This window comes from Micromonospora orduensis (assembly GCF_006228125.1).
Lineage (GTDB): Bacteria > Actinomycetota > Actinomycetes > Mycobacteriales > Micromonosporaceae > Micromonospora > Micromonospora orduensis.
In genome coordinates, this window is the sequence record NZ_VDFY01000162.1 from 1 (window position 1) to 57,671 (window position 57,671).

General features: G+C 71.7%; 35 protein-coding genes (1 of these 35 running past the window's edge). 15 read left to right on the forward strand and 20 right to left on the reverse strand.

The features are described 5' to 3' along the window. From FHG89_RS16145 to FHG89_RS16155, 3 genes are all read right to left on the reverse strand, one after another. The coding region (locus tag FHG89_RS16145; protein WP_139585210.1) for a type I polyketide synthase at positions 1 to 5,072 on the reverse strand (5,072 nt) is incomplete at its 3' end. Next, on the reverse strand, positions 5,069 to 6,325 hold the full coding sequence (locus tag FHG89_RS16150) for an MFS transporter (protein WP_280116072.1): 1,257 nt from the start codon (positions 6,323 to 6,325) through the stop codon (positions 5,069 to 5,071). The genes FHG89_RS16150 and FHG89_RS16145, both read right to left, overlap by 4 nt. Before the next feature lie 261 nt (positions 6,326 to 6,586). Then, positions 6,587 to 7,618 carry a MupA/Atu3671 family FMN-dependent luciferase-like monooxygenase gene (locus tag FHG89_RS16155; RefSeq protein ID WP_139585212.1) on the reverse strand — a complete coding sequence of 344 codons (1,032 nt, stop codon included), beginning with the start codon at positions 7,616 to 7,618 and terminating at the stop codon, positions 6,587 to 6,589. Between the two features lie 373 nt (positions 7,619 to 7,991). Between FHG89_RS16155 and FHG89_RS16160 the strand changes: the two genes are divergently transcribed. The 11 genes from FHG89_RS16160 to FHG89_RS16210 all read left to right on the forward strand — a co-directional run bounded on the left by FHG89_RS16160 (position 7,992) and on the right by FHG89_RS16210 (position 30,967). Continuing rightward, the gene (locus FHG89_RS16160; RefSeq protein ID WP_167517440.1) at positions 7,992 to 11,453 is read left to right on the forward strand and encodes a condensation domain-containing protein; all 3,462 of its coding nucleotides are present in this window, start codon (positions 7,992 to 7,994) and stop codon (positions 11,451 to 11,453) included. Continuing rightward, positions 11,443 to 16,839: a type I polyketide synthase gene (locus FHG89_RS16165; RefSeq protein ID WP_139585214.1), complete on the forward strand. Its 5,397-nt coding sequence runs from the start codon at positions 11,443 to 11,445 to the stop codon at positions 16,837 to 16,839. Before FHG89_RS16160 ends, FHG89_RS16165 begins: the two co-directional genes overlap by 11 nt. Beyond that, a complete protein-coding gene (locus tag FHG89_RS16170; protein WP_139585215.1) occupies positions 16,836 to 19,196 on the forward strand; it encodes a lantibiotic dehydratase in 2,361 nt (786 codons plus the stop codon). Before FHG89_RS16165 ends, FHG89_RS16170 begins: the two co-directional genes overlap by 4 nt. Then, entirely contained in the window at positions 19,197 to 19,622 is a 426-nt protein-coding gene (locus tag FHG89_RS16175) for a phosphopantetheine-binding protein (protein ID WP_167517441.1), read from the forward strand. Next, positions 19,619 to 22,372 carry a non-ribosomal peptide synthetase gene (locus tag FHG89_RS16180; protein ID WP_139585216.1) on the forward strand — a complete coding sequence of 918 codons (2,754 nt, stop codon included), beginning with the start codon at positions 19,619 to 19,621 and terminating at the stop codon, positions 22,370 to 22,372. Before FHG89_RS16175 ends, FHG89_RS16180 begins: the two co-directional genes overlap by 4 nt. Then, a complete protein-coding gene (locus tag FHG89_RS16185; RefSeq protein ID WP_139585217.1) occupies positions 22,369 to 23,184 on the forward strand; it encodes a hypothetical protein in 816 nt (271 codons plus the stop codon). Before FHG89_RS16180 ends, FHG89_RS16185 begins: the two co-directional genes overlap by 4 nt. Positions 23,185 to 25,545: 2,361 nt before the next feature. Further along, entirely contained in the window at positions 25,546 to 26,652 is a 1,107-nt protein-coding gene (locus FHG89_RS16190) for a branched-chain amino acid aminotransferase (RefSeq protein WP_280116073.1), read from the forward strand. 341 nt (positions 26,653 to 26,993) lie between these two features. Continuing rightward, a complete protein-coding gene (locus FHG89_RS16195; protein ID WP_139585219.1) occupies positions 26,994 to 28,271 on the forward strand; it encodes a sensor histidine kinase in 1,278 nt (425 codons plus the stop codon). Then, positions 28,220 to 28,828: a response regulator transcription factor gene (locus tag FHG89_RS16200; RefSeq protein ID WP_139585220.1), complete on the forward strand. Its 609-nt coding sequence runs from the start codon at positions 28,220 to 28,222 to the stop codon at positions 28,826 to 28,828. Before FHG89_RS16195 ends, FHG89_RS16200 begins: the two co-directional genes overlap by 52 nt. A gap of 168 nt (positions 28,829 to 28,996) precedes the next feature. Next, complete coding sequence (locus FHG89_RS16205; RefSeq protein ID WP_139585221.1) at positions 28,997 to 29,470, forward strand: acyl-CoA thioesterase; 474 nt, start codon at positions 28,997 to 28,999, stop codon at positions 29,468 to 29,470. Positions 29,471 to 29,566: 96 nt separating this feature from the next. Beyond that, a complete protein-coding gene (locus FHG89_RS16210) occupies positions 29,567 to 30,967 on the forward strand; it encodes a cytochrome P450 (protein WP_139585222.1) in 1,401 nt (466 codons plus the stop codon). Positions 30,968 to 31,029: 62 nt separating this feature from the next. Here FHG89_RS16210 and FHG89_RS16215 read toward each other — a convergent pair whose 3' ends face one another. Next, positions 31,030 to 31,836 (reverse strand): AfsR/SARP family transcriptional regulator, encoded by an 807-nt coding sequence (locus FHG89_RS16215; RefSeq protein WP_244295506.1) that lies wholly within the window; start codon positions 31,834 to 31,836, stop codon positions 31,030 to 31,032. A 258-nt stretch (positions 31,837 to 32,094) separates the two neighbouring features. Between FHG89_RS16215 and FHG89_RS16220 the strand changes: the two genes are divergently transcribed. Next, positions 32,095 to 33,060: a DUF1702 family protein gene (locus FHG89_RS16220; RefSeq protein WP_139585223.1), complete on the forward strand. Its 966-nt coding sequence runs from the start codon at positions 32,095 to 32,097 to the stop codon at positions 33,058 to 33,060. A gap of 73 nt (positions 33,061 to 33,133) precedes the next feature. Here FHG89_RS16220 and FHG89_RS16225 read toward each other — a convergent pair whose 3' ends face one another. Continuing rightward, positions 33,134 to 33,994: a MaoC/PaaZ C-terminal domain-containing protein gene (locus FHG89_RS16225; protein WP_139585224.1), complete on the reverse strand. Its 861-nt coding sequence runs from the start codon at positions 33,992 to 33,994 to the stop codon at positions 33,134 to 33,136. A 33-nt stretch (positions 33,995 to 34,027) separates the two neighbouring features. Then, positions 34,028 to 35,395: an extracellular solute-binding protein gene (locus FHG89_RS16230; RefSeq protein ID WP_167517442.1), complete on the reverse strand. Its 1,368-nt coding sequence runs from the start codon at positions 35,393 to 35,395 to the stop codon at positions 34,028 to 34,030. 192 nt (positions 35,396 to 35,587) lie between these two features. Between FHG89_RS16230 and FHG89_RS16235 the strand changes: the two genes are divergently transcribed. After that, entirely contained in the window at positions 35,588 to 36,466 is an 879-nt protein-coding gene (locus FHG89_RS16235) for an alpha/beta fold hydrolase (RefSeq protein ID WP_139585226.1), read from the forward strand. Positions 36,467 to 36,545: 79 nt separating this feature from the next. Here FHG89_RS16235 and FHG89_RS16240 read toward each other — a convergent pair whose 3' ends face one another. The 14 genes from FHG89_RS16240 to FHG89_RS16305 all read right to left on the reverse strand — a co-directional run bounded on the left by FHG89_RS16240 (position 36,546) and on the right by FHG89_RS16305 (position 55,469). Then, positions 36,546 to 37,715: a threonine synthase gene (locus FHG89_RS16240; protein WP_139585227.1), complete on the reverse strand. Its 1,170-nt coding sequence runs from the start codon at positions 37,713 to 37,715 to the stop codon at positions 36,546 to 36,548. 17 nt (positions 37,716 to 37,732) lie between these two features. After that, positions 37,733 to 38,716 (reverse strand): 2,3-diaminopropionate biosynthesis protein SbnB, encoded by a 984-nt coding sequence (gene sbnB, locus FHG89_RS16245; RefSeq protein WP_139585228.1) that lies wholly within the window; start codon positions 38,714 to 38,716, stop codon positions 37,733 to 37,735. Between the two features lie 9 nt (positions 38,717 to 38,725). After that, positions 38,726 to 39,691: a 2,3-diaminopropionate biosynthesis protein SbnA gene (gene sbnA / locus FHG89_RS16250; protein ID WP_139585229.1), complete on the reverse strand. Its 966-nt coding sequence runs from the start codon at positions 39,689 to 39,691 to the stop codon at positions 38,726 to 38,728. 69 nt (positions 39,692 to 39,760) lie between these two features. Further along, the gene (locus FHG89_RS16255) at positions 39,761 to 39,970 is read right to left on the reverse strand and encodes an MbtH family protein (protein WP_139585230.1); all 210 of its coding nucleotides are present in this window, start codon (positions 39,968 to 39,970) and stop codon (positions 39,761 to 39,763) included. Between the two features lie 111 nt (positions 39,971 to 40,081). After that, positions 40,082 to 41,137, reverse strand: coding sequence for a phosphopantetheine-binding protein (locus FHG89_RS34460; RefSeq protein WP_139585231.1), 1,056 nt, complete (start codon positions 41,135 to 41,137; stop codon positions 40,082 to 40,084). A gap of 4 nt (positions 41,138 to 41,141) precedes the next feature. After that, entirely contained in the window at positions 41,142 to 42,725 is a 1,584-nt protein-coding gene (locus tag FHG89_RS16265) for an AMP-binding protein (protein WP_139585232.1), read from the reverse strand. Next, positions 42,722 to 44,584 carry an FAD/NAD(P)-binding protein gene (locus FHG89_RS16270; RefSeq protein WP_167517443.1) on the reverse strand — a complete coding sequence of 621 codons (1,863 nt, stop codon included), beginning with the start codon at positions 44,582 to 44,584 and terminating at the stop codon, positions 42,722 to 42,724. Before FHG89_RS16270 ends, FHG89_RS16265 begins: the two co-directional genes overlap by 4 nt. A gap of 194 nt (positions 44,585 to 44,778) precedes the next feature. Beyond that, positions 44,779 to 45,519: a thioesterase II family protein gene (locus FHG89_RS16275; RefSeq protein WP_167517444.1), complete on the reverse strand. Its 741-nt coding sequence runs from the start codon at positions 45,517 to 45,519 to the stop codon at positions 44,779 to 44,781. A 25-nt stretch (positions 45,520 to 45,544) separates the two neighbouring features. Next, entirely contained in the window at positions 45,545 to 46,960 is a 1,416-nt protein-coding gene (locus FHG89_RS16280; RefSeq protein WP_139585235.1) for a condensation domain-containing protein, read from the reverse strand. Continuing rightward, on the reverse strand, positions 46,950 to 48,533 hold the full coding sequence (locus FHG89_RS16285) for an amino acid adenylation domain-containing protein (protein ID WP_139585236.1): 1,584 nt from the start codon (positions 48,531 to 48,533) through the stop codon (positions 46,950 to 46,952). Before FHG89_RS16285 ends, FHG89_RS16280 begins: the two co-directional genes overlap by 11 nt. Beyond that, positions 48,530 to 48,820, reverse strand: a complete 291-nt coding sequence (locus FHG89_RS16290) for a phosphopantetheine-binding protein (RefSeq protein WP_139585237.1) — start codon at positions 48,818 to 48,820, stop codon at positions 48,530 to 48,532. The genes FHG89_RS16285 and FHG89_RS16290 overlap by 4 nt, the downstream gene beginning before the upstream one ends. Before the next feature lie 50 nt (positions 48,821 to 48,870). Then, complete coding sequence (locus FHG89_RS16295; protein ID WP_167517445.1) at positions 48,871 to 52,134, reverse strand: condensation domain-containing protein; 3,264 nt, start codon at positions 52,132 to 52,134, stop codon at positions 48,871 to 48,873. Positions 52,135 to 52,448: 314 nt separating this feature from the next. Further along, on the reverse strand, positions 52,449 to 53,825 hold the full coding sequence (locus FHG89_RS16300) for an aminotransferase family protein (RefSeq protein ID WP_139585239.1): 1,377 nt from the start codon (positions 53,823 to 53,825) through the stop codon (positions 52,449 to 52,451). Between the two features lie 63 nt (positions 53,826 to 53,888). Then, the gene (locus tag FHG89_RS16305; RefSeq protein WP_139585303.1) at positions 53,889 to 55,469 is read right to left on the reverse strand and encodes a GMC family oxidoreductase; all 1,581 of its coding nucleotides are present in this window, start codon (positions 55,467 to 55,469) and stop codon (positions 53,889 to 53,891) included. Positions 55,470 to 55,770: 301 nt separating this feature from the next. Between FHG89_RS16305 and FHG89_RS16310 the strand changes: the two genes are divergently transcribed. Further along, positions 55,771 to 57,051 (forward strand): enoyl-CoA hydratase/isomerase family protein, encoded by a 1,281-nt coding sequence (locus FHG89_RS16310; RefSeq protein WP_208760994.1) that lies wholly within the window; start codon positions 55,771 to 55,773, stop codon positions 57,049 to 57,051. Then, on the forward strand, positions 57,030 to 57,671 hold the 5' portion of the coding sequence (locus FHG89_RS16315; protein ID WP_244295514.1) for an aminotransferase-like domain-containing protein. It continues 672 nt past the right edge of the window; the window shows 642 of its 1,314 coding nt (coding positions 1-642); it begins with the start codon at positions 57,030 to 57,032; its stop codon lies off the right edge, out of view. The genes FHG89_RS16310 and FHG89_RS16315 overlap by 22 nt, the downstream gene beginning before the upstream one ends.

The window sequence follows — 57,671 nt, forward strand, 5'->3', positions numbered from 1 at the left end:
GCCGGGGCCGGGGGGGCCGTCACCGGCGAGGCACCGCCGACCACCGCCTCGGCGAGACGGCGGGGGGTGCCGACCGCGCCGAACAGGTCGCGTACCGGCATCCGCACGCCGAAGGTGTCGTTGATCTCCCGGGACATGGTCATCAGGAGCAGCGAATCCGCGCCGGCCTGGAGGAACGTCTGGTCCGGATCGATCTCGGTCGCGTCCACGCCGAGCCGCTCGGCGGTCAGGGCCAGCACCCGCGCGAGCGCCGCATCCACCGCCGGGGCGGGCTGCCTCTCCCGGTCCGGCGCGACCGGCGGCGCTGACCCGACGGCCTCCGCCGGCGCGGCGGCGACCACCGGCGGCGTCGGCTCCACATGTGCTCGCGGCTCGACCCAGAACCGCCGCCGCTGGAAGGGGTAGGCCGGCAACGAGGTCCGTCGACCGCCGCAGTCGGCGGTGAGCGCCGCCCAGTCCACCCCGACGCCCACGACGTGCAGCTCCGCGACGGCCTGCCAGACCCCGTCGACCGGCGCCAGCTCCCTGCGCTGCGATGGCACCCACCGCAGCTCCGACCCGGCGCCCCGGGCGATCCCGCTCAGCACACCGTCCGGTCCCGCCTCCACGACCGTCGTGACGCCCTGCTCGCGCAGGGTCCGCACCGCGGCGTCGTAGAGGACCGGCTGGCGGGCCTGGCGACACAGGTGGTCGGCGTCGGGCAGCCAGCCCGCCCGCCGCACCTGCCCGTCCACGGTGCTGACCACCGGCACCCGGGTCGGCCGTACCGTGACCCCCTCGACCACGCGCCGGAACCGGTCGAGCACCGGCTCCACGGCAGCCGAGTGGAACGCCCGGTCCACCGACAGCGGGCGGGTCACCGCAGCGAGCCGTTCGGCGCGGACGGCCAGCGCCCGCACCGCCTCGGGTGGCCCGGAGACCACGTACTGCTTCGGGCCGTTGCGGGCGGCGACCTCCACCTCGCTTCCGGCGACCAGCTCCTGTACGACGTCCGCGTCCGCAAGCACCGCGAGCATCGCGCCGGGCGGCATGTCGTGCTGCATGAGCCGACCACGATGGGCGGTGAGCGTGACCGCGTCGGCCAGCGACAGGGCGCCCGCGGCGACGAGTGCGGCGTACTCCCCCACGCTGTGCCCCACGAGGCAACCGGGGTCCAACCCCCAGGACCGCCACAGTTCGGTAAGCGCCACGCCGGTGACGACCAGGGCCGGCTGCGCCACGTCGGTCGGATGGGTGCGGACCCCCGGTCGCTCGCGCAGTCGGGCGACCAGGTCGCCGCCGACCGCCCGGCGGTACGCCTCGGCCCCCTCGTCGAGTACCTGTCGGACCACCGTGAAGCGCTCGGCGAGGTCGAGGACGACCCCACGGAGATCCCCCTGGCCCGGGAAGGCCAGCGCGACCGAGCCGGGCGTGTCCGCGTCGGCCTGCCCGAGCAGCACCCTGCTGTCGGTGCCGCCGCCCACGTACCCGTCCAGGGCGTCGGCCAGCGCGGCCGTGGAGTTGGCGCGGGCGACCAGACGGTGTCGCAGATGACGGCGGGCCCGGGCGGCGGTCGAAACCACGTCCGCCATCGGCAGCTCCGGCTGGGAACGCAGCCGGTCGCGGTATCGGGCGGCGAGGTCCCGCAGCGCCCCGGGGTCGGCGGCGGAGAGGGGCAGCAGTCCCGGCGCCGGGTGCGCCGGGGACTCCCCGACCGGGCGGGGCGCCGGCGGCTGCTCGATGAGCAGGTGGGCGTTCGTGCCGCCCACCCCGAGCGCGCTCACCGCCGCCCGGCGCGGGTGGGAGGCCTGCGGCCATTCGGTGCGGTCGGTGGTGATCGTGAACGGGCCGTCGGACAGCTCGATCGCCGGGTTCGGCCGGGTGAAGTTGATCTGCGGGGGGATCCGGCCGTCGCGGACGGTCATGACCGCCTTGATCAGACCGGCCATGCCGGCGCAGCTGTCCAGGTGACCGATGTTGGCCTTGACCGAGCCGAGGATCGGTCGGGCGCCGCCGTACACCTCGGCGAGGGCGTGGTGTTCCACCGGGTCGCCGAGGGCGGTGCCGGTGCCGTGCGCCTCGACATAGCCGATCGACTCGGCCGGCACCGCCGCGACGTCAAGCGCCCGTCGGGCGACGTCGACCTGGCCGGACACGCCGGGTGCGGTGAAGCCGACCTTGCCGGCGCCGTCGTTGTTGACCGCCGAGCCGAGGAGCACCGCGTGGATGCGGTCCCCGTCGGCGAGGGCGCGGTCGAGCGGTTTGAGGACCACCGCGGCGACACCGTTGCCCCCGACCGTTCCGTCGGCGTCGGCGTCGAACGGCCGGCAGCGCCCGCGGGCCGACAGGATGGACCCGGGAGTGGCCCGGTAGCCGGTCACCTGTGGCACGTGCAGCGCGACGGCCCCGGCGACGGCCAGATCCGCCTCACCGTCGAGCAGGGACCGCACCGCTAGGTGCACCGCCACCAGGGAGGTCGAGCAGGCGGTCTGCACGTTGATCGCCGGCCCGGTCAGGCCGAGGCGGTAGGCGACCCGGGTGGCCAGGAAGTCGGGCTGGTTGCCGAGCGCCGCGCCGATCGAGGCCACCGGATCGGCCGACCCGGTCAACTCCCCGAGCTGGTGCCGCAGGTAGTTGTGGTGCGGGTACAGGTTCATCCCGCTGCCCGCGTAGACCGCGGTGCGAAGACCGGGGCCGTCGCCCGGGTGCCCCGCGTCCTCCAACGCGTGGTGGCACGTCTCGAGGAACAGGCGGTGCTGCGGGTCCAGCATCTGGGCCTCCCGCGCGGAGATGCCGAAGAATCCCGCGTCGAAGCCGGTGATGTCGTCCAGGGTGCCGCTCGCGGCGACGAAGTCGGGAGCGGCAGCCGTCTCCGGCGGAACTCCGGCCGCCACCAGCTCGTCAGGGGTGAAGAAGCGGATGCTCTCCACCCCGGCGAGCAGGTTGGCCCAGTACCGTTCGACGGTGTCCGCACCGGGGAACCGCGCGGCCATGCCGATCACCGCGACGCGCCGGTCCCTCGTCTTCACCTCGATCGGCGCCTGTGACCGTGCCGCGGGAGCCGCCGCGAGATGGGCGCTGAGCGCGTGGACCGTGGGGTGGGCGAAGAGCGTGGGCGCGGAGATCCGGCGGCCCAGTGCCTGCTCCAGGCGGGACCGGAGCCGAACCATCTCGACCGATCCGACGCCGAGCTCGTAGAACGGCACTCCCGGGTCGACCGGAGCGCCGGTCAGGTCGGCGAGGATGCCGGCCACCAGGGCCCGTACCTCGGCGTGGCCGGGCGCGGCGGGCAGTTCACCGGCCGGGGTGGCGACGGTGGGAGCCGCGCCGTCGTCGTGGCCCGGCGTGGGGAACTCCCCGGCCAGGTAGCGGCGGCGCAGCGCCGCACGCTGGATCTTCCCGCCCGACGTACGCGGGAACTCGTCCGCCGGCACCGCGACGACCTCGGTCGGCGTGACCTGCCAGCGCCGGGCCACCACGGCGGTGACGGCCCGGGCCACCCGCCCGACCGACGCGTCCCCGTCGTCGGGGACGTAGAAGATCACCAGCGATTCGGTGCCGGTCCGCTCGTTCGACACGCCGACCGCGGCGGCCAGTCCGGCACGTACGCCGTGCACCTCGCCCACCACCCGTTCGACCTCGTGGCAGGGAAGGTTCTGTCCGTTGAGGATGATCAGGTCCTTGGCGCGTCCGGTGATCGCGATCTCCCCGTCGCGCATGAACGCGAGGTCCCCCGTGTCCAGCCAGTCGTCTCCGCCCGGGAACGCGAGCCGGGTCGCCTCCGGATCGTCCAGGTACCCGCGCGTGACCCGGGCCGAGGTGATCTGGAGGCGGCCGACGCGACGCTCGGGGAGCACCGTCCCGTCGTGGTCGACGATCCGCACGGTCGCCCCCGGGGCGGGGCGTCCGACGGACAGGTACTCGGTGACGGTCTCCGGGGCATCGTCCTCGGTGGCCCACTCCAGGTCACCGTCCAGACTGGCGGTACGGATGCGGTGCCGCACGCCGGGCACTCCGTAGCAGGCGTAGGTGATGCCCGTGGTGGTCTCCGACATGCCCCAGGCGGGACGCACCGCCGCCGCCGGAATCCCGCTGACGGCCAGGAACGCCTCGATCGTCTCCGGCAGGCACTGCTCCCCGCCGCTGACCAGGCATCGCACGTCGCGAAGGTCCCACCGCCGGTCCGGCGTACGCGCGACCGCGTCGGCCGCCAGCCGCAGCCCGAAGTTCGGCGCCCAGCTGTGCGTCACCCGGTGCCGCCGCATCAGCTCCAGCCAGCGAGGCGGGTCGGCGAGCACCACCTCGGCGGCGACGTGCACGGTGGTGGCCCCGACAAAGACCCCGGCGACGTGGTAGAGCAGCAGGCCCGCGGAGTGGTCCAACGGCAGCCAGTTGAGCAGGACGTCGCTCGGGCCGATGTCGAGCATCTCCCGGGCGCCGATGGCGTTCTCGGCGAGCGCCCGGTGGGTCAGGGGCATGATCTTGGGGGTGCCGGTGCTGCCGGAGGAGAGCTGCAGCAGCGCCACCGCCTCCGGGTCGTCGACCGGTTCGACCAGGCCCACCTCGTCGAGGGGCGGCCCCTGCCGGCGATCACCCCCGGCAATCAGCTCGGACGCCGCCACCACCCGGTCCCGCACCGCCAGGCGGGCGAGCACCTCGCGGTCGTCCGTGCCGGCCACGACGAGCGGCTCCCCGAGCCGACGCCAGGCGTGCAGGAGGGCGCCCACACCCGGGGCGTCCGGGTCGTAACCGCCCAGGGCACCGACGGTCAGCGGGATCATGCCCCCCAGCACGCAGCCGGCGAAGACGGGCCAGTACTCGGCGCCGGACGTGATCCGCAGGATGACGGACGAGCCAGCTTGCGCCCCGTGTGCCCGCAGACCGACCAACGACGCCTCTGCCCTGGCCAGCAGGCTCGGGTAGTCGAGGAACTCCTCGCGTCCGTCCGCGTCCACCACCCGGATACCGCTGCCGGGGAAGTCCCGGGCCGCCCGGATGAGCGCCTCCCCCAGGGTGCGGGGGTGGGCGGCATCGTCCGGCACGTCCGGGCCGTAGCTGATCGCGGGAGGTCGTACGGGCGATGCTGAGTTCACGGGGCAACCTCGACTTTCTGTACAGCGGGTCGGTGCGGCCGGGGGCGGGCGTGGGCGATGACGAACACGACGGCGGCGACGAGCGCCAGCCCGTGCGCGGCGGCGACCACCGGTAGCGGGGGAAGTTGGTCGAGGGCGAAGGCGCCGACGACCATTCCGAGGCCGAACCCGGCGTTCTGCGCGGCGCCGGCCAGGCCGAACAGCTGCGCTCGGCGGGACGGATCGACCCGCTGCAGGCGGGTGGTGTAGGTGATCTCGGCGTAGCCGTCCGCCATCCCGGCCATGAGCACCACGACGGCCAGCAGCCACAACGGGGGGCCGGTGAAGGCGAGGATGAACAGCATCGACATCGCGCAGGTGGCGACCCCGAACGCCGTCGGGGAGGCCCGACCGGCGTCGCGGTGCCCGGACGCGCGGGCGAACCAGCGGCCGACGACGAGGCTGCCGACCGCCCATGCCGTGGTGAACAGGGCGGCGAACGACGCGGGCGCGTCGGGGTGGGTCAGACTCGCGCACACCGGTAGCCCCACGTTGTGCGACGCGGAACCGAAGGCGTCGGCGGCCCGGACCGCGATCATCGCCAGTACCACCGGGGCGAGCCCGGACAGCGCCCGCGAGAGGCGCGGGGCGTGCGGGTGGCCCGCCGGTCGCCCGCGCGCTGGCGCGACCGTCGGACGCCAGCTCCCCACCCCGGTCAGCAGCAGCGCGGACAGGACGAAGGAGGCCGCGTCGATGAGGAACGCGGCGTGGTAGCCGAGCAGGGTGACCAGCAGGCCCGAGGTCCCGAAGCCGAGCAGCATGGCCGTCGAACGGCCCGTGACGAGGTGCGCGTTGGCCCGGGCCAGCCCTTCGGGCCCGACCAGGTCGGGCAGCCCGCTGCGCAGCGCGACACCCCACTGGGCCTGGCCGGCGCCGAGCACGACGGCGAGCCCGTAGAGGACCGCCAGCTTCGCTCCCACCGGGACCACGACCAGCAGCACGAGCACGGCGGCCGACAACAGGTCCGCGGTGACCATCAGGCCGGTCCGGGTGTACCGGCCGACGAGAACCCCGGCGATCGGCGCCATGACGACCCCGGCAGCCAGGCGCACGGCCATGAACAGCCCGGTCTGCACCGTGGATCCGGTGAGGTCCAGAGTGAACAGCCCCAGCGCCACCATGTTGAGAAAACTGCCGTAGGTGGACGAGGCCTGTGCGGCTATGACGAGGCGAAGGGGGCGCGCCGTGCGAACCCCCGTGGTTGGCAGGCGCAACCTATCCCGCCCTCATGCCCGTCGTGGCGAGCCCACCGCCGCTACGACCACGCGATTTTCGTATTCTGTCAGAATGAGGGAATGAACGCGGACCCCGCGATGTGCGATCGGCCCGGGCGGAGCAATTTCCGCCACGTCACCATGACAATAAGAATAGATGGCACCCATTAACAACCAGCTCCCCCCGCAGAACCGAACGTAACGTTTTGCGAGGTGCGCGTCAAGGTCCACACCATCGACGTCGGTCAGACTCCACCCTCATCAGTCGTCGCATGACTGCTTCAGGTCCCGCAGATGGCGCAGGCCTTGCAGGACCGTCGAGTCGGGCAGACCGAAGTCGATGAGGCACGCCACCTCGTCCACACCTGCCGCACGCAGCTCCTCGATGCGCTGCCGCCCGTCCCGCACCGTCCCGAACAGGGCGCCGTGCGCGAAGTAGCGTTCGAAGGCCCGCTCGAGCACCTCGTCCATCAGCTCTTCGAGCAGGGCGGGATCGAGGTCGTCGTCCACGACCGACGTGCGCGACATGAGGTCCAACGAGCTGCGCAGGTACTCCTTCATCGGGGCCCGCACCAGCGAGCGCACCTCCGCACGCGAGGCGCCCAGCAGGGTGTGCAGCATGACGACCACGTTCGGCTCGGCGGACGACGCCTCCGCCGCCCGTCGGTAGACCGCGATCTTCTCCGCCAGCTCGTCGATGTCCTGGTCGAACAGGTGGGTCAGGAGACCCGTACCGAGCCGTCCGGCGGACTCGAAGGTCTGTCGACTGCCACCGGACGTGAGCCAGATCGGCAGTTCCTTCTGCACCGGCCGCGGATGCAGCAGCACCTGACGGTTCTGCCCCTTGCCGTCCACCACCACGGCGGGCTCGCCAGCCCAGAACGACCGCACCTGCTCGACGGTCTCCGCCACCACCCGCGCCCGGCTGTCGTACGCCTGCGGGCTGAAGGCGAAGTCGACCGGGTTCCATCCGGGGGCGAAGGCGACCCCGACCCGCCCACCTGACAGGTTGTCGACCATCGACCACTCCTCCGCTATCCGCAGCGGATGGTGCAGTGGCGCCACCACACTGCCGGCACGGATCTGCACTCGGGTGGTCACCGCGGCGATGGCGGCGCCGGTCACCGACGGGTTCGCGTAGGGCCCTCCGAAGGCGTGGAAGTGTCGCTCCGGCGTCCAGACCGCCTCGAACCCGTGCTCGTCGGCGAAACGCGCGCCGTCGATGAGCAGACGGTAGAGACCCTCGTCGCGTGCCTCGGTTCCATCGGCGAAATAAAAGATGCTGAATTTCATGCTCGTGGTGACTCCCGGCCCAAAGCAGTCATCTGCGTGAGTGCGCGCCGGTCGACTTTTCCATACGCAGATAGAAAGATGCCGGAACCGGTTGGCGTCGGTCCATGATGGCGCGGGAAATGCGGGGACGCTTGCTCGTGGTTGCTGCCCGCACCAGGGCCAGGTCCAGGGCCGCCCGACGGCGCGGGCGCGTGGAATTTGCCTCTGCGGCAATTGGCGAGAAGCCACCCATTCCGGGAGTCAGCACCATTTGAGGGACCGGCCGAATGCCGGCCGGGCCTCACCCCGGCGACGACACCGCGCGTCCTCGCACTCGCTTTCAACGGACGGAGCACTACCGATGGCGGACCGCCCGCATGGATCGCCTGGCGGCGTGTCACTCGACGACCTCTGGTGGGAGGCGGCCGGGCCACCGGAGAGCGAGGAGGACGAGGCCGAGGGCTTCCTCACCCTGGGTGGGCAGTCCCTCGCCGCCCTCCGGTTCGTGGCGGCGGCACGGGAACGGCTGGGCCTGGAGGTTCCGCTGGCGCTGTTGATGCGCGACAACGCCTCCCTCACCGACATTCGCGCACGGGCGCAGTCCGTGCCGACGGCGTCCCCCGTGCCGGAGCCGGCCACCGGGCAGCGGCGGCGCACCCTCGACCGCTCGCCGCTGGCCCCCAGCCAGCGCCGGCTGTGGGTGCTCAGCCGGCTGCACCCCGAGTCCGCCGCCTACAACGTGGTGACGGCGCTTCGCCTGGGCGGCAGCGTGCGGATCGCCGCGCTGCGCGCCGCACTGTGCGACGTGGTGCGGCGCCACGACGCGCTGCGCGCGTGGGTGACCGACGAGCCCGATCTGCGGTACGACGAGGACGCCCGGCCGGAGTTGACGGTCGAGGACGCCGACGGGCCGCTGACCGACGCGACGATCGAGGAGTTCGTCCAGCGGGTGTCGGCTGTCACGATCCCGATGGACCAGGCGCCCATGCTGCGCGCGGGGCTGCTGCGCGAGGCCGACGCCAGCGACTCGTGCCTGGTGCTCTCGATGCACCACATCATCTCCGACCAGGCCACCGTGGACATCGTCGTGGCCGATCTGGCCACCGCGTACGCCGCCCGCTCGGCGGGTGCGGCCCCCGACTTCGATCCGGCCCCCAGCTTCGCCGAGTACGCCGAGGCCGAGACCCGACTGGTGGGCGGTACCGCCTGGCAGGCCGACCTGCGGTACTGGCAGGACCTGCTGGCCGAGGTGCGGGAGAGCCCGAAGCTGCCGGTGGCACAGTCGATGGCCCCTTCGCTGCGTGGCGCGCACCAGGAGGCGGCGCTGGGCGCCGAGCGTACGAGCCGGGTGGACCGGTTCCTGCGTACCCACGGATTCACCCCGGCGGTGCTCCTGCTGGGTTGCCTGGCCGTCGTCCTGACCCGCTGGAGCGGGACCGGACAGGTGGTGGTCGGCATGCCGGCCAGCCGCCGCCGCTCGGCGGGCGAGCATGAGCTGGTCGGCTTCCTGATCGAGACCGTCCCGGTGCTGCTGGACATCGGTCGTCGCACCGACCTGCTCGATGTGCTGCACCATGTCCGGGACCGCCACGTCGGCGCCATCACCCATGCCACACCGACCTTCGACGCCCTGCTCGCCGAGCTGGATCTGCCCGCGCGGCCGCTCGGCAACCCGTTGTTCCAGGTCTGGTTCAACGACCTCACGCAGAGCGCCGCGCTGCCCCGGTTCCCGGAGCTGGAGGTGCGGGCGCAGCCGGTGGCGGGCGACGGCGCGCTGTTCGACCTCAACCTGTACCTGCACCGCGACGGCGTCGACGGGTTCCGCATCGAGCTGATCCACGCCGCGGACCGGGTCCGGCCCGCTCTGGCCCGGGAACTTCTCGACCAGTGCCTGCTCGTACTCGACCAAGTGCTGACCGACGCCCACGTGTCGCCACGGGCGGTCTCCCTGGTCACCGCCGCGCGACGGGAGCGTTCGCCCCTGGCGGACCCACCGGCGGTCGCCCCCGGGGTCGACGCCTGGTCGCCCGCGCGAGCCCTGCGCGGTGGGGCTGGCGACACCGCGCTGCAGACGGTCGAGGGCCCCCTGACCTACGGCGCGCTCGACGCCGCCGTCGAGGACCTTCGTGCCCGGCTCACCGCCGCCGGCGTGACGCCGGGGCAGGTGGTGGAGATCCGTGGCCGACGAAGCGCCGCTCTGGTGACGGCGCTGCTCGCCGGCTGGCGCGCGGGAGCGGTGATCGCTCTGGTCGACGCGGCGCTGCCCGAGGCGCGCCTGGCGCAGCAGCAACGACAGCTCCAGCCGGCGGCCGTGATCGACGTACCCTCGGAAGCGCTCGCGACGCCGACGCTGCGCGACGGCGTCGCGCGACCCCGGACGCTGCCCGGCGCCAGTCACGTCCTGTTCACGTCGGGCAGCGGCGGAGGCCCGGCCGCAGTGGTGGTCGGTCCGCAGCCGCTGAGCGCGGCGCTCGCCTGGTACGTGGCGACGGTCCGGCCGAGCGCCGCCGACCGGTTCGCGCTCGTCGGCGGAATCGGTCACGATCCGGTGCTCCGCGATCTGCTCGTCGCGCTGCACGTCGGGGCGAGCGTCGCCGTACCCCCCGAGGCGGTGCTCGCCGACCCGGCCGCGCTGCTGCGCTTCCTCGCCGACCAGCGGGTCAGCGTGCTGCACGCCACCCCCGGTCTGCTGGAGCTGCTCGTCGCCGCGCATCACTCGACACCCGGGATCCGATTGGACGCGCTGCGGATCGTGCTCAGCGGCGGTGCCCCACTCACCGCCGGACTGGTCCGTCGCCTGCGGCAGCTGACCCCCGCCGCCGTGGTCAACGGCTACGGCACCACCGAGACCCCGCAGCTGGCCGCCTGCCACCAGGTCCTCGGGCACGGCGTGTCCGCGGACGAGGCGCTGTCCGGGTGGGCCGACGACGAAGTGCTGCCGCACGGGCGGGGCGTCGCGGGCAACGAACTGCTCGTCCTGACCGACGACGACCGGGACGCGGGTGCGGGAGAGCCGGGCGAGATCGTGGTGACCGGTCCTCTTCTCGCCGAGGGTTACCTGGACGACAGTGGGGCGGCGGAGCGCTTCGGCACCGGCCCCGACGGTCGGCCGACCTTCCGGACCGGTGACATCGGTCGTGTCGACCCGGACGGCGGGGTCCAGTTCGTCGGCCGGCGCGACCGTCAGATCGACGTCGACGGTCACCGCCTGGACCTGGCCGAGGTGGAGGCCGCCGCGCGCCGCGCCGGCCCGGTGGCGCAGGCCGTCGCCGGGACCGTCACCACCGCCGCCGGCCCCGTCCTGGCCCTCCAGGTCGTTCCCCGGCCCGACACCACTGTCGACCCGCGGGCGCTGCGGTCACACCTGCTGTCGCAGCTGCCGGGGTACGCCGTGCCGGCCCGGATCGACGTCCGCAACCGCCTCGCCACAAGCGCCAACCACAAGGTGGTGTTCCACCCCACCGACCTCGCACCCACGGACACCGACGAGGGGGCGCGGCGCGACGCCCCTGCCACCGACACGCAGCGCTGGCTGGTCGACCTCATCGCCGGGGTCATCGGCCGGCGGATCGGTCTCGACGAGCACTTCTTCGAAGCCGGGCTCACCTCGATGCGACTGCTGCAGGTACACGCGCTGCTGGCCGACGCCATGCCCGACCCACCTCCGGCGACGGCGTTCTTCGCCCATCCGACCGTTCGCCAGATCACCGCGCTGCTCGCCGGAGCGTCCGCGACTGCCGGGCCGGCGGCGCCCCTGCGGCGCGAGACCGGGCCACACGGCGCCAGCGACCGACGCCGGGCCGTCCGGACCCAGTTGAACCAGGAGCGGAAGGGACAGTCCGGCCATGGACGATGAACTCGAGCCCATCGCGGTGATCGGCATGGCGGGGCGGTTCCCGGGCGCCGACGACGTCGAGCAGCTCTGGCACAACCTCAGCGCCGGTCGGGAGTCGGTCCGATTCCTGTCCGAGGACGAGCTGCTGGCCGCCGGAGTTCCCCGCTCCACCCTCGACGACCCCACGTACGTGCGGGCCGTCGCCGAAGCCGCGCACCTGGACATGTTCGACGCGGCGCTGTTCGGGATGTCCGCGCGGGAGGCGCGCACCAGCGACCCGCAGTTGCGGCTGTTCCTGGAGACGGCGCACGCCGCGGTGGAGAACGCGGGCTACGACCCGGACTCGGTGACCGACGTGGGCGTCTTCGGCGCCGCGGGCACCAACCGGTACGTCGACCTGTATCTGCGCCCGGACCCGGCGGCGGCCACCGGCATCACCGGCCTCGCGGTCGGCACCTGGAACAATCTCGGCTCGCTGGCCACCATGGTGTCGTACAAGTTGGACTTCACCGGGCCGGCCATGAGTGTGCAGACGGCCTGCTCCAGCTCACTTGTCGCCATCCACCAGGCGGTGTCCGCCATCCGGAACGGGGAGTGCGAGCTCGCCCTGGCCGGCGGCGTCGAGGTCGAGCTGCCGCTGACCCACGGGCACCGGTGGGCGATGGACGGACCGTTCAGCCGGGACGGGCACTGCCGGCCCTTCGACGCGGCGGCCAGCGGCACGATCTTCGGCAGCGGCGTGGGTGTCGTGGTGCTCAAGAAGCTCGCCCGGGCGCTCGACGACGGTGACGCGGTCCGGGCCGTCGTCCGGGCCACCGCTGTCAACAACGACGGCGCCCGGAAGGTCGGCTTCACCGCCCCCGGGGTCACCGGCCAGACCAACGTGGTGCTGGAGGCCATGATGATGGCCGAGGCGGACGTACGTCACGTGGGGCTCATCGAGGCGCACGCCACCGGGACGATGCTGGGCGACCCGATCGAGGTGGCCGCCCTGCTGGCCGCGTACCGCCGGCTGGGGCACCCCGGCGACGGCACAGTGGCCCTCAGCTCCGTCAAGGCCAACGTCGGTCACCTGGGCCACGCGGCCGGTGTCACCTCCTTCATCCGTGCCGTGCTCAGTCTGGAGCGGGAGCGGATCGCGCCCACCATCAACGTGAGCGCCGTCAACCCCAAGCTGGAGCTGGACGGCTCGCCCTTCCACCTGCCGAGCGAACCCACCCCCTGGCCGCGCCGACCCGACCAGCCCCGGCTGGCCGCGGTCAGCTCCCTCGGCATCGGCGGCACCAACGCCCACGCGGTGCTTCAGGAAGCGCCCCTGCGGGTGGCCGAGCCGGCCGTCACCCGACCCCGCCTGCTGGTCTGGTCGGCGGCGACGACCGCCGCCCGGGACACCTACCAGGAGCGGATCAGGACCCATCTGGCCGACCAGGGCGAGCAGACCTTCACGGCGACCGTCTCGACCCTCCAGCACGGCCGCCGCGCCTACCCGCACCGGGCCGCCCTGGTCGCCGAGAGCGCCGCCGAGGCGGTCACCGGGCTCAGCCCGGACGCCGCGAACGCGATCATCCGGGGAACCGGAGACCGGCGGGAGCTGGCCTTCCTCTTCCCCGGCCAGGGCGCGCAGCACGCCGGCATGGTGCAGGACCTGTACCAGCAGGAGCCACACTTCGCCGAGGCGCTCGACGAGACGCTGCACCTCTTCTCGGCCGCCGGCGCGGACGTCGCACAGACCTGGCGTACGGGCGACGACACCCGCCTGGCGAGCACTGCCGTCGCGCAGCCGCTGCTGTTCGCTGTGGAGTACGCGCTGGCGCGGCTGTGGCGCTCGTGGGGAGTCGTACCGCACCGCCTCCTGGGCCACAGCGTCGGCGAGCTCACCGCGGCCGCCGTCGCCGAGGTGGTCAGCCTCTCCGACGCCGTCACGCTTGTCGCGGCCCGTGCCCGGGCCATGGAGCGGATGCCGGCCGGCGGGATGCTCGCCGTCGCCGCCACCGCCGACGAGCTGGCCGACCTACTGTCGGCCCGGATCGGGATCGCGGCGGTGAACGGGCCACGGCAGACCGTGCTGGCCGGTCCGCACGACGCGCTGGCCGAGCTGGCCGCCCCGCTGCGGGAACGCGGCCTGCGCAGTCGCCCGATCCGCACCGCGCACGCCTTCCACACCGAGGCCATGCGCGCGGCGGCCGACGAGTTCCGCGCCGCCTTCGGCGACGTCACGCTGCGCCCGCCGCGGATCCCCATCGTCTCGGCCGCCACCGGCGCGACGATGACCGCGCGGCAGGCGACGGACCCGACGTTCTGGGCCGACCAGCTCGTCGAACCGGTGCTCTTCGGGCCCGCGCTGGAACATCTGCTCGGCCAGGGGCCGCAGCTGCTGATCGAGGTGGGGCCGGGCCAGACCCTCACATCGTTGAGCCGGTCGCACCGCGCCCTGGCCGAGGGCGGCCACACCGCCGTGGCGTCGCTGCCGGCCCGGCGTCCGAACCCCGGCGAGGACCAGATCGCCGTCCTGCGCTCCCTCGCCGCCGTCTGGACCGACGGACACGACGTGGACTGGCACGCGGTCGGTCAGGGACGGCAGGTCATCCGTACGCCGCTGCCGGCCTACCCGTACCAGCGGGAGCGGTTCTGGGCGGACCCACCCGCCGCCGCGCCGATCTCCCCCACGCCCGAGGCGCCACCGACGGAGCGCGCCGAAGCGGCACCACCGACAGTCGACCCGACGGAGGAGCAGTTGACCGCCGACACCCCAGTGGACCAGTCCCCGTTCTCGGTGCCCTGCTGGGTGCAGGCGCCCCGCCGGGCCGACCGTGGCCACGACGCGGCACCGCACGCGCTGCTGCTGGCCGAGGAGGACCGGGCCCGCGATCTGACCGTCGCCCTGCAACGGGCCGGGATCAGGGTGGTGCCGGTTCCGGCAGATCGGGGGTCCGGCTCCGCCGAACGCTCCTTCCACCTCCCCGTACGACGCCGGAGTGAGCTGGCGGACCTGCTGCGGGACGTCGCGGCGGCCGGCCGGCGGCCGCTCATGCTTGTGCACGCGTGGGGTCTGTCGGACGAGGTGGCCGACCGCGCCGACCCGGCCGCGCTGCAACGTCCCTTCCGGGATCTGCACGAGGTGGCGCGGCTGGTGTCCCGCACGCCCGGGGTGGCGGAGGGCACCCGGATCGTCGTGCTGACCCGCCAGGCCGTCGACATCAGCGGCGCCGAGGGGGTACGCCCGGAGCACGCCCTGTTGCCACCGCTGGTCCGGACGATCGCCGACGAGGACCGACGGCTGACCGTACGCCTGATCGACCTGGGTGGGCGGGTGACCGACGACGACCTCGCCGGGGAGCTGGCGGACCAGGACGGCTCGCCGGTCGTCGCGCTGCGCGGCGACCTGCGGTGGGTGCCCGCCGAACGGCGGCTGGAGGTGGTCGCCGGGGCGGCGCCGACCATCCGCCGCAACGGGGTGTACCTGATCACCGGCGGCGGTGGAGGACTCGGCATCGAGGTGGCCCGCGGCCTCGCGAGGACCGGCCAGCAGCCGATCCTCGTCCTGGTGGGACGGACCGGGTCGGTCCCGGACGACGTGGTCGACGAACTCGGCGCGCTCGGTGCGACGGTGCGGGCCCACGGCTGCGACATCACGGACACGGCGGCACTGGGCCGCCTGGTCGACGAGGTGACCCAGCGGTGGGGCCCGGTCAACGGCGTCCTGCACCTGGCCGGCCGGATCGGCTCCGGCACCATCCAGTTCACCGGCGCGGCGGACAGCGAGGCGACCTTCGCGCCCAAGATGGCCGGTGCGCTGAGCATCGAGACCGTCTTCGCCGGCCGCCAACGGCTGGACTTCCTCGTCTGCTTCTCCAGCCGCGCCGCGCTGGAGGGCCAGGTGGGCGGCGCCGACTACGCCGCGGCCAACGCCTACCTGGACACCTTCGTCCGGGACACGCCCCTGGCCGCCGACCGCCTGCTGAGCATCGACTGGCCGGCCTGGCACGGCGTGGGCATGGCCGCGGGCGGGATGCTCCGCTCCGCGGGTCGCGCTCCGGCCCGCCGGTGGCAGACGGTGCTGAGCGCGGAGAACGACCCGGTGACCGACGAGCATCGGCTGGGCACCGTGCCGGTGGTGCCGGGCACCCGACACCTCGACCTGGTCGTCGAAGCGTTCCGCGCCGAGATCCTGGACGGGGCCGAGGAGCCGGTCCGGCTGACCGACGTCGTGTTCCAGCGGATGCTGGAGCTGACCTCGCCGCGCCGCGTGGAGGTGGCCTTCAACCCCGAGGGTGAGAGCTGGGCCTTTTCGGTCTCCTCGGCACCGCCGACCACCTCCTCCCCCACCGACGTGCAGACGCACGTACGGGGGCGGATCGCCGCGTGGCGTCCGGACCCCGATGCCACGGCACCGCGCCGGGTGGACCTGCCCGCGCTGCGCGCCACCCTGACCGAGCACCGCCCACTTCCCCCGTTCGGCAGCGACCGGCAGGCGTTCACGCTGGGCCCACGCTGGCGCACCTACCACCAGGTCCAGGCCGACCCGGCCGGTGACAACCAGCTGCTCATCCTGGCGCTGCCCGAGGACTACCAGGACGAGGCCCGCCGGCACGCGGTACACCCGACGCTCATGGACGCCGCCACCACCTCGGTTCGTGACCTGGACAGGGACGACATCCATGTCCCCTTCATGTACCGCTCGGCGGTGGTGCACGGCCGGTTGCCGGGTCGCATCCTCAGTCACATCCGCCGCCGGCCGGACGCCCCGGCCAACAGCATCGTGGCGGACCTCGACGTCCTCGACGAGGACGGCACCGTGCTGGTCGAGGTGCGGGGCTTCACGATGCGCCGAGCCGTCGACCCGGCCGCCCTGGTGTCACCGCGGGGAACGGACGAGACCGCCGAGAGCGTGGGCATCCCGCCCGAGGTCGGTGTCGACCTGCTGATGGCCCTGTTGACGGCGCGTACCCCTCGGCAGGTGGCGGTGCTCCGGTTCCGCGGCGGTCGTCCCGAGCCGTCGTCGTCGGACGCGGGCACGACGCAGGTACGGCAGGTGGCGCCAGCGCCACGGCCAGTGTCGGTGCCCCGGCCGCCCGTGTCGGCGAACGGTCGGCACGAACCGTCGACCATGGCGGCGCCGGCTGTCCCGGTGCCCCCACCGATGCCCACCGCCGACCCGACGCCGGCACCGGGGACGGTCGAGCTCGCCGACCAGGTCCGTGAGCTGTGGACGGCCGCGACCGGCGTCGCCGACCTCAGCGACGACCAGGACTTCTTCGCGCTGGGCGGTGACTCGCTGATCGCCGTGGAGCTGATGTCCCAGGTCCGGGACCGCTTCGGCGTGGACCTGAGCATCGGTGCCATCTTCGACTACTCCACTCTCGGCAGCTTCACCGAGGAGCTGCGGCGGTTGGGGGCGGGACGATGACCGCCGAGCACCTGCTCCGCCTCGGCGGCAGCGACTGGTCGATCTGGAGACAGGCGGTGCTCCGCAGCGCCGGCTTCCCCGCAGCCGAGGTCGGCCGCCTCAGCGACGTCGAGCTGGCGGCGGCGGCCGACCGGTCCGCGACGGGTGAGGGCACCCGGGACGACTACCAGGCCGCCTACGAACGCGCGACGGCCCGCCTGTCGGAGCAGATCCGGCAGATCGCCCGCGACCCGGCGTTCCGCGAGGCAGTCGCCTGGCAGAACCGGGCACTCATCGCCGACTGTGTCGACAAGGCCGCGGCCGGGGAGCCGCGCAACGTCCGGGGCCGCAACCACGAGTCCGCGATCGCCAGCTACTGGCAGCGCTACTGCGTCAAGAACGACACAATCGGCTTCTTCGGCCCGGTGGGCTGGGCGCACTGGTCCACCGACGACACCGCGACGCGCGTCAGGCCCGGCCGCGACCTGCTCGCCCGGCGTACGACGTACCTCGAGGTGTGGGCGGTGGACGCGGTGGCCCGGGCGTTGGAGCAGGACCCGAAGCTGCTGCCGTGGCTGCCGCCCCGCCGGGTCAACTCGTTCGACCTCGTCGGCCGGACCCTGCACCGCAGCAGCCGGCCGCCGGTGCTGCTGACCGAGGCGGAGGCCGAACTCGTCGGCCTCAGCGACGGCACCAGGACCGCCCGGGAGGTGGCCGAGGAGATCCTCTGGTCGGGCCACCCCGAGCTCGGCACCGAGCAGGACGTCCTCGACCAGCTCGTGGCCCTGCGGGAGCGAGGGCTCCTGCACCTCGGCCTGGAGGTCGCGGTCTCCGCCCACCCCGAGCGGGAGCTGATCGGACGACTCGATCGGGTGGGCGACCCGGTGGTCCGCGAGGAGGTCCTGACCCGCGTGGGCCGTCTCCTGCACGCCCGGGACGCGGTCGCCGCCGCGGCCGGTGACGAGGCGAAGCTCGTGGTCGCGCTGGAGCAGGCCGCCGGGGTGTTCGAAGAGGTCGCCGGGGTGCAGGCGGCCCGGCGGCCGGGGCAGACCTACGCCGGACGCACCATCCTCTACGAGGACACCGTGCGCGACGTGGACGTCCACTTCGGCGCCGCGGTCCTGGACGCCCTGGCCCCGCCGCTGGCGCTGCTGTTGCAGAGCGCCCGGTGGTTCGTCGCCGAGGCGACCCGCGAGTACCGGGCGGTCTTCGATGAGGCGTACGAGCTGGCACGGGCGCGCTCCGGTGACGCCCCGCCGTCGCTGGCGGCGGTGGTGGCGGCAGCCACCCCGCAGCTGTTCTTCTCCCTGCGTGAGCTGCCGCCACCGGTGGCCCGGGCCGTTGGTGAACTTCAGCGGCGGTGGCAGGAGATCCTGCGGCCCTCCGCGCAGACGCGCTCGCACCAGGTGCGGGCCGAGGACATCGCGGAGCGGGTCGCCGAACTCTTCGCCGCGCCGGAGCCGGCCTGGGCGGCCGCCGTCCACCACGCCCCGGACCTGATGATCGCCGCCGACGGGCCCGAGGCGATGGCCCGCGGCGAGTTCCTGCTCGTCCTCGGCGAGCTGCACCTGGCGTCGAACACCGTCGAGAGTCGCCTCTTCGTCGAGCAGCACGAGGACCCGTCCTGGCTGTTCCGGGCGGACGAGGCGGACCACCGCGACCGGCGGGTGTACCTCTCCTCGCCCAAGCACTGGCAGGCGGTGAACTCCCGCACCTACCCGCCGTCGGCGTTGCTGTCACCCCGGTACACGTACTGGTCGCTGCACCCGGACGCCGGCGGCACCCCGGCGGAGCCGCTGCCGGCGGCGCGCCTCGTGGTGTGGCGCGCCACCGACGGCCGGCTCGAGGTCCGGACCCGCGACGGCGCCCGGAGCTTCGACCTGCTCGAGGTGGTTGGCGAACTGCTCTCCGCCGCCATCGTGAACGGGTTCAAGCCGCTGCCGCCGGCCGCGCACCGGCCCCGGATCGCGATCGACCGGCTCGTGCTCGCGCGCGAGTCGTGGACGCTGGACGCCACCGACCTGCGCTGGGCGTCCATCAAGAAGGAGCCGGACCGGTTCCTGGCGGCCCGCGCCTGGCGCGCCGAACTCGGCCTGCCGGAGCGGGCGTTCTACAAGGTGCCGGTCGAGGACAAGCCGGTCTTCGTCGACTTCACCAGCCTGGTGCTGGTGAACCTGTTCGCCAAGGCGGTACGGCGGACCGCGGAGGCACGGCAGACCACCTTCACCGTCTCGGAGATGCTGCCGGACCTCGACCAGACCTGGCTGACCGACGCCGACGGCGCCGGCTACACGGCGGAGGTGCGGGTCGTGGCGGTCGACCCGGCCGCCGGGGCCGCCCCGGAACCCACCGATCCTCGCACCGAAAGGGGTATGTAGGTGCTGGAAGAAGAACTGATCGACTACCTCCGTCAACTGCTGCCCGACTACATGGTGCCGTCGGCGGTCGTCACGCTGGACGCCCTGCCGCAGACGCCCAACCACAAGGTGGACCTCAACGCCCTGCCGGCGGTCACGGTCGAGGCCCGGGCCGACGGCTCACCCCGCGACGACCTGGAGCGGGATCTGACCCGCCTCTGGGGGCAACTGCTCAACCGGGACCAGGTGGGCGTGCACAACGACTTCTTCCGGATCGGCGGCAACTCGCTCCAGGTGATGCGGGTGATCGCGCACGTGCGCCGGACGTACGGGGTCCGGGTGCCGGCCAGCTACCTGTTCGAGCAGCCGACCGTGGCGGCGCTCGCCGCGCGGGTGAGGGAGGCGGCGGCTGCGGGACCGGCCGGCGCGGGAAGGCGGGACTCGTGACGTCGACCTCCGAGCCGTCGTTCGGGCAGGAGCGGATCTGGCTGCTGGAGCAGCTGCTGCCGGACACGCTGATGCACCACCTCACCCTCGCCTACGAGATCCGGGGGCCGCTCGACCCGGCGGTGCTCGGCCGCGCCGCCGATGCGGTGGTGCAGCGGCACGCGGCGCTGCGTACCACCTTCCACGATCACGACGGCCGTCCCTTCGTGACGGTGCACGACGCCGCGCCACCCGTGCTGCGCGTGGTGCCGGTGGCGTCCTTCGACGAGTGGTCGGGCCGGGCCGAGGCGGAGATCGCGGCGAAGTTCGACCTCTCCGAACTGCCGCTGCTGCGGATGACCGTGTTCCGGATCGCCGAGGACCATCACGTCCTGCTGGTCGTGCTGCACCACATCGTCGCGGACGGCGCCAGCATGGGAGTGCTCCTCGACGAGCTCTCCGACGCCTACGCCGCCCTGCGCGACGGCGGCCCGTGGCGGCCCGCGGACCTGCCCACCACCTACCAGCGGCACGTCGAGCAGCAGCGCACCGCCGCGGCGGACGGCACCTGGGCCGAGGATCTCGCCTACTGGCGGGAGCGCCTGCACGACGCCCCTGCCATCTTCACGATGCCCGGCGCGGCCCCACGCCCGAGCCGGCCGACCCTGTCGTCGCATGGGGCACAGGCGTCGCTCACCGACGACGACGTCACCGCGCTGCGGGAGTTCGCCCGCCGGCAGCGGGTGTCGCCGGCGATGGTCCTGTCGGCCGCGTGGGTGGCTACCCTGAGCCGGCACTGCGGGGAGCGGGACATCCTGATCGGCACCTCGGTGTCCGGGCGCGACCGCGCCGAACTGCGCGGCCTGATCGGTCTGTTCATGGACGTGGTGACACTGCGGGTGCAGCTGCCCGCCAGCACGAGCTTCGCCGACCTGGTCACCCGGGTACGCGACGAGACACTTACCGCCATGATGCACCGTCGTCCGCCGTTCACCGCGGTGGTGGCCGAGCTCGGCGGCGAGCGGAGCCTGGCGTACAACCCGGTCTACCAGGTGCTGTTCAACAACGCCTCGCGGTCGTCGGAGGCGTTCGAGGACGTACCCGAGTTGGTCTGTCGACGGCTGCCGTTGGCCTCCGGGACCATCCAGACCGATCTGGAGATGGTCGTGGTCGCCGGGGCCGACCAGCGTACGCAGCTCAGCCTGGAGGTCAGCGCGGACCTCTACGACGAGAGCACCGCCGCCCTTCTGCTGGACCACATGGTCAACCTGCTCCGCGACGGGATGGCCGCGCCGGACACCCTGGTGGAGCGGCTCAGCCTCATGAACGAGGAGCAGCGCCGGGACCTGCTGCGCCTCTGCGCACCGCCCCGCACTCCCCTGCCCGACGTCCGCAGCGTCCTGGAGCTGGTGCTCGCCTCGATCGACAGGCGGCCCGACGCGCCGGCGATCCGCAGCGGGAGTCGCCGGTTCACCTACGCCGAGCTGGGGCGGCACGTCGGCCGGCTCGCCGACCGGTTGGCGCGGCAGGGGGTGACCCGCGGTGACGTGGTCGCCGTCCATCTCGACCGGTCCGTGGAGGCCCTGCTCGCGATGCTGGCGAGTTGGCAGCTCGGCGCCTCGTACCTGCCGGTGGACCCGACGTACCCCCGTCGCCGGATCGAGTTCATCCTGCGCGACGCGAAGGCCCAGGTGATCGTCACCGGACCGGCCACCGCCCCGGACGCCTTCTCCGCCCTCGGCGCGTCGGTCGTCGTGCTGGACGAGGTCGACGGCGACGCCGCCGACGCTCCGGCGCTGAGCGTCCCAGCGGGAGGCGGCGGTGAGGACTCCGCGTACGTCATCTACACCTCCGGTTCCACCGGGCAGCCCAAGGGCGTCAACGTGCCGCATCGCGCGGTGGTGAACTTCCTGACCTCGATGGCGCGCCGGCCGGGCCTGACCCAGGACGACGTGATGCTCGCCCTGACCAGCCCATCCTTCGACATCTCGGTATTGGAGCTGTTCCTACCCCTGACGGTCGGCGCACGGATCGCGCTCGCGTCGACGGACGACGCGCGCGACCCCCAACGCCTGCTGGACCTGCTCACCGAGGAACGGGTGACCGTGGCCCAGGCCACGCCGGTGACCTGGGACGCCATCCTGGCGCTGGCCCCGGCGGGCCTGCGCCTGCGCCTGGCGCTCTGCGGCGGTGAGGCGCTCACCCGCCCGCTGGCCAACCGGCTCTGCGCGGTCGCCGACGAGGTGTGGAACATGTACGGCCCGACGGAGACGACTGTGTGGTCGCTGATCGCCCCGGTACGCCCCGGACCCGAGGACGAGGTCGTGCCGATCGGCCGCCCGATCCAGAACACCTCGGCCTGGGTGCTCAACGCCGACGGTGCTGTGCTGCCGGCGGGTGTGGTGGGTGAGCTGCACCTGGGCGGGAGCGGCGTGGCGCTGGGCTACCGGGGCCGCCCGGGGCTGACGGACCAGCGCTTCGTCGACGGACCGCCGGAGACCGGCGCCGAACGCCTCTACCGGACCGGCGACCTGGTGCGGCTACGCCCCGACGGCGACTTCGAGTTCCTCGGGCGGGCCGATTCGCAGGTCAAGATCCGGGGTCACCGGATCGAGGTGGACGAGATCGCAAGCCTGCTGCGCCGGCACCCCCGCGTGAAGGACGCCGTGGTCGTGACCCGGGACGACGGGTCCGGTAACCGCCAGCTGCTGGCCTACGTGGTGCCCGCCGGGCCCCGCGTGCCGGCTGCCCAGACGAACGAATCGAGATGACGATGAACACCACGTGGCGGGTTCTCGCCCCGGGACCCAGCGATCGCGTGCTCCTCGCCGTGGACTTCGGTCCCGGCCGTCGCGAGGCCGGTTTCAGCGACCTGGTCGCCAACCTCGCACCGGAGCCTGTGGTGTGGGAGACGGTGTTCGCCGTGCAGACCGGTGACCTGGTCGCCGGCACGGATCCCGACCGCTGCCTGAGCCGCTGGCTCGACGACGTCGCGAACGCCGGGCTGGAGGTGGGCGGGGTGCTCGGCTACTGCGCCGGCGGCGCGTTGGCCCGCCAGGCCGCCGGCCTGCTGCGTACGCGCGGTCTGCCCGAGCCTCCGGTCGTGCTGCTCGACCCCAACGACGTCGACGGCGCACTGATCCAGGACCTCTTCGCCACGTCCGTGGAGGGTTACGCGGGCCTGCTGTCGGACGACCAGGTCCGGGACGCCCTCGCTGCCGCCGAGGACTTCACCGGCACCCTCGGGCCGGACATCGGCAGGCGGCCCGCCACGGCGCTCGCCGAGGCGATGCGCGGCCTCCAGGCCGTGTACGACGACGTCGTCCTCTCGGTGTGCAAGATGCTGGACGCCGACGACGAGGTGGGCCGTGAGTTCTCGGAGCGGTTCTCCGCGTTCCTCGGCTACCTGGTCACCGCCGGACGCGCGGGCGCCGCGCGGGGCGGCTCGGAGACGGTCATCGTGTCCGAACGTCACGACCTGCCCGCCGGGTTCGGTGTCGCGGACCATCGCCTCCCGGTGCCGCGCGCGACGCTGCTGGCCGATCCCGGCGTCGCGCGCATCGTCGCGGAGGCGCTGCGCTGAGCGGCCCGCCCGGACCGGCTGACCTGGACACACCGGCGACACCGCCGCGAGGTACGCGAGCGGGCCAACCGCCACCGCGTCCGGTCCGGCCCATCCATTCATCCACGGAGCGCCACATGACGAACCCGTTCTGTCGCAAACTGCCGTCCGTCGGCCGATGGCGGGAGTCTGCGCCTTCGAGCATTGCGTAGACGCCGGCCATCGTAGGAACAGATCGACTTCGCTGCACGGATCGGCAATCCCGAGGGGGCCGTCCGCGCCTGATTGGGAGAGCCCTCGCGACAGTGCAGGACGTGAAATGCTCTCGTGGAAGTTCCTGTTCGAACATGATTGCCGGGCGCGAGCGGCCCACCCCTGATCCGTCGTTCACAGTCCGTACGACCACGCTCACCACGTGCCTCATTAGGGCTAGTCAAGTTCGGTCACGGCGTCGTACCGGTGCGTGTTTCGGGCATGGCGACGAACGTGGTCGCTCTCGCGCGGGATCGCGTACGACTCGATGACCGGAGACGGTAGCGAGATGGCCGCCTGGTACGTCGATGCGACGGCGGCCGGGACGCCGACCCGCACGATGGATCGCGATGCCGCAACAGAGACTGGCGGCGACGCGGCAGCGGGCTTATCCGGCGTTCATCGGCTGAAGACCTTCGCCGGAAGACACGGCCGGTCCGTCACCATCTTTCATGACGGCATCGCCGTGATTCGGTGGGCATTCGGTCGCCGTCGAGGTGCCCGCGTCGTGCGTGACACCCAGGCGCGCGGCACGGATCGAGGTGGACCACGCACACCAGGTCGCCGTGCGGTTCACGCCTGTCACCCGCACCTGCCGGCGCGGCCGGCGACGTCGGCACGTGCCGGCAATGCGGCGCGCGGCGCACAGCTGGCGGGTCTGGACGCCGAGCGGACCCACGGGTCGCCGGACGCGCTCCCGGTCGGCCGTCGCGCCGGCACGGCAGCGACAGCAAACCACCTGAGGTGCGCGAAGGTCACGCCTCATCGTCCACAGTGATCGGACCCCCGGCACGGCCACGACCCGTGCCTGGCCGACGCCGCCGCCCGGGGGGAGGACCTCAGCGCCGAACCGCCGGCCGCAACGACGAAGGTGTCGGCGATCAGCGGGCTGAGTAGACATTACCTGGAACCGCCGCTGGCCATGTGCCCCGTTTCACCGATCACCCGGCGGGGCCACCGACGCGTATACCCAGCGTCGATCGGCGGCGTACCCGCAGCTATGTCGACCATCCGGTCGTTACGCCGACCACTGCTTTGCGCGACCACGGCGTGGCGGGCCGCGACCGGAGAACGGTTCCCCGACCGCTCTCTCGTCCGCCCCGCAAACGCGCCGGATCAAACACCTGCCCGCCATCCGTAAGGTCATCAACCGTGGCCACACCTGACCCATCGTGAACTTTCCAGACGCGTTGACGACGTCCCGGAGCAGGTCCGCCCGCGACGTCACGCACACCGAACTCACCGCCACCCGCCTCCTTCGAAGAACACCATCAGCCGGTGATCAAATACCGACTGGTCGCATCGCGGCAGTGATGGGCGGACGACGTCCGGCCCCTGAGGAAAGAGGCCGTTCGATCCACCGTGGCCGCACCGCAGCGAAACGTCGCCCGAGGCGACCCGCGGGACGACGAAAGGAACGACCCCCGTTGCGCTCCTTGGGTCCCGCCGCCGACATGTTGCTCGTCACGATAACCGAACAATGGATTGGCCGGGTCAGCTCCGGATGCGCGCCACCTTCGAACGCGAAGCCACACTGACGCCAGCTTTCTCTTCGGCGCGAAGAGGACCAGAAATGCGCGCGACAGCAACGATGGCTGCCTATTGTCTATTGCGCTCGCCGGGAGGCCGCCGCACGCCGGCTAATCGGGCAAGTCAGCATACGTTCGAAGCCTCCGGACCTCGCCTGCCCTGCGATGACGCCGGAAACAGCTCCGCGCCGAACCGGGCGCCGATCGCTCGTCGAGTCAGGTCCAAGAAAATCTTGCCACCCCTCTGACCTGGACTTTTCCCGAGGATCAGGAGGTGGCGGCCTGCCGGAAGGCGATCACGGGGACTCGACGCAAGAACGCCACTCGATCTAGGATGGATGTAGAGAGAGTTCGATACGACCCGGGGGCCCAGAAAGGGAGGCGATCAGTGTAAAACGGACCATCCGGTCGCAATGTGCATCACCATACGTAGCCAACCAACCGAAGGAAAATTGTCAGGTTTAGCGCTGGAGCGCCGGCCAACCTTCGGTTTCCTGAACGACAGGAACTATTTGCGCAGAATAAATTGTTGGTGACCGGTCGCTTCCACGACAGCCGCCGGTTGCATGCAATATATGGTCTGAGGGGGAGGGCAGTAGCCATAATAAATTTCGACGTGCGTCCAAGCCGTAATCCAATGTCCGAAATGGACCGACGGGCGATACTCGCCGCACCGGTCTTCGGCAAGGTGTTCACCGATCACATGATCACCCTGCGATGGGACGCTGAGCAGGGGTGGCACGATGGGCGACTCGAGGCTTTCCAGGACATCGCCCTGCCGCCGTCGGCGTCCGTCTTCCACTACGGGCAGGAGATCTTCGAGGGCATGAAGGCGTACCGCCAGCCGGGCGGGTCGATCGCGCTCTTCCGTCCCGAGCGCAACGCCGCCCGGTTCAACGCCTCCGCCCGGCGACTGGCGATGCCGGAGCTCCCGGTGGAGACCTTCGTGCGCGCCGTCGAGCTGCTCGTCCAGCAGGAGCGACACTGGGTCCCCGGCGGTGACGGCACCAGCCTGTACCTTCGCCCGTTCATGATCGCGACCGAGCCCACGCTGGGGTTCACGCTCCCGTCGCGCAGCTACCTGTTCGGCGTCATCGCCTGCCCGGCATCCGCCTACTTCAGCACCCGCACCGGACCGCCGGCACTGACCGTGTGGCTGTCCGAGGAGTACGCCCGCGCCGCGCCCGGAGGGACCGGCGCCGCGAAGGCCGGCGGCAACTACGCCGCCGCCTTCCTCGCCCAGCGAGAGGCGGTGGAGCAGGGCTGCGACCAGGTGGTCTGGCTGGACGCGGTCGAGCACACCTGGGTCGAGGAGATGGGCGGGATGAACCTCTGCTTCGTCCAACAGTCGACCGACGGCGGATCCCCGACCCTCATGACGCCCGAGCTGACCGGCACGCTCCTGCCGGGGGTGACCCGGGACTCGCTGCTCCAGCTGGCCGGGCGGCTCGGCCTGGGCCGCAGCGAGGGGCGAATCAACGTCCAGCAGTGGCGCAAGCAGTGCGAGGCCGGCGTGATCACCGAGGTCTTCGCCTGCGGTACGGCGGCGGTCATCGCGCCGGTCGGGCACGTGCGCGGGGCGAACGACGAGTGGACGATCGGCGACGGTCGCCCTGGTCCGGTGACGCTGCGCCTCCGTGACGAGCTGCTCGGCATCCAGTACGGCCGCATCCCCGACGACCTGGGGTGGACGCGCATCGTCTGCTGACGGCGACGCACTCGACTGTCGGGCTCCGACGGAATGAGGCGACAGCCCGCGCGCGCGTGACGGCCCTGCCGTCACGTCCGCCGTTCCGGCGTGACCGAGGGGCACCCCGGAGCGCGCCGCGGCGACGCGACCTCCTCCGGCACCCGAGGCGCCGGTCCGGTACGCCATCGGTCCGGGCACCTCGACGTACGCCCACAGCGCCTTCACCACGACGGATCGAGCAGTTCGGCCAGGTGGGTGTTGCCGGCCGGGCCGCGGGTCGTCAATGGAATTGCAGAAAGGGCCACTGACCTTCCACGAAGACCTGGTTTCGGGGGTTTCCGAATGACATCACAGATGCCATGAAGCCGATCAGTTCCATACCGTCGGCCGAGGAGGCTCAACGCGAAGACGTGGCGCCGGGGATGGCGCGCCTACGGCTGGTGATCCTGGGCGTCCTGCTCGCGGTGCAGATCAGTGCGATCCTGGCCGTGCCCATGTCGCCGCGGCGGGTGGCCGTCAGCCTGGGCGCGGTCGCCATCCTGGCCGCCCTCCAGGCCCGTCACCTCGCGGTGACCGCAGCGGGCCCGCCGTGGCTGCGACTGGGCGTTCTGGCCGTCGAGGGTCTCGCCACCTACCTGCCGATGCTGGCCGCCGGGGCGGCATGGCCCGGAGCGGGGGGATTCCTCGCGGCATCGGTGCTGCTCGTGATATCCGGTCGCGCGGCATGGGTGCTGTTCGCCGCCGTCATCATGAGCGTGTTCGCGGCCGCGATGACGTCCGGGTCGGGGTTCTGGTTCGCCGAGAACATCACCATCGCCAGCCTGGCCGTCGGCCTGACCATGTTCGCCACGTGCCGCCTCACCCGCATGGTCCGGCACGTGCAGGGCATGCACACCGAGGCGATACAGCTCGCCGTGATCAGGGAACGGATGCGGTTCGCCCGCGACCTGCACGACCTGCTCGGCTACAGCCTGGCCGCGATCACGCTCCGGGCCGAGTTGGCCGGGCGGCTCATGAAGAGCGACCCGGCCACGGCGGGCGGCGAACTGCGGGACGTGGCCGCCATGGCACGGCAGGCCGTCGCCGAGGTACGGCAGGTGGCCGACGGCTACCGCAACATCTCGCTGGCCCGGGAGGTGGCGGCCGTGGCCTCGCTGTTCGCCAGCGCCAACGTGACGGCCCGGGTCGAGGTGAACTGCGCGGTCCTGCCGGACAAGGTCGACTCCGTGCTGGCCATGCTCCTGCGCGAACTGACCACGAACATCCTCCGGCACAGCAGCGCGCGGAACTGCTGGATCGCGGTCGACCAGACCGAGGAACACATCACGCTGTCCGTGGTCAACGACGGGGTGCCACGGACCGCGACCACCTACCGCGATGGCGGTGGGCTGGAGAATCTCGCCTTCCGCCTCCAGGCGGTCGGCGGCACGTTGAGCGCATCGGTACGGGACGACGGGCGGTTCCACGTGCTCGCGGAGATCCCCGTCAGAGCTGACGCGGTCGTCGGAGCCCGGTCACACCGGACCGAACGCACCCCGTCGTCCACCCGGCGTCCGCCGACGACGTCCATTGAGGGGAGTTGCGCATGTTGCGGATCCTGCTCGCCGAGGATGTCGCCATGGTCCGCGGGGCGCTGATCGCCCTCATCGAACTGGAGGAGGACCTGCGGGTCGTGGCGGCCGTCGACAACGGCACGGACATCGTCTCCACGGCGCTGAGCTGCCGACCCGACGTCGCGGTCCTCGACGTCGACCTTCCGGGCCTGGACGGCCTGTCGGCGGCGGCACAGCTCCGGACCACGCTGCCGTGCTGTCGTACCCTCATCCTCACGAACCTGGGACGGTCCGGAACGGTCAGCCGTGCGCTCGCCGCCCGGGTGTCCGGCTTCCTGCTCAAGGACTCCCCGCCGGAGGACCTGGCGAACGCGATCCGCGCCGTCGCCGGGGGCCGCCGGGTGATCGACCCACAGTTGGCCCTGTCCGCGTGGGACTGCGGCCAGAACCCGCTGTCCACCCGGGAGCACGAGGTGCTGCGGTTGACCGCCGGGGGCGCCGACCCCGGCGAGATCGCCTCGGCGCTGCACCTGTCGGTCGGGACCGTCCGCAACTACCTCACGACGGTCGTGACCAAGCTGCACGCCCGCAACCGCGTCGAAGCGGTCAAGTTGGCCTACGACTCGGGCTGGCTGCCATAGGTACGGGCGGCACGTCGCGACTGCGGGTGATCGGAGATTGCTGTTTGCGTGAGCAAGGTCCGAGATGGAGCGGCGTACCTCCGTCCCGCATCGTGATCACAGGTCAGTGGGCAGGACAGGCTGCGGCACAGCCGAGACCCGCAGGAACGACTCGGACGGAGGCGACCAGTGAGGAAGCAGTACTACGAGTACCGGCACGTCGTCGGCTTCGAGGAGACGAACCTCGTCGGCAATGTCTACGACGTCTACTACGAGCGTTGGCAGGGGCGGTGCCGGGAGATGTTCCTGCTCGAGCACGCTCCGGGAGTGCTCGACCAGTTGAGCGGCGACCTGGAGCTACGCCCGGTCGACTCCGAGTGCGAACACCTGGGCGAGGTTTCCGCCTTCGACGAGGTGTCGATCCGGATGCGGCTGGACGAGCTGACCCAGACCCAGATCGGCTTCGCCTTCGACGTCGTGCGGGTGCGCGACGGGGTGGAGGACCTGATCGCCCGGTGCCGTCAGCGGGTGGCGTGCGTACGTGACGTCAACGGCGCCAGCACCCCCGCGCAGGTACCGGCACAGCTCGCATCGGCGCTGAGCGTCTACGCGGTCGCCCCCGCCACCCAGGCCAGGGGCACCGGCACCGGAGGCCGGGCGTGAGTTCGGCCGGGCAGCGTGCACCCGCACCCCGTCCGCCACGGAAATCCGGGCTTCCCGCGCCCAGGTTCTCGCGATCCGACCACCTCGGGAGCTGACATGACGATCGCGAACGGCGCCGACCAGACGCCGAAGAATCCGGCGCGGCGGGCCGCGGGCGGCCGGCGGACGTACCCCGGGCCGCCGCCGTGGGCGACACCCGCACTGCTGCGCAAGCTGTGGGGTGACCGGCTGGGCCTGCTGTCCGACGCGGCGCGCGAGTACGGCGACGTGGTCCGGTTCGCCATGGGTCCCAAGACCCTCTACTTCTTCAACCACCCGGATCACGCCCGGCACGTGCTCGCCGACAACGCCGCCAACTACCACAAGGGACTGGGCCTGGCCGAAGCCCGACGGCGCATTCTCGGCGACGGCCTGCTCACCAGCGAGGGCGAGACGTGGCGCGGTCAGCGCCGGGTCATCTCTCCCGCCTTCCGCCGAGAGCGGATCGCCGGATTCACGGGTGTGGTGGCCGAAGCCGGCGCCCAGTTGACCCAGCGCCTGGAGGCGCGGTCCGGGAACGTCGTGGACGTGGCCGAGGAGATGACGGCGCTGACGATGGACGTGCTCGGCAGGACTCTCCTCGATGTCGATCTGAGCCCACTGAGCTTCCTGGGGTCCGCTTTTGAGGCCACCCAGGAGCAGGCGATGTTCGAGATGGTCACGCTGGGCGCGGTGCCGCTGTGGTTGCCGCTGCCGCGCCACCGCCGTTTCCGGGCGGCCAAACGGCAGATCGAGGACGCGGTACGGACGCTCGTCGCGTCCCGCGAGCGTGGCACGGGTACGGACGGGTCCGACCTCATGTCGGTGCTGCTCCGTGTCGCCGAGCGTGAGCAGGACACCGACGCCCGCTGGCGCGGGCTGCGGGACCAGATCATCACGATGCTCCTGGCCGGGCACGAGACCACGGCCAGCACGTTGTCCTGGGCCTGGTATCTGCTCAGCCGTCATCCCGAGGCGGCCGAGCGGCTGCGCGCCGAGGCGGTCGCGGTGCTCGGCGACCGCACACCCGAGTACGCCGACCTGACCAGACTGCCGTACACCACGATGGTCATCCAGGAGACGATGCGGCTCTACCCGGCGGTCTGGGGGTTGCCGAGAGTGGCCCTGGCCGCGGACGAGATCGGCGGATATCCGGTCCCCGCCGGCGCGGACATCATGATCAGCCCCTACACGCTGCACCGGCACCGCGACTTCTGGGACGAGCCGGACCAGTTCCGGCCGGAGCGGTTCGCCTCCGACGCCCCGGCCGTCGCGCACCGGTACGCCTACATCCCCTTCGGGGCTGGCCCACGGGTCTGTGTGGGAAGCCATCTCGGCATGCTCGAGGCCACCATCATCGCGGCGATGGTCGCGCGTCGCTTCCGGTTCGAGTTCGCGGGTCCGACCGATCCGGTGCCCGAGGCCATGCTGTCGCTGCGGATCCGCGGTGGCCTGCCGGTGCGGGTACGACCGGCCTGAGCGCCACGTCCCGACGGCCGCCGCGGTCCCGGCCCACCGGCCGGGGCACCCGGCGGACCGGTCTACGAGGCGAGCCAGACCGGCTCGGAGTCCAGGGCGCCGGCGAGGATCGCCTGGTGCAGCCGCTGCAACCGGGGGCCCGGCTCCACCCCCAGCTCGCTGCGCAGCACGGTACGGATCTGCCGGAACGCCTCCAGCGCGTTCCCGGCCCGCCCGCAGCGGTAGTACGCGGTCATCAGCAGGGCGTAGAGGTTCTCGTGCATCGGGTGCCGGGCCACCAGCATCGTCAACTCGCCCAGCAGGTCCGCGTGGCGGCCGAGGGCGATGTCGGCCTCGATCCGGCGTTCCAGCACGCCGAGCCTGTTCTCCTCCAGCGATGCCACCTCCGCACGGAGGATCCGCCCGGCCGGGACGTCCACCAGGGCCGGCCCGCGCCACAGGGCCAGCGCGCGACCCAGCAGTTCGGAGCTGGCCTTCGGGTCGCCGACGTCCACCGCGCGGCGACCCGCGCGTGCCAGGTTGTCGAACTCCGCGACGTCGGTCTCGCACAGCTGCCCGTCGAGCTGGTAGCCGGAGTGCCGGGTCTCCAGCAGCCGTCTCGCCCACTCGCGGTTCCGGGCGGCCGTGGTCAGCTTGGCTCTCAGCTGGAATATGTAGGTTTGCAGTGTGGTGGCGAAGCTGCGTGGCGGCCGGTCCCCCCAGAGCTCCTCGACGAGCGTCTGCGTGGTGACCACCCGCCCGGCGTTGAGCGCGAGCAGCACGAGGATCTGCCGCTGCTTGGGCGCGCTCGGCATCACCGGCTGGTGGTTCAGGTACGCGGACGCCGGGCCCAGCAGTCGGACGACGAGTTTTCCGTCTACATTGATCACTTCTCGGCTCCAAGGGCTCGTACCGGGTGACTTTCGGTTGCTCGATCTTGCCTCGAGCAGAACCCAAGCTTCCAGAGACATGGTCATGACCCGAAGGGTGAAGAACTCACCCCACAAACATGACACCGCAATGTACGAGAATCAATGGCCGACGCTGTGACGAAGTCGGACGACGGACAGCAACCGAGAGTAAGCACGCCCACATTTCCAGCGCCACGATGGAGGGTGACCCGTCGCTGTCACCCGGAAGGTGGATAGGTGCCAACTGTCTTCGGCTCGATGCGCAGGCTCATGCTGACCCCTCAGCTCGCCGACGTGACCTTCGCCAAACGGGGATTCCCGGCGCAGCCGTCCCCGGGCACCCAACACCTGGAGGCGGTGCCCCAGGCCGTGATCTGCGGATTCGAGTGGGGCATCGACGCCCGCGACCAGTGGGAGGTGGAGCGCCGGCTGGACCTCGTGAACGAGGATCTGCGCGGTTTCGCCTACGAGGGGGTGACGATGGCCTTCACCGTCCTCGACGCCATGGGACGCGGCCACCGGACCCGCGATCTGCTTCTCGGGCCGGGGCGCCCGCACATTTTTCTGGCGTACATCGGTATGGGTTTCGCGATGGCCAGACTGCCCCGGAAATTGTGGAGCAAGGCCGTTCCCGACCTCGCCGGCGATCCCTATTACCCGACGATGAGCTGGCTCGCGGTCGACGGCTACGGATTTGACCGGGCCTATTTCGAGAAACCGCGCTGGATCGATGCGCAGCAGGTGCCGAAGCCCTACCCGTGGGAGGGTTCACCGGACTATTTCCTGCGCGCCGTCGATCAGGGCGTGGGCCGGGCGTTGTGGTTCATCTGCGGCGGTCGCGCCCCCGATGTCGCCGCCGCGGTGCACCGTTTCGCCGAGCACCGTCAACCCGATCTGTGGAGCGGTGTGGGGCTGGCCGCGACCTTCGCCGGGGGAAGCGACGCCGACGGCCTGGGCGCGCTGCGGCGGGCCGCCGGTGACCAGTGGCCGCAGATGGCACTGGGCGTGGTGTTCGCGGTGAAGGCGCGTTCGTATTCCGGTCTGGTGCCGGACTACAGCGCCACCGCCTGCCAGATCCTGGCCGGCCTCACCGTGGACAAGGCGGTCGCGCTCGCCGACGCCACCGCGGTGCACTCCCCCGGCGCCGAGCCCGCCTACGAGTTGTGGCGTCAGCGGATCCGGGCGCACTTCGACGACGAGTGACCGGCGCCAGGACGAGTGCGACCGGTACCGGCTCACGGGACGAGCTGGTACCGGTCTCCGGTGGGACGGACTGCTACCCGGACGGGACGCGATAGGCCATCCGACCCCGGTCGATGACCACGGTCCCGTCCCCGGTGGCCGTCTGGAACGAGGCGCTGCCGTCGTCTCCGCGCCAGATCGAGACGACGAGGGAGTCGCCCGGAACGACGGGTGCGGTGAACCGGCCGGACATCGCGACGAAGTTCGCCGGGTCGGAGCCGCACAGCTCGTGCAGCAGCACCCGCCCGGTGAATCCGAAGGTGCACGGCCCATGCAGGATCGGTCGGCTGAACCCCCCTCGCGCGGCGAACCGGGGGTCGGCGTGCAGCGGGTTCCGGTCACCGGAGAGCCGGTAGATCAACGCCTGCTCCGGTCTGGTGCGTTCCACGACCGTGTGGTCCGGGGTCCGGTTCGGCGGCGACCACGGCATGGAGCTGCCGCGGTCACCGCCGAACCCGCCCTCGCCCCGGATGAACATGCCGGACCGGGTGGTGATGACCGGTTCGCCGGTGGCGGGGTCGACCGCGACGCTCTCGAACCGGACCAGCGCGTCGGCGCCCTTGTCGTACATCCCGGTGACGGTCGACGAGGTGATGACCGTGCCGCAGACCGGCAGCGGCCGATGAAGCTCGACGTACTGCTCGGCGAGGACGAGGTTGGCACGGTCGAAGTCACCGATGCTGCGCGCCGGTGGGATCTGCGCTATCACCAGGCCGTAGGTGGGCAGCACCTTCTGCTCGACACCCTCGCTGTTCTCGGTGGTGAACTCCAGCTCGCGCAACGGATCGCCGAGGCCGGCGCCGACGCCGAGGGCGTACAGCAGCGCGTCCTTCGAGGTCCAGGATCGCTCGCACGGTTCCCCGGGTACGCCGACGAGACTGTGCTCGAGCGACATCGTGACCTCCAGATGCTGACTCCGGTGCGGCGGCTACAGGCTGACGGCCAGGTCCTCGGGGGTGCGGCGGGGAGGTCCGTCGCAGTCCGCGTTGTAGGCGTCGAGGATCTGCTGCGCCCGGCGGGTCGCCTCGACGAACCGGGCGTGGGGTTCGGCGCCGGAGGTCAGGACGTCGTGCATGGCGCTGGTGATCTCGCCCATGATGCCGGCCTGACCACCGAGCAGGGGGCCGAGCGCCGCCGGCGACCCGTCCCCGGCCTCCAGCTGCTCGCCCGCGACGCGCAGGCGGGGATTGTCGCGGTACAGGCCCTTGCGGAGGATGTCGACCGCTGCCCGGGTGACCGGGATGCGATAGTGGCGCTTGGCCCACTCCGCGGCGTTGCTCGGCCGGTTCAGGTACTGCATGAACGCCAGCGCGCCGTCCTGCTTGGCCGGGCTGAGACCGGCGGCGAGCCAGAGCGCGAACCCACCCATCATGACGCCGGCCAACGGAACCTCGTCGTTGTGCGGCAGCGGCCCCACCGCCACGGTGAATCCGTGCCGGTCGCCCCTGTCCAGCAGGTGCGACGCGTCCACCGAGGAGCTGAGGAAGAGCCCGATCCGCTGCTCCTCGAACGCGGCGTAGCCGCCCGGGAAGTCCAGGAGCTCGCCCGTGTAGAGGTAGTGGCCGTCCCGGTGCAGGCCCTGCCACCACCGGACGTAGTTCATCATCTCGGTCGTGGCGAGGTCGACCTTCTCGGCCCGGCCGGAACGGCCGTTGTCGTGGTCCGCGATCAGCCCGCCCTGCTGGGCGACCGCCTGGAGGAAGACCCAGTAGAAGTTGGGCCAGGCGATGCCGTGCGTGGGCCCGTTGGGCAGTTTGGCGAGCGCCTGGCAGGCGGCCGTGACCTCGCGCCAGGTGCGCGGCGGCTCGGTCACGCCGGCCTTGGCCAGCAGGTCCATGTTGGCGTACAGCACGATCCCCGAGGCCGTACGGGGGATGGCCGTCAGCTCGCCGGCGTAGCGGAAGTAGTCGCGGGCCGCCGGCACCATGTCGTCGAGTATGACGGGCTCACCGAGGATCTCGGTCCGTCCGGCGATGGCGCGCTCGACGGGGGTGAACAGGGGGTTCCCGTCGTTCCCGAGCGTGTCCATGGCGCCGCGGGTGGCGGTGAAGTGGTACTCGGCGATGTCCGGCGCCTCGCCCCGTTCCGCCGCGCGGGCCACCTCGGCGGGCATCGTCCGGAAGTCGTAACTGTTGATCTCGACCTGGTACTCCGGGTGTGCCGCGTTGAACTCGTCAGCGGCGATGACGGCGATGTCCGCCTCGTTGGTGGCCCAGCGGGCCGGGTCCGTCAGCCAGACATTGATCTTGATCGGTCGTTCTTCGGCGACGTCACTCGAACGGTGTGCTGCTGTCATGTCAGCCTCCATCTTGCCGGCAAGGCGGGTCACGGGTAGGCGCGCATCTCCACCGTGTCAGCGATGCGCGCCGGGCCGCGCCTTCGGGTTTGCTCACCGGGGGCGGCGGTGGGGCAATCGGGAAGCTGACCGCCGCGCGGCACCGTGCTCTGATGGCTACTGCCGCGTCGACGCGCCGCGTGAGGAGGCAGGATGCCGCGCACGGTACAGACTCCGGATGGTCGGCTGCTGGCTGTCGAGGAGCGGGGTGACCCCGCCGGCTGGCCGATCCTGGTCCACCACGGCACGCCGAGTTCCCGCAGGGCGGCCTTCTACGGCCCGTGGGTACGCGACGCCACCGCGCGCGGGCTACGGCTGATCAGCTACGACAGGCCCGGCTATGGCGGGTCCACGCCCCTGCCCAGCCGCACCGCCGCCGACACCGCCGCCGATGTCCGCGCGATCTGCGCCGAGCTGGACATCGACCGCCTCGGCACGTGGGGCTTCTCCGGTGGTGGTCCGCACGTACTGGCGTGCGCCGCCCTGCTGCCCGACCTGGTGACCGCCGCCGTGGCGCTGGCCGGGATGGCGCCGTTCGAGGGCGAGGGCCTCGACTGGTTCGACGGCATGTACCGGGACGACGTCGAGGACACCCAGCTGTACCTCACCGACCCGGTCGCGGCCTGGAAGAAGATGAGCCAGGACCGGGACGAGTTCCTGCTCGCGTCGACGGGCGAGATGTCCGGTGCGGACGAGTCACCGTTAACCGGGGACGATGCGGTGGACACGCTGGGCCGATTCCACGAGTTCCACTCCTCGAGCCGGACCTTCGGGCTGACGCCGGGCATCCGGGGCTGGTGGGACGACAACGGTACGCAGTTGCGGCCGTGGGGATTCGACGTCGCCGACATCACCGTCCCCGTGCTGCTCATGTACGGCCGGCGGGACGTGTTCGTGCCGTCCGGCCACGGCGCATGGCTGGCCCGGCAGATCCCCGGCGTCGAGGCCCGGTGGTTCGACGAGGACGGGCACGGGACGCTGGCGCGAAAGCGCGTGCCCGAGGCGCAGGAGTGGCTGTCCGAGCGGCGATAGTGGTCGACGGCCGCCGCAGCTGCGCCGGGCGTCGGGGCTGCGGGGCCGTCGAGGCTGCGGGGCCGGCCCGGTGCCGGGCTCACACCGCTGGCACGGAGGTTCCGGTAAGCGCGGCGGCCACCTCGTCCAGGCTCGCCGAAATGGTGAACACGGCGCCGGGCCGGGCCGCCCCGACGGGCGCGGACGGCAGATCCGCGCCGGTCACCCACGCGACCACCGTCTCGTTTGGACCGACCAGACCGGCGGCGCTCGCTCGACACAGGCCCGCGACCGCGGCGGCTCCGGCCGGCTCGGTCGGGATCCGCGCCGCGTCGGACAGCAGCTCGACCGCGTCCAGGATCTCCGCGTCGCTGACCGTGACGAAGTCACCCCCGGCATGGCGGACCTCGTCGATGGCCCAGTCGCCGAGCATCGGCTCGGGCACCTCGATGCCGTCGGCCACCGTGCCCGGCCACCGGACGGGCGCCTGGGCGCCGTGCCACCGGGCGGCCAGCGGCGCGCAGTCCCGCGCCTGTACCGCGATGATCCGGGGAACCGCCGCCAGCACGCCGCACGCGACGAGTTCACGGAACCCCTTGGCAGCGCCGATCAGCGTCACCCCGTCGCCGACGGGCAGGACCACCGCGTCCGGCGCGCGTCTCCCGAGCTGCTCCCAGACCTCGAAGGAGGCCGTCTTCTTCGCCTCGATGGTCAGCGGGTTCAGCCCCGTACACCGGTCCAGCCAGCCGAAGTGGGCCGCGGCACGCCGGGACAGCTCGAACGCGGCGCGGTAGCCCTCGCGGACCCGGAAGACGTACGCCCCCATCGTCGTCATCAGCTCGACCTTCGCCGGCGCACAGTCCTCGGGTACGAAGATGACGACGGCGACACCGGCGGCCGCGCCGCCGATGGCGGTGGACAGGGCGGCGTTACCGGTCGACGCGGTGGACACCACACCGACGCCGAGCCGCAGCCCCTGGTCGATCACCAGGGCGGTCGCCCGGTCCTTGTTGGAGGCGCTGGGACCGGCGGTCTCGTCCTTGAGCCACAGCCCCGGCAGCCCCAGCCGTCGCCGCAGCCCCCGCGCGGGGCGCAGCGGAGTGCCGCCCACCGGCAGCGGATACCGGGTGGGCACGTCGGGCCGGGGCAGCAGGCCCTGATAGCGCCACATGCCGGCCCCGGAGTCGGGGCCGGGCAGGAGCGACTGGTCGTAGTCATAGGTGTACGTCTCGTGCCCGTGCGCGACGGACTCCAGCCGTGCCTCACCCACCGGTGCCTCCCCGCACGTCAGTTCTCGAAGAAGTCCGTCACCGAGACGGCGCGCGCATCGTTCTTCGCGCTGTCCAGGACGATGGCGCCGATCGCGATGTCGAGAACGCCGAGACCGAACGGCGAGAACACGACCGGCTCGTGCGGCTTCAGCTCGCACCTGCCGACCAGGACGTCGGCGAGGGTGCCCGTGACGAACCCGCGTCCGCCGGACAGCTGCTCGGCCAGGTGCGGGGAGGTCTGGGCGCGCAGGCAGTGGTCCACGTCGTCGACGATGTTCTGCGCGGCGAGCAGCGTCTGCGGGTGGATGTCGCGCAGGGAGACGTTCAGGACGGTCTGTCCCGGCGCGAAGCGCAGGGCCTCGGGCAGGTAGGGCGTTCCCGCGGTCGTGGCGAAGACGACCACGTCGCAGGCGAGCGCGGCGTCCAGATCCACGACATCGCCCGACCCGGGCCAGTGCCTCTCCACGTCGCCGACGAACCGCTGCGCCCGCTCGGGCACGAGATCGTGGCACACGAACCGGGTCACCGGCAGCTCCGTGTGCCTGAGGAACTCGGCGATGGTGCGTGCGATCACGCCCGTACCGACGAAGCCGAGACTGACCGGCCCGCCCTGCGGTCGAAGGGCCCGCGCCGCCAGGGCCGCCGACGCGGCGGTACGCACGGCGCTGATGTGGGCCGCCTCGAGGCAGGCCACGGGCCGGCCGGTCCGGTCGTCGTTGAGCAGGAGCACGGCTGACGCCCTGGGCATACCGAGGTCGTGGTTGCCCGGGAAACTGCTGATCCACTTGAGCCCGGGTATCCCGACCTCGCCGCCCAGGTACGCCGGCAGGGCGATGATGCGGTTCGCCGGCTGGTCCGGGAAGCGCAGGAAGTGGCTGGACGGGTTGACGGTCTCGCCCCGGTCGTGGGCGAGGTACGCCTTCTCGACCGCCGTCATGACGGCGTCGCGGGCGCCGTCGAGCGCGTCGACGGCGACCGCGTGCGGCACGATCTGAAACATTCGGACTCCTCACCACCGCGCCAGGACCGAGTCGATGCCCGGGAAGTGCTCAGCCACCCACTTCTCCGAGTAGATGGTGTCGACGTACCGCTCGCCGGTGTCCGGCGAGATGGCCACCACCGGTTCGCCGTTGCGGAACGTCGGCGCCAGGCGGCGCACCGCGGCGAGCACCGTACCGGTGGACCCGCCGACCAGCAGGCCGTACCGGCGCGCCACGATGTGGCACGCCGAGACCGTCTCCACCTCGGGTACGACCACCCGCTCGTAGTCGCCCCGGTCGACGAGCAGCTCGGGTCGGAGGCTCGCGCCCAGGCCGGGGATGAGGCGAGGGGCGCCCTGATCCGCGAAGAGGATCGATCCCTCGGAGTCGACGGCGATGATCCGGGTGGCCGGGCGGTTCTCGCGGAAGAACTCCAGGCAGCCCATGAGCGTGCCGGAGGTGCTCACCCCGACGAGCACCGCTCCGACATCGGGCAGCTCTTCGAGAATGCTGCGCGCGGTGTGCCGGTAGTGGGCGGAACTGTTGGCCCGATTGGCGTACTGGTTGGGCCAGAACAGTTTGCGGTCCTGCTTGAGCTGGGACCGGATGTAGTCGATCCGGGTCTGCAGAAAGCCGCCGTTGGCATCCCGGTCGGTGACGACCACCACCGTGGTGCCCTGCGCCCGCATCGTGCGGATGGCGGCCGCGTTGGTGTTGGGATCGGCGACGATCGTGAGACTGATCCCCCGGTTGACGCACACGGTTCCGAGTGCGATACCGAGGTTCCCGGAGGACGATTCGATCAGCCGGTCGCCCGGTCCGATGCCGGATCTGCTGATCAGATCCTCGATCAGCGCGACTGCGGTCTTCAGTTTGATGGACCCGGCGGGATTCAGACCCTCCAACTTCAGGCTCAGGTCGACCCCGGGCACGAACCCGGCCAGGTCGAGAAAGATGTCGTCGGTGACAATGTCGTACGCGGCGTCAAAGATCATCGGGCCTCGCTACGCCAGTGGTGCGTGGTCGGCATCGGCCGGTGGGCCGGCTCGGTATCCGCCGGGCACTCAGCCATCCTGGGAGTGGACAAGGCTTGCCGGACGCATGTCCGTCCAGTGCTTCTCGATGTACTCGAGGCAGGCGGAGCGCGAGTCGTCGTCGTGGACGACGACCCAGCCGTCGGGACAGGCGACAGCGGCGGGCCACAGCGAGTACTGGGCTTCGTCGTTCACCAGAACGTGATATCGAGCGTCGGCGTCTTCGAACGGGTTGGACACGAGCACTCCTCGTTTCGTCGTTGATCACTTTCGCTCGACTGGCGGGCCGGCCGTCTGCATCGATCGTCCGCGTCGCAGGCGGACCGGGCATCTTGCCCGTTGCCGACGCCCTCATCGACGGGATCCGCTGTTCGAGGCGTCGACCAGCACGTCGATCCGACCGGCCAGGTCCTTGAGTACCGGGGTGTCGACGAGCACCCGGACGTTGAACTCCACGTTCCAGGTGCGGCGGGCCGACAGCACCAGCCTGGTCGCGAGCATCGAGTCGCCACCGAGGTCGAAGAAGTTGTCGCCGCGGCCTACCGCGTCGACGCCCAGGACCTCCGCCCACATGCGGGCCAGGGCGAGTTCGGTGTCGGTGAGCGGGTCGGCCTGCGCGTTTCGCTCCCGCACTCCCCCGTCGGCGGGCACGGGCCGCGCGACGCCGTGCAGGAACTCGAGCACGGCCGCGCGCGCCTGGTCGTTGGCCGCCAGCTCCGGCCGCTCGCAGGGGACGCGTACGGTCCGCAGGTCGGTCGCGCCCAGCCAGCCGGCGTCGGCCGGATGGCCCTGCGAGATCACCTGGAGGACCGGGCCACGCGGAGGCGGCTGCTCGTCGTGGTGGGCCGACACGAGGAAGGTGAGCCACTCGACGTACACGCCCACCACGTTCTCCACCGGGCCGCTGACGTCGGCGTCGCCGAACCCGAAGGCGGCCAGTGCCAGCCTCGCCCGCAGGCGCAGATCCTCCCCGATCCGCCGCACCAGGGTCTCGGGGGTGGCGAGCAGCCGCTCGATGTCGAGCAGCGGGGGTCGTTCGACATTCGGCGCCCGACCCTCGACCTGCCGCACGACCTCGTGGTATTCGTGCAGGATCTCCGACGGCGGGGTCTGCTGCGGGTCGAGCAGCACGATGGGTACCGGACCGGCGGGCCCGGCCAGGAGCGCGGCCATCGCGACCGCCAGGGGCGCGGTCGCGCAGTACGCGACAAGGGCGACCGGGCGGTCCGGCCCCAGCCGCGCGAAGAGCTCGCGGGCGTACGCCGGAGTCGTGAGCACGGTCGGCATCGGCGAGGTCAGGACCTCCTGGCACTCGAATCCGGACCGGTCGAGGTGCAATTCGCTGATGTGCGCCTCGGGCCGCCGGCCCGGGTAGTCGAGGATGAGCAGCAGTGGATTGTCGGACACGGTCTCATCGCTCCCCTGCGTCGGCGGCTACCGCTGTGGTGCGGTTTCCCGGAGCCAGCAGCCGCGCGATGGCGGCACGATCGGCCTTGCCGCTCGACGTCCGCGGCAGGGACGGCAGCACCGAGATGGACGGTGGGACCGAGTACCAGGGAAGTTCCTCGCGGAGCGCGGTGAGCGCGGCGGGCGCGTCGAACTCCGCGTCGCCCGTGACGGTGACGGCGGCGCGCAGTTGGCGGGAGCCGGCGCCCAGGCTCACCGGAACGCAGATGGCCTCCACCACCCCGGGCTGCCTCCCCAGGCATGCCTCGACCTCGAGCGGGTTGACCCGGTACCCACGGATCTTCACCTCGTCGTCGGTACGGCCGAGGAAGTGCAGCATCCCGTTCTCCACGCTCGCCAGGTCGCCGGTGCGAAAGGCCCTGGTGTGTCCGTGCGCGGTCGGCGGGATCCGCACGTACCGCTGCGCGTTCAACGTCGGCTGGTTGAGGTAGCCCAGTGCCAGGGGCGAGCCGGCGACGAGGAGTTCACCGACGTTCGGGTCACCGGACTCGGCGATGTCCAGCAGGACCTCGCAGCCCGGCAGTGGCAGGCCGATCGGCGCCAGCGCGGGCCACGAGCTGCTCGGTCCGGTCAGCGTGTGCACGGACACGGTGTGCGACTCGCTCTGCCCGTAGTGGTTGTTGAGCACGCACCCGGGTAGCCGGTCGAAGAAGTCCCTGATCGCCGGCGTGCAGACCAACTGCTCGCCCGCGGTATTGATCTCGCGGAGGGCGAGGTTCGTCAGCGAGTCGAACGCCGTCGCCGCCGTCGCCAGCATGTGCAGCGCGACGCAGGGCAGGAACAGCCGTTCGATCCGCTCGCGGGCGAGCCAGTCCAGCAGCTCGATCGGGTCCTGCCGCAGCTCCTCGGGCATGATGATCAGGGGTCCGCCGCCGCCGAGCGTGCTGAGCGTCTCCTGGAACCAGATGTCGAAGTTCAGCGGTGCGAACTGCGCCGTCCGCAGGTCCTCGCGGACCGAGTGGTGCCGCTGCCAGGACGCCATGTTGTCGATGCAGCTGTGCGGCAGGGCCACCCCCTTGGGGTTCCCAGTCGACCCGGAGGTGTAGATGACGTAGACGGGAGTCTCCGGAGCGCAGCGGACGAACCTCAGGTCGGCCCCGGCCAGCGGGTCCACCTCGCTCCACGGCGGGATCGTGATCCGGCGCGGCGCCGGCAGCTCCGGGTCGGGTCCCGTGTGCAGCAGGACCTTGGCTCCGCTCTCGGCGAGCATGTAGGCCAGGCGCCTGCGCGGGAAGGTGCTGTCCAGCGGCAGGTAGGTGGCGCCCGCGCCGACGACGGCCCAGGCCGCGGCGACGATCGCCGCGGAACGGCGTCCGGTGACGGCGACCGTGTCGCCCGCGCCGACACCGGCGTCTCGAAGCAGCTCGCTGATCCGGGCGATCCAGGCGGCCAGCTCGCGGTAGGTCAACTGGTGTTCCGAGTCGGCGACGGCGAGCGCCGCCGGCCGGAGGTCGAGCGAACGCTCGAACGAGTCGAGCACGCAGGACGGGTCGGCCGTCCCACCCCAGAGTCCGGTTTCGGTGATCATCGCGAGGTGCCTCCCTCGAACGCGCTCACGATCTGCCCCGCACGCCGTACGCCCTCGACGAGTTCGTGCACCGCGCGGTCCACGTCGGACTGGGCGCGCTCGAAGCGTTCGGGTGAGGTGAGGTAGCCGTTGTAGAACGTCGCGCCCTCGCAGAGCAGACCGAAGGCCCAGATCCGGGCGGCGGAGGTGCCGTCCTGCGCGACGGGATGGCCCAGCGCGTCCACGTCGATCGACGCCACGACCGGGCTGTCGGGCCGGAACCGCCGGAGCACACCCCGTCTGGCCATCGCCCCGACCACTGTCGTGTCGTCGTGCGGGGAGCTGAGGCGGTCGGTGTAGCCCTGGTAGAGCCAGTCCGCGTGGACCGTGTGGCGGACCGGGAACGCCGTCGAGGACAGGGCCCAGGAACGGCTGTCGTCATCCCAGCCCACCAGGGGATTCGGCCCCAGGGACATCGACACCACACCACATCGCAGCAGGGTCAGGATGTTGGCCGACCGCTCCTCCTCCGGACCGATCACCAGGCGGTTGATCGTCTCCGCGTGGTAGCGGTAGAACCGGTCCAGCGAGGCGTCCGTCAGTCCCCCGAACTCGATCGCGTACCGGATGGTGTCGCGGACCTCGCGACACATCTCGGTCGCCGCCTTGAACGGGCTCCCCTCGAATCCCCGGGCCGCGTGCGCGATGTCGGCGGCCATCCACGACTCCAGCGACCGCTGGTACGCCTCGCCGTCGGCCGGCGGCGGGGAGTCCTCGGCGCTCGGCGTCACGGTCCCGTGGTACGCCAGCTCGGGGTCGAACTCGTCCGGCCCGGGCAGGTCGTCGAGCGCGTGCAGGCGCCCGGCGGCAACCGCGGCACGCGCACGGAGGAGGAACGCCTCGGCGTCCTCGGTGCCGGTCTGCTGGAGGATCGTCGCCCGGCGGTACGCCACCCGCAGTTCGAGCATGAGCAGCGGCAGGACATCCCTGTCGAAGTCCAGTTGCGGCGTTGCGGCCCGCAGCCGGTCGATCGCCGAGCGCGTGAACGCGACGGGCTCGTACGCCACGACCGACGACGGCGCGGGCCGCGCGCGGTACGGCAGGCCGGACCGGGAGAACACGACGATCCGCGGCTCACGGCCGCTCGGCACATACCGCTCCGGTGTGACCGTCCGGTCGAATCTGCCGCCCCGCCCCACGGTCAACGCGAGGACCGCGTCCGTGGCCGTCAGACCGAGGCCCGCGATGGCGACGGTCTCCGACGGCTGGACGGACGCGAGCTGCCCGGGCAGCGGGTAGGGCGTGCCGATCAGCCGACCGGCCGGGACACCCCGGTCGTCACGCGGCCGGGAGGGGCGCTGGCCGACCGTCACGAAGACGTAGTCGGCCTCGATGTGGTCGCCGTTGTCGAGGGACAGGATCGACGTGTCGCCCTTCTGCCGCAGATCCGCGGCGGTGGACACATGACCGATCAGGCGTACGTTCTCCGGGGCGTTGTCCCGCAGGCGCCTGTAGAACCACAGCAGATACTCCCCGAAGACCCGTCGGGGCAGATTGTCGTTCGGCCGCACCGGACGCCCCTCCGTGCCCACCGTGAAGCCGTCGTGCGCCACCCGCAGCCCTCGTTCACGCGCCCAGTCGAAGAGGGTCGGCCCACTCATCGCGGGCGCCTGGGAGACGGACCTGGGGGACGGGAACATCGAGACGTACGCACAGGCGTGATTGAGCAGCAGGTAGTCCGGCTGGTGGATGTCGTACTGCTGCGGCTGGGCGGGGTTGGGGTCGACCAGGTGCAGGTCGAACGTCAACTCCTCGTCGACGAGGGCCGCGTGACTGATGAGACGCTCCAGAACACCGAGCCCTCGGACACCGACGCCCACGATCGCAACAGTGACCGATTTTCTCCGTTGGTCCGGCGCGTAATGCTCATCCATCGCAGACCCTCCAAGTAAGCGGCAATGGGCCGACGACCGCACCGCATCGGCGGCCGCCACTGACAATTCCAGTCCCGTACGATCTGTCACACCTTCGCGATTGCCGCCGTCAGCGCTGCTGGTCGGCCATCGCGCGGCGATCACACCCGCAGGTCAGCGGCTATCCGTCCGAGCACCGCCGGGGAGTTCTCGAAGATCGCGAAATGGTCACCGTCGAGCACGAGTTGCGCGTACCGGTCGCTGGTCTCCTGCTCCCAGCCGGCGACCTGTTCCGGTGCCGCGAAATGGTCACGCGTGCTGGCGAAGGCCGTGATGGGGACCGGCAGACGCGGTTCGGGGTGGTAGCTGTAGATCTCGTTGACGTGGAAGTCGGCGACGAGCAGCGGCTGGATCAGCTCCAGCATCACCGGCTCCGCCAGGACCTCCTCGGGCGTTCCACCCAGCCGGCGCAGCACCACCGCCAGCTCGTCCGCCGGCAGCCCGGCCAGCTCGGTCCTGATCATCGGGATGCTCGGCGCACGCCGGCCGGCCACGAAGAGGTGGACCGGCAGGGGTCCGTCCAGACGGCGGATCTCACGGACGACCTCGAAGGCGCAGAGCGCCCCGGTGCTGTGGCCGAAGATGGCGTACGGCTGTCGTACCGTCCTGAGCACCTCCGGCGCGAGCTGCCGGGCGATCTCCACGGCCGAGGTCAGGGGCTGTTCGGAGCGTCGCGTCTCCCGGCCTGGCGGTTGGACGGGGCAGGCCGCGATCGTCGCGGGCAGGTCGCGGCCCCACGCCCGGTAGACCGCCGCACCGGCGCCGGCATGTGGCAGGCACAGCAGGCGGACCGCCGCGTCCTCGCCGGTCCCGAACGGGAACCACTGGTTTCTGGGCCGCACCCGTCCGGCGCTGCGCCCCGCCCCGCTACGCACGACCGTGCCCGGCGGCATCGGAGAGCCGGCCGAGAGGCTCGTCGGGCGCGGCGACGCCGTGCGCCAGCAGCGACAGGAATCGGCTGGACACCTCCGCCACGGTGGCCGGGTCGAAGGTCTCGGCCTCGTAGTTCCACTCGCCCGCGTACCCGCCGTCCCGGCCGGCCACCAGGTTGAGCTGCAGCGCGAACTTGGCGTACCGCTCCGGAAGGCGGATGACCTCCGCGGTGACGTCGGGCAGCGAGAACGGCTCCCACCTCATGTCGTCGACGACGATTGCCACATCGCACGGCGGCGGCGCGTCGGGAGCGGTACCCACGCGCGCCATCTGGACGATCGCCGAGTACGGAACGCCGCGATGCTGCATGGCGCCCAGGATCTCCGCCTTGGCGCCCCTGGCGAGTGCCCGGAACGACATGTCCGCCGTGACGGCCAGTCGCATCGGCAGCAGGCTGATGAGGACGCCGATCATGTCGTCGACCTCGGCTGTCCCGCGCAGCGACACCGGCGTCCCGAAGATCACCTCATCCGACTCGCCGTACTGCCACAGCAGCGCGGCCATCGCCGCCGCGAAGACGCCGAACGGTGTGGTCCGCAGTGTCCGGCTCGCGTCGCGTACCGCCTGGCCGAGTTCGGGGCCGATGTCGAAGGCGTGCCGTCCGGCTGTCGCGTTCCGACGACGGGCGTACTCCGGCCACCAGGCCGGAAGCGTGCCCGAGAGTGCCCCGTCGTCGTCCGTCGCCGCCTCGGATCCCGGCCAGGTCGGCGGGATGGTGCACGACCGGGGCGCGTCCCGCACCCGCTCGCGCCAGTAGTCGAGGTTCGTCGGGTCCAGCCCCACGGCCCGCTGGGTGACGGCGAGTTCGCCGGCCTGCACCGGCAGCGGCTCCAGACCGGGCTCCTGGCCGCGTACCCTGGCGATGTAGAAGTGCTTGAGCTCCCGCTGGAAGATGTTCAGCGACCAGTCGTCGATGACGGCGTGATGGAGCTGCACCACCAGGACGACCTCGTCCGGGGACACGCGGACCAGCCACGAGCGCATGGGCGACTCGCCCAGGTTGAGCGGTTTGCCGACGATCCGGCCCAGCTCGTCGTCGAGCGCCGCAGGCGGGCAGGAGAGCTTCTCCAGGCGTACCGGATCCGGGCCGGTGACCAGCTGCACCGGCTCCTCGTTCCACTCGGTCAGCCGGGTGCGGAGCACCTCGTGACGAGCGACGATCTGACTGAGCGCCCATTCGAGCGCGTCGACGTCGAGTCGCCCGCTGATCCGGCACACCCAGGCTTCCACGTGCCGGGACGATCCGTCCCACACGGCGTCGTCGACCCACAGCCCCTGCTGCTCGTAGCTCATCGGGTAGATCCGCGAGCGCGTGCCCGCGGCGGGGTTCGCGTCCAGTTCACCGCTCATCGGTGCGCCCCGCCCGGACTCGGGTGGCGGGCCGCGAGATCCGGGCGATCTCGTGCAGCGCCGCGCGGTCGACCTTGCCGTTGGCGGTCACCGGATACTGCGTCAGACCGCGAATGGTCTGCGGCACCAGGTACGCGGGCAACAGCCGACGCAGTTGATCGTGCACCCGCAGGGGATCGTCCGATGGACCGGACGGATCGGCGTCCGATCTCGGGACCAGGTACACAAGCGCCAGCCGGACCGGGACACCGTCGCTGTCGGTCACCGCGAAGGCGATGCAGTTGCGGACGCCCGGCAGCGAGCCCGCCACCGACTCGATCTCGGCGAGTTCGATCCGCTGCCCGCTGATCTTGATCTGGCGATCGCGCCGGCCCCGGTAGTGCAGGACGCCGTCGTCGTCCCACACCCCCACGTCGCCGGTCCGGTAGATCCGATCCGGGACCCCGTCGATGTCGACGGTCGGGAACTTCTCGCGGGTCAACTCCGGCTGCGCCAGGTAGCCGTTCGCCAGGCCCTGACCAGCGATGCAGATCTCGCCCTCCCGACCGGGCTCGCAGCACGTGTCGCGTTCGTCGAGCAGCACCACGCCGGTACCCCGTACCGGCGTGCCGACCGGCACTCCCCCGGGCACGTCGCAGTCCGCCGGCACCAGCCGCCGCAGCGTGGTGATCATGCAGCTCTCGGCCGGTCCGTAGGCATTCCAGAGCGGCAGGTCGGGATGGTGGGTCAGGAAGCCGCGCATGTGCTCCGGCGACGCCTTCTCACCACCGGTGTAGACGTGGGCAAGGCCGTCGAAGCAGTCCGGCGCCTCGTCGACGAACAGGTTGAACACCGACGTGGTGATCCATAGTGTGTCGACGCCGTGCCTCGACACGACCTGCCGCAGCGTGTTCGGCAGCAGGTAGCTCTCCGCGACCAGCACCACGGTGCCGCCCGTCGTGAGCTGCCCCCACAGCTCGAACGCGTACATGTCCCAGGGCAGCGCCGCTACCTGCGGCGTCGCGTGGCCGGGACCGAAGCCGTCGAGGCCCTCGGGGCCGAAGAGCCGCGTCACCGCCTGGTGCGGCGACAGCACGCCCTTGGGGACGCCCGTCGTGCCGGACGTGAAGAAGACCGTCGCGGGCGAGTCCGGTGGCACCGACGCCGGGTCGAACGCCCGGGCGCGCCACGCCGCGTCGTCGATGCCGCCATCCGAGGGCTGGTACCTGTCGAACCGACCGTCCCACTGGTCGTCCGCGGTGACGATCACCGCCGGCGCGATGAGATCGATGATGAGTCTCTGGCGCTCCGCCGGCCAGTTCGGGTCGAGATTCGTGTAGGCCGCGCCGGTCTTGAGTACGGCCAGTTCCAGCGCCACCATCTCCGGCGAGCGGTCCAGCAGGATCGGTACGACCTGCCCCGGCCCGACACCGCGGTCGGCCAGGTCGGCGGCGTAGGTGTTCGCGGCCGTGTCGAGCGTGCGGTAACTGATCGCGCGGTCGTGCCAGACCAGTGCGGGCGCATCGGGGTCGCGCGTCGCGTGCGCGGCGACGGCGTCGTGGATCAGCGGCTGGGAACTGCTCGGAGCGCTCATGCCTCGGCCGCCAGCACGGACTCGGACCGCACCCGGAGGGCGAAATCCGCGACCACGTCGTTGATGAACAGCCAGGCCGGCTCCGCCCGCCAGCCGCGCTCCTGTGCGAGGCGAGCGCAGATCTTGATGGCCGCGAGTGAGGTGCCACCGAAATCATAGAAACTGTCGGTACGACCGACCCGGTCGACAGCCAGTACGTCAGCGATGATGCGCGCGATCGACTGCTCCACTTCACCATCCGGCTCTATAAAGGCACTGTCAACGAACTGTTCCCTGGATTCACTCATCGAGATCCTCTGGTCGAGTCCACGATTGTCGATTGACGGTGGTGTCGGTGCTACTCACCCGTTGCGGACGACCCGACCCGTGCGTCGGTGGAGACGTCGCCCAGGTGTGCGCTCACCGCGCCCACCGACGGGTTGGCGAAGAAGCTCTTGAGGGGCAGCTCCACACCGAAACGCTCCGTGATCCGCGCGACGAGGACGGCCGCCAGCAGGGAGTGCCCGCCCAGATCGAAGAAGCTGTCGCCGACCCCCACCCGGTCGACGCCGAGCACCTGCGCGAACAACTCGCACAGGACCTCCTCCTGCGGCGAGGCCGGCGTCCCGTCACCAGCATCCGCCGCCGGAGCGGGTGAGGCCTGCTCCTCGATCTGCCCCGCGAACTCCAGGGTCCCGTCCGGACGCCACCGGACCAGATCGCCGGTCCGGTACATCCGCTCACCCACGCCGAACGGGCATGCGACGAACCGCTCGGCCGTCGCCCCCGGCCGACCCAGGTACCCCCGGGCGAGCGCCGCACCGGCCACGTACAGCTCGCCGTCGGCGCCCGGCGGCACCGGCCGCAACCGGTCATCGAGCACGAACACCCGCGTGTTCCAGATCGGACGCCCCATCGGTACGACGAGACCGCTGTCGTCGCCGGCGCGATGCGCGACACAGCCGACAGTGCACTCCTCCGGTCCGTACTCGCGGTGGATCTCCGCACCGCCGCGCGACCAGTCGTGTGCCAGCGACGACGGAAGGGTCTCACCGGCGACGACCAGCACCATCGACCGTTCGGTCGCCCGATCCTCCTGCCCGGCCATCGCCCGCAGGTCCGAGGGCTTGAGCCGGACCGGCGCCACCGGACCCGCCGCGCCATCGAGGAGTGCGGTCAGCGGCTCACCGCCCTGCGGGATCAGCGCGACCGTGGCCCCGGCCAGCAACGGCACCAGGATCGAGCTGATCTCGGGGCCGGACGACACCGGGGCGGCCACCGGCGCCGTGCTTCCCGCCTCGACGCGATAGGTGGCGGCGGCCCAGGCGCAGTAGTTGACGACGCTCCGGTGGGTGACCGTGACGCCCCTGGGGGTGTCCGTCGGGTCGGCGGGGTAAACCACGTACGCCGGGTGGTCGGGACGCAGCGCGGCGGCCCGCTCGTCGTCGGCGAGGGCGGTCCCCGGCACGCTCGCCAGCGCGGCGCGGGTGGTGGGGTCGTCCAGGATCATGACGGCGGGACCGCCCGCCGTGGGTACGCCGGCGGCGGTGGCCCCGTCGGTGAGCAGGACCGTCGGCCGGGCGTCGGCGAGTACGAGGTCGATCTCCCCGGCGGGCCGGTCCAGATCGACCGGCAGGTACGCGGCGCCGGCCTTGAGCACACCGAGCAGCGCGATGGCCAGCAGCTCACCGCGAGGCAGAGCGACCGCCACCGACTGCTCCGGACCGACCCCGCCGGCGGCTAGGTGCCGGGCGAGCTGGTTGGCGCGGTGGTCGAGCACCGCGTAGGAGAGGCTGCTCGCGCCGGAGAGCACCGCCGTGGCGTCCGGCGTCCGGGCTGCCTGCTGCTCGAACAGCTGCGGCAGGGTGTGCTCGGGCACCGACCGGCCGGTGTCGTTCCACTCGTGCAGGATCCGCTGCCGCTCGGCGTCCGCCAGCAACTCGTACTCGCTGACCGGCCGGGACGGGTCCTCGACGACCTGGCGCAGCAACCGCGCGAGCCGGTCGGCGAGGGCCTCGACCGTCGACTCGTCGAAGAGGTCCTGCGCGTACTCGAAGGTGCCACGGATACCCGCCGACGAGCCGTCGGCGTGGTGCATCGGGCGGACGAAGAGCGACAGGTCGAACTTGGTCGTCTCATGGCCGAACAGCTCAGGCTCGATCCGCAGGCCGGGCAGCTCCCAGCGGCGGGTGACCGCGTTGTCGGAGACGAGCATGACCTGGAACAGCGAGTGCCGGGACACCGAACGGGCCGGGTTGAGGATCTCGACCAGACGCTCGAAGGGCACGTCCGGGTTGGTGTACGCGGCGAGGTCGGTCTCGCGGATGCGGGCCAGCAGCTCGGTGAAGCTCGGGTCGCCGCTCAGGTCGGCGCGCAGCACGAGGGTGTTGACGAAGAATCCGACCAGGTCGTGGACCGCCTCGTCGGAGCGGCCGGCCACCGGCGTGCCGATCGGGATGTCGGTGCCCGCGCCGCAGCGGGACAGCAGGGCCGCCAGCCCCGCGTGGAGCACCATGAACAGCGTCGTCTTGTGCGCGCGCGCCAGCGCCTCCAGGCCGCGGTGCAGCCCGGCGTCCAGGGTGATCCCGATGGCGCCGCCACGGTCGGTCGGTTCGATCGGGCGCGGCCGGTCGTACGGCAGCTTCAGCTCGTCGGGCAGGCCCCGCAGGGCCGAGGTCCAGTAGTCCACCTGGCCGGACAGGAGGTTGCTCGCCTCGACGCTGTCGCCGAGCAGGCCACGCTCCCACATGGTGTAGTCCGCGTACTGGACCGGCAGCTCGGCCCACCCCGGCGCCTGGCCGCCCGCCCGGGCCCGGTACGCCTCGGCCAGATCGCGCATCAGGATCCCCATCGACCATCCGTCACAGGCGATGTGGTGGGTCATCAACAGCAGTACGTGCTCCTCGGGCGCCAGCCGGAACAGCCAGGCCCGGACCGGCAGCTCCGTCGTCAGGTCGAAGACGTGTCGCGTCGCGTCCTCCAGGAGCCCGGGCAGGGTCGCCTGATCCGCCTCCACCACCGTCACGTCCGGCGCCTCTTCGTCGGCGTCGACGATCCGCTGGTAGGGCTGACCGGCCACCACCGGGAAGACCGTGCGCAGCGACTCGTGCCGCCGGACCACGTCCCGCAGCGCCGACTTCAGCGCCGCCGCGTCCAGCCCGCCCTCCAGCCGCCAGGCGAACGGCATGTTGTAGACCGGGCTGGGTCCGTTCAGCCGGGCCAGGAACCACAGTCGCCGCTGCGCGAACGACAGTGGCAGCCGCTCGGGTCGCGAGGTGGGCACCAGTGGGGGCCGGGAGTCGCCGGCCTCGCCCATGGCCCTGGCCAGCTGCGCCACGGTCGGGTTCCAGAACAGCGCGCGGACCGGGACCTCCACGCCGAACACGGCCCGGATGCGGCTGATCAATCGGATGGCCCGCAGGGACTGGCCACCCAGATCGAAGAAGCTCTCCTCGACGCCCACCCGGTCGACGCCCAGCACCTGCGCGAACAGCTCGCACAGGATCTCCTCCCGCGGCGACGCCGGCTCCCGGCCGCGAAGCTGAACAGCGACATCCGGAGTCGGCCGCGGCCTCCGGTCCAGCTCCCCGCCATCGGCGTCGAAGCGATTAGCCATGGTCATCCCCATCCTGGCTGGAACAAGTCGAATCGCGCTGGTCACGCAACGGGTGCAATCGGCTGCCCGCGCGGTTGCGCGCAGCTCTCTGCGAGCGTCGCAGCCGTACGGCGCGTAGCCATCTCCGTTCTTGCGGCACGCCGCGGTGGGCCGGTCCGGCCCGCCGGGCAGCTACGGGGAGTCGCTGCGGGTCGTCCCCCTCCGCACGGGCTCGTCGAGCTGGTCCGGCAGACCGTCCCGACGGACGACACCGCGACGACGAACAGCACCGCCCGGCGGGTGGCTCCCCGCGCGGGACGGTGCTGTCCGCGTCTGGCAGGTCAGGAGTTCAGGGTGCCGTCCGTGCCGAGCCGGGACAGGACCTCGACGGTGGCCTCGGCGGCCCGTGCCGCCTCGCCCTCCTCCAGCACCAGCGGCGGCGCCATGACGACCACCGGGCCGTAGGCCCGGGCGATCACCCCGTGCGCCTGCTGAAGCTCCTTGACCACGCTGCTGGCAACGGGCGGCGGCATCGGCTCGCGGGTCGTGCGGTTGGCCACCAGCTCGATGCCGACCGTCGCACCCGTCACCCGGACCTCACCGACGGCGGGCAGCTCGGCCGCGGGCGCCAGCCCCTGGCGGAGCCACTTGCCGATCAGCAGGGACCGCGGGACCAGCCCCTCCTTCTCGATGATGTCCAGGTTGGCGAGCGCCACGGCGCACCCCACCGGGTGGCCGCAGTAGGTGAAGCCGTGCAGGAAGCCGTCGCCGCCACCGACGACGTCGCCGATCTCGTCGCGCATCAGGGCCGCGCCCAGCGGCGCGTACCCGCTGGTGATGCCCTTGGCGGTGGTGATCACGTCGGGCGCCATGCCGCGCTCGGGTGAGGCGAACCAGCTTCCCGTCCGCCCGTACCCGGTGACGACCTCGTCGGCGATCAGCAGGATGCCGTGCCGGCTCAACACCTCACGTACCCGGGGCCAGTAGTCCGGCGGAGGCTCGACGACACCGCCACCGCCCATCACCGGCTCACCGATCATGGCAGCGACCCGTCCGGGGCCGATCTCCTCGATCGTCTGCTCCAGCTCGCGCACCAGGAAGTCGGTGATCGGTTCGCCGCCGTACATCTCCGGGTGGAACGGGAAGGGGGGCGACACCTTGCGGACGTGCGGCAGGGTCGGTCCCACCCCGTGGTGGACGAAGTCGAAGCCGGTGGCGCTTCCGCCGCCGTACGTCGAGCCGTGGTAGCCCATCTGCCGCGAGATGATCCAGGTACGGTCCGGCTCGCCACGCCGGCTGTGGTAGAGCCGCACCGCCTTGATCGCCATGTCCACCGCCTCCGAGCCACCGGAGGTGTACAGCACCCGGTTGAAGCCCTCCGGCGCGAGCGTGGAGAGGCGCTTGGCGAGCTGGATCGACTGGTCGTTGGAGAACTCGGAGAAGCTGGTGAAGTACGAGAGGCGCCCCACCTGCTCCGCCATCACCTCGCCCAGCTCCACGCGCCCGTGGCCGACCTGCGCCAGCCAGTTGCCGGCGCCGGTCATGTCCAGCAGTTCGTTGCCGCGGGCGTCCCACACGGTGGAGCCCTTACCCCGGACGATGACGCACCGGTCGGTGCTGCCGCCGGACAGGAGCGGGTGGATGAGATGCCGCCGGTCCAGATCCTCCAGTTCGTCCGGCGAGGTGGACAGCGCCGGCGTGGCCTGACTGATCGTCATGAACTATCTCCCTTGTGACGTGGTGGTCCGATGTCGCGACGCCGTTGGCGCGACGCGCTCCCGTCAGCCGCGCGCCGCGGCCGCCGCCGCCCGCGGCAGCGGCGCCATGCCCCGGATCAGATCGGCGGCCTTCTCCGCGATCGCGATCGTCGGCGCGTTGGTGTTGCCGCTGACCAGCGTCGGCATCACCGACGCGTCGACGATCCGCAGGCCCTCGGCGCCGAGCACCCGCAGCTCCGAGTCCGTGACCAGGCCCATCGCGCACGAGCCGGCCGCGTGATAGGAGGTCTGCGTGTTGCGCCGGAGGAAGTCGCGGATGTCGGCGTCCGACTCGGACGCCGGCACACTCAGCGGTCGCTCGGTGAACGGGCCGAGCGCCGAGCGTCGGGCGATGCTCAACGCGACCCGCACGCCCACCACGGCGGCCTCAAGGTCGGCGTCGTCGGCGTAGTAGTTGTGCGTGATCCGCGGCTTGGCCGTCGGGTCGTCACCGGCGAGCGTCACGCTGCCGCGACTGCGGGGCTGCAACACGAACGCCCCGAACGAGATGGCGTGCTGGTTGGGGAAGCCGAGGCCACCGTCCGCGAACATCACCGGCAGCGAGACGAACTGGAGGTCGGGCGTCGGCAGATCGTGGCGTGAACGGATGAAGCCGCCCGCCTCGGGCCCGTTGGAGGTCAGCGGGCCGGACTGCTGCTCGGCGAACTGCCGTTGGTGGCGCTCCTCGCCCGCGGCGAGCAGGCTCACCGGCTGGGAGTGCCCGTAGACCAGCCAGAACTGCGGATGGTCCTGCAGGTTCTGGCCGACCTGCGGCTGGTCGGCCACGACCGGGATGCCCAGCGCGGTGAGCAGGTCGGCCGGCCCGATGCCGGACAGCATCAGCAGTTGCGGCGAGTTGTACGCGCCGGCGGCGAGGATGACCTCACGCTCGGCCCTGATCGTGAACTCGCCGTCGGCCCGCTGACCGGCGACGCCGGTGGCCCGGCCGTCCTCCATGACGACGCGGTGCACCTGGACGCCGGTCTCGATGGTGAGGTTCGGGCGTTCGGCCGCCGGATGCAGGTAGGCGGCGGCGCTGCTGCACCGCATGCCGTTTCGCTGCGTCACCTGGAAATACCCGAAGCCGTCCTGATCCGGGCCGTTGAAGTCGTCGTTGGCCGAGTAACCGGCCTCGATGGCGGCGGCGATGAACGCGTCGGACATCGGATTCCGGGAACGGTTCTCGCTGACCGCGAGCGGCCCACCGGAGCCGTGATATCCGGAGGCGCCGCGTTCGTTGTCCTCGGCCCGGACGAAGTAGGGAAGAAGCTCGTCGTAACTCCAGCCGGGCTGGCCCCAGGAGTCGTAGTCCAGCCGATTTCCGCGGACGTAGATCATGCCGTTCATGGAGCTCGTGCCGCCCAGCACCCGGCCCCGCGGGAGGTAGATCCTGCGGTCGGCGCAGTACGGCTCGCCGTGGCTGTCGTAATCCCAGTCGACCTGCGTCCGGAAGAGCTTGGCTCCCCCGGCGGGCACGTGGATGTTCGGGGATGTGTCCGCCGGCCCGGCTTCGAGCAGGCAGACCTTCACGTCCGGGTCCTCGCTGAGTCGCGCCGCGAGAACGCATCCGGCCGAGCCGCCGCCGACAATGACGTAGTCGTACAATCCGTCTACCCCCTTGAATTCGTCGCGGGATGAGCCGATGTCTGCGACATCGGCCACTCACGCTCCAACCAGAAGCCAGAACAATCCTGTTCGGCCGGGCCGGGGGCCACATCTTCGCGGTTGCCCACTCGCGCCGGGAGCGCCCCGACACCCGGGCTCGTGGACGGTTTCGGGTCGAGCCGCACGTTCGGAGAATCGCCCCTCGTGTCACCGAACTTATTGTCAGACCGGCGTTTGACATCGGTGACTGGAGGCGAATGTGGAGAACCAGCGTTCCGCGGTCGCGCCCTCCATTCCCCTCGTGCGGGACCGCCTGCGGACCGAGGTCACGGATGCCGCCGCGCGCCTGGCCGAGCTGCTGTCGACGTTGCCCGCTCCCGCCGACCGCGACCCGTACCAGCGGAGCCGGGCCGCCGCCGCACACGGACGTGCCCGGGCCGCGCGGCGTCGACTCCTGGGCGCGCAGGCGCACCAGCTCGGTCGGGAGATCGTCGGGCAGGGCCGGCATCGACGGTCGCTTACCGACATGTCGTACCGGCTGGCCGACATCGTTCCCGGCCTGACCCCGAGCCGGGCGGAGATGCGGCGGGAGCGGGGCCTGCGGCAGGCCGCCAAGGAGGGTCTCGAGATCGACCAGGGCATCGCGTACGCCGCGCTGCTCAGGTCCTCCGCCGGCGGCGCCCTCCTGCGCTCACAGCGGCTGCCCACGGACGAAGCCCGTGCGCGGCTGCCCGAGTTCCAGCGGACCGGCGTGGTCGAGATGCCCGTGGTGTCGCTGCGCCGCACGGACGGGGTGGCCGAGATAACCGTCGCCAACCAGCGCTACCTCAACGCGGAGGACGAGGCCCTCGGGCAGCAGCTGGAGATCGCCGTGGACCTGGCTCTGCTGGATCCGGGCGTCCGCGTCGGCGTCGTGCGGGGCGCGGTCATGCGGCACCCGAGGTACGCCGGTCGTCGGGTCTTCAGCTCGGGCATCAACCTGACACTCCTGTGCACCGGACAGATCCCCTTTCTGGGCTTCGTCATGCAGCGCGAGATCGGCTACCTGAGCAAGATCCAACGAGGTCTGTGGGATCCCCGGCAGCAGGCGGACCCGGCGGCTCGGGGCGGCAAGCCGTGGATCGCGGTCGTCGACGGGTTCGCCATCGGCGGTGGCATGCAGCTGATGCTGACGTTCGACTACGTGATCAGCCCGGACACCGCCTACTTCACGCTGCCGGCGGCGCGCGAGGGCATCGTGCCCGGCGCGGCCAACCTCCGGCTCAGCCGCATCCTCGGCCCCAGGCTGGCCCGGCAGGTGCTCCTGGGTGGTCGACGGATCGAGGCCCGCGATCCGGTAGCGGCCCTGCTCTGCGACGCCGTCGTGGCGGAGGACGCGGTCGAGGACGCGATCGACCAGGCGGTGCGCGCCATGGACAACCCGGCCGTCCTCGCCAATCGGCACATGATCACCGCCTTCGAGGAGCCCGATGATCACTTCCGCGGCTACCTCGCCGAGTTCGCCGAGGTCCAGGTACAGCGGTTGTACAGCCAGGACGTCCTGCACCGGTTGGAGCAGCAGTGGATGCAACGGCAACACTGACCACCGGCGCGCACCTGCACGCCGACGACCTCCATCGCAGCGTGTCGAGCCGGCAGGTCGCCGCCATGACCATGCTCAACGAGATCGTGGCCGAGTTCCCCGACGCGATCTCGTTCGCGCCGGGCGCCCCCTACGAGCCGTTCTTCGCGGACATCGCGGTCGGTCCGCTGCTGGACACCTACGTCGAGGCCCGCAGGGCCGCCGGCCTCAGCGAGGAGGCGGTACGCCGACAGCTGTTCCAGTACGGCCCGAGCAAGGGGATCATCAACGATCTGGTTGCCGCCGCGCTGCGGGCCGACGAGGGCATCGACGTCCCGCCTGACGCGATCGTCATGACGGTCGGCTGCCAGGAGGCGCTGTTCCTCACCCTGCGCGTCCTGCATCCGCCGGGCGCCAGTCTGGCGGTCACCGATCCGTCGTACGTCGGCGTGGTCGCGGCGGCCGACGCCCTCGACATAGCGGTCCACCCGGTGCCCGATGACGGCTCCGGCCCGGACCTGGCGGCCCTGCGGGCGACGTGGGAGCGGGAGAGGGCGGCGGGGCGTCGCCTCCGCGCGCTGTACGTCTCCCCCGATTTCGCCAACCCGTCGGGAATCCGGCTTCCGCTCGCCGCCCGACAG

Coding starts and splice junctions, on each gene's coding strand:
- FHG89_RS16155 (WP_139585212.1), bottom strand. CDS start 7,618: ATGAAATTCAGCATCTTTTATTTCGCCGATGGAACCGAGGCACGCGAC.
- FHG89_RS16165 (WP_139585214.1), top strand. CDS start 11,443: ATGGACGATGAACTCGAGCCCATCGCGGTGATCGGCATGGCGGGGCGG.
- FHG89_RS16170 (WP_139585215.1), top strand. CDS start 16,836: ATGACCGCCGAGCACCTGCTCCGCCTCGGCGGCAGCGACTGGTCGATC.
- FHG89_RS16185 (WP_139585217.1), top strand. CDS start 22,369: ATGACGATGAACACCACGTGGCGGGTTCTCGCCCCGGGACCCAGCGAT.
- FHG89_RS16195 (WP_139585219.1), top strand. CDS start 26,994: ATGAAGCCGATCAGTTCCATACCGTCGGCCGAGGAGGCTCAACGCGAA.
- FHG89_RS16200 (WP_139585220.1), top strand. CDS start 28,220: ATGTTGCGGATCCTGCTCGCCGAGGATGTCGCCATGGTCCGCGGGGCG.
- FHG89_RS16210 (WP_139585222.1), top strand. CDS start 29,567: ATGACGATCGCGAACGGCGCCGACCAGACGCCGAAGAATCCGGCGCGG.
- FHG89_RS16225 (WP_139585224.1), bottom strand. CDS start 33,994: ATGTCGCTCGAGCACAGTCTCGTCGGCGTACCCGGGGAACCGTGCGAG.
- FHG89_RS16230 (WP_167517442.1), bottom strand. CDS start 35,395: ATGACAGCAGCACACCGTTCGAGTGACGTCGCCGAAGAACGACCGATC.
- FHG89_RS16235 (WP_139585226.1), top strand. CDS start 35,588: ATGCCGCGCACGGTACAGACTCCGGATGGTCGGCTGCTGGCTGTCGAG.
- sbnB (WP_139585228.1), bottom strand. CDS start 38,716: ATGTTTCAGATCGTGCCGCACGCGGTCGCCGTCGACGCGCTCGACGGC.
- sbnA (WP_139585229.1), bottom strand. CDS start 39,691: ATGATCTTTGACGCCGCGTACGACATTGTCACCGACGACATCTTTCTC.
- FHG89_RS16265 (WP_139585232.1), bottom strand. CDS start 42,725: ATGATCACCGAAACCGGACTCTGGGGTGGGACGGCCGACCCGTCCTGC.
- FHG89_RS16280 (WP_139585235.1), bottom strand. CDS start 46,960: ATGAGCGGTGAACTGGACGCGAACCCCGCCGCGGGCACGCGCTCGCGG.
- FHG89_RS16285 (WP_139585236.1), bottom strand. CDS start 48,533: ATGAGCGCTCCGAGCAGTTCCCAGCCGCTGATCCACGACGCCGTCGCC.
- FHG89_RS16290 (WP_139585237.1), bottom strand. CDS start 48,820: ATGAGTGAATCCAGGGAACAGTTCGTTGACAGTGCCTTTATAGAGCCG.
- FHG89_RS16295 (WP_167517445.1), bottom strand. CDS start 52,134: ATGACCATGGCTAATCGCTTCGACGCCGATGGCGGGGAGCTGGACCGG.
- FHG89_RS16300 (WP_139585239.1), bottom strand. CDS start 53,825: ATGACGATCAGTCAGGCCACGCCGGCGCTGTCCACCTCGCCGGACGAA.